Origin of the sequence: Streptomyces sp. NPDC048248 (assembly GCF_043201875.1) — a bacterium.
Classification (GTDB): domain Bacteria; phylum Actinomycetota; class Actinomycetes; order Streptomycetales; family Streptomycetaceae; genus Streptomyces.
The window spans coordinates 113733-170993 of record NZ_JBICZL010000004.1 but is presented as its reverse complement, the minus strand read 5'-3'; the positions used below and the strand labels follow the sequence as shown (position 1 = coordinate 170993).

Annotated in this window: 49 protein-coding genes (2 of these 49 running past the window's edge); 33 read left to right on the top strand and 16 right to left on the bottom strand. The window is 71.7% G+C overall.

The window, feature by feature from the left end:
- The 4 genes from ACGFZW_RS09615 to ACGFZW_RS09600 all read left to right on the top strand — a co-directional run.
- Positions 1-1411, top strand: the 3' portion of a protein-coding gene (locus ACGFZW_RS09615) for a flavin-containing monooxygenase (RefSeq protein ID WP_393892828.1). Its footprint begins 119 nt before the window's first position; only the last 1411 of its 1530 coding nucleotides appear in the window; its start codon lies beyond the left edge, outside the window; its stop codon occupies positions 1409-1411.
- On the top strand, positions 1408-2388 hold the full coding sequence (locus ACGFZW_RS09610) for an alpha/beta fold hydrolase (RefSeq protein ID WP_393892509.1): 981 nt from the start codon (positions 1408-1410) through the stop codon (positions 2386-2388). The genes ACGFZW_RS09615 and ACGFZW_RS09610 overlap by 4 nt, the downstream gene beginning before the upstream one ends.
- Entirely contained in the window at positions 2385-3266 is an 882-nt protein-coding gene (locus ACGFZW_RS09605) for an SDR family oxidoreductase (protein WP_393892508.1), read from the top strand. Before ACGFZW_RS09610 ends, ACGFZW_RS09605 begins: the two co-directional genes overlap by 4 nt.
- 132 nt (positions 3267-3398) lie before the next feature.
- Positions 3399-3614, top strand: a complete 216-nt coding sequence (locus tag ACGFZW_RS09600; RefSeq protein ID WP_393892507.1) for a hypothetical protein — start codon at positions 3399-3401, stop codon at positions 3612-3614.
- 90 nt (positions 3615-3704) lie between these two features.
- Here ACGFZW_RS09600 and ACGFZW_RS09595 read toward each other — a convergent pair whose 3' ends face one another.
- Positions 3705-7079, bottom strand: coding sequence for a S41 family peptidase (locus ACGFZW_RS09595; protein WP_393892827.1), 3375 nt, complete (start codon positions 7077-7079; stop codon positions 3705-3707).
- 239 nt (positions 7080-7318) lie between these two features.
- Between ACGFZW_RS09595 and ACGFZW_RS09590 the strand changes: the two genes are divergently transcribed.
- From ACGFZW_RS09590 to ACGFZW_RS09565, 6 genes are all read left to right on the top strand, one after another.
- Positions 7319-7891 (top strand): TetR/AcrR family transcriptional regulator, encoded by a 573-nt coding sequence (locus ACGFZW_RS09590; protein WP_393892506.1) that lies wholly within the window; start codon positions 7319-7321, stop codon positions 7889-7891.
- A gap of 493 nt (positions 7892-8384) precedes the next feature.
- On the top strand, positions 8385-9572 hold the full coding sequence (locus tag ACGFZW_RS09585; RefSeq protein ID WP_393892505.1) for an energy-coupling factor ABC transporter permease: 1188 nt from the start codon (positions 8385-8387) through the stop codon (positions 9570-9572).
- Between the two features lies 1 nt (position 9573).
- Positions 9574-10335: a cobalt ECF transporter T component CbiQ gene (cbiQ, locus tag ACGFZW_RS09580; protein ID WP_393892504.1), complete on the top strand. Its 762-nt coding sequence runs from the start codon at positions 9574-9576 to the stop codon at positions 10333-10335.
- Positions 10323-11096, top strand: coding sequence for an energy-coupling factor ABC transporter ATP-binding protein (locus tag ACGFZW_RS09575; RefSeq protein WP_393892503.1), 774 nt, complete (start codon positions 10323-10325; stop codon positions 11094-11096). The genes cbiQ and ACGFZW_RS09575 overlap by 13 nt, the downstream gene beginning before the upstream one ends.
- Before the next feature lie 77 nt (positions 11097-11173).
- On the top strand, positions 11174-12427 hold the full coding sequence (locus ACGFZW_RS09570; protein ID WP_393892502.1) for a serine hydrolase domain-containing protein: 1254 nt from the start codon (positions 11174-11176) through the stop codon (positions 12425-12427).
- 79 nt (positions 12428-12506) lie between these two features.
- Complete coding sequence (locus ACGFZW_RS09565) at positions 12507-13292, top strand: SDR family NAD(P)-dependent oxidoreductase (protein WP_393892501.1); 786 nt, start codon at positions 12507-12509, stop codon at positions 13290-13292.
- Between the two features lie 40 nt (positions 13293-13332).
- Here ACGFZW_RS09565 and ACGFZW_RS09560 read toward each other — a convergent pair whose 3' ends face one another.
- The 4 genes from ACGFZW_RS09560 to ACGFZW_RS09545 form a co-directional block, all read right to left on the bottom strand.
- On the bottom strand, positions 13333-14211 hold the full coding sequence (locus ACGFZW_RS09560) for an EamA family transporter (RefSeq protein WP_393892500.1): 879 nt from the start codon (positions 14209-14211) through the stop codon (positions 13333-13335).
- On the bottom strand, positions 14208-14351 hold the full coding sequence (locus ACGFZW_RS09555) for a hypothetical protein (RefSeq protein ID WP_393892499.1): 144 nt from the start codon (positions 14349-14351) through the stop codon (positions 14208-14210). Before ACGFZW_RS09555 ends, ACGFZW_RS09560 begins: the two co-directional genes overlap by 4 nt.
- Before the next feature lie 78 nt (positions 14352-14429).
- Positions 14430-16085, bottom strand: a complete 1656-nt coding sequence (locus ACGFZW_RS09550; protein WP_393892498.1) for a penicillin-binding transpeptidase domain-containing protein — start codon at positions 16083-16085, stop codon at positions 14430-14432.
- Positions 16086-16228: 143 nt separating this feature from the next.
- Positions 16229-17116: a LysR family transcriptional regulator gene (locus tag ACGFZW_RS09545; RefSeq protein ID WP_393892497.1), complete on the bottom strand. Its 888-nt coding sequence runs from the start codon at positions 17114-17116 to the stop codon at positions 16229-16231.
- An 810-nt stretch (positions 17117-17926) separates the two neighbouring features.
- On the opposite strand from ACGFZW_RS09545, the gene ACGFZW_RS09540 reads away from it, so the two are divergent.
- From ACGFZW_RS09540 to ACGFZW_RS09495, 10 genes are all read left to right on the top strand, one after another.
- Positions 17927-18706: an alpha/beta fold hydrolase gene (locus tag ACGFZW_RS09540; RefSeq protein ID WP_393892496.1), complete on the top strand. Its 780-nt coding sequence runs from the start codon at positions 17927-17929 to the stop codon at positions 18704-18706.
- Positions 18703-20265, top strand: a complete 1563-nt coding sequence (locus ACGFZW_RS09535; protein WP_393892495.1) for an amino acid adenylation domain-containing protein — start codon at positions 18703-18705, stop codon at positions 20263-20265. The genes ACGFZW_RS09540 and ACGFZW_RS09535 overlap by 4 nt, the downstream gene beginning before the upstream one ends.
- The gene (locus ACGFZW_RS09530; protein WP_393892494.1) at positions 20262-20525 is read left to right on the top strand and encodes an acyl carrier protein; all 264 of its coding nucleotides are present in this window, start codon (positions 20262-20264) and stop codon (positions 20523-20525) included. Before ACGFZW_RS09535 ends, ACGFZW_RS09530 begins: the two co-directional genes overlap by 4 nt.
- Positions 20522-21676, top strand: a complete 1155-nt coding sequence (locus tag ACGFZW_RS09525; protein ID WP_393892493.1) for an acyl-CoA dehydrogenase family protein — start codon at positions 20522-20524, stop codon at positions 21674-21676. Before ACGFZW_RS09530 ends, ACGFZW_RS09525 begins: the two co-directional genes overlap by 4 nt.
- 14 nt (positions 21677-21690) lie before the next feature.
- Positions 21691-22881 carry an acyl-CoA dehydrogenase family protein gene (locus ACGFZW_RS09520; RefSeq protein WP_393892492.1) on the top strand — a complete coding sequence of 397 codons (1191 nt, stop codon included), beginning with the start codon at positions 21691-21693 and terminating at the stop codon, positions 22879-22881.
- On the top strand, positions 22875-23399 hold the full coding sequence (locus tag ACGFZW_RS09515; protein ID WP_393892491.1) for a flavin reductase family protein: 525 nt from the start codon (positions 22875-22877) through the stop codon (positions 23397-23399). The genes ACGFZW_RS09520 and ACGFZW_RS09515 overlap by 7 nt, the downstream gene beginning before the upstream one ends.
- A gap of 65 nt (positions 23400-23464) precedes the next feature.
- Complete coding sequence (gene panD / locus ACGFZW_RS09510) at positions 23465-23881, top strand: aspartate 1-decarboxylase (protein WP_393892490.1); 417 nt, start codon at positions 23465-23467, stop codon at positions 23879-23881.
- A 31-nt stretch (positions 23882-23912) separates the two neighbouring features.
- Positions 23913-24647 carry an SDR family NAD(P)-dependent oxidoreductase gene (locus ACGFZW_RS09505; protein WP_393892489.1) on the top strand — a complete coding sequence of 245 codons (735 nt, stop codon included), beginning with the start codon at positions 23913-23915 and terminating at the stop codon, positions 24645-24647.
- 57 nt (positions 24648-24704) lie between these two features.
- Positions 24705-25517: a phytanoyl-CoA dioxygenase family protein gene (locus ACGFZW_RS09500; protein WP_393892488.1), complete on the top strand. Its 813-nt coding sequence runs from the start codon at positions 24705-24707 to the stop codon at positions 25515-25517.
- Positions 25514-26620, top strand: a complete 1107-nt coding sequence (locus tag ACGFZW_RS09495; RefSeq protein ID WP_393892487.1) for a zinc-binding dehydrogenase — start codon at positions 25514-25516, stop codon at positions 26618-26620. The genes ACGFZW_RS09500 and ACGFZW_RS09495 overlap by 4 nt, the downstream gene beginning before the upstream one ends.
- 69 nt (positions 26621-26689) lie before the next feature.
- On the opposite strand, the gene ACGFZW_RS09490 is transcribed toward ACGFZW_RS09495, so the two are convergent.
- Positions 26690-27574, bottom strand: a complete 885-nt coding sequence (locus tag ACGFZW_RS09490; protein WP_393892486.1) for a helix-turn-helix domain-containing protein — start codon at positions 27572-27574, stop codon at positions 26690-26692.
- A gap of 223 nt (positions 27575-27797) precedes the next feature.
- Between ACGFZW_RS09490 and ACGFZW_RS09485 the strand changes: the two genes are divergently transcribed.
- Entirely contained in the window at positions 27798-29048 is a 1251-nt protein-coding gene (locus tag ACGFZW_RS09485) for an MFS transporter (protein WP_393892485.1), read from the top strand.
- A gap of 89 nt (positions 29049-29137) precedes the next feature.
- Here the strand turns inward: ACGFZW_RS09485 and ACGFZW_RS09480 are convergent, their stop codons facing one another.
- A complete protein-coding gene (locus ACGFZW_RS09480) occupies positions 29138-30874 on the bottom strand; it encodes a dolichyl-phosphate-mannose--protein mannosyltransferase (RefSeq protein ID WP_393892484.1) in 1737 nt (578 codons plus the stop codon).
- A gap of 99 nt (positions 30875-30973) precedes the next feature.
- On the opposite strand from ACGFZW_RS09480, the gene rsmI reads away from it, so the two are divergent.
- The 6 genes from rsmI to ACGFZW_RS09450 all read left to right on the top strand — a co-directional run bounded on the left by rsmI (position 30974) and on the right by ACGFZW_RS09450 (position 37008).
- Positions 30974-31840 carry a 16S rRNA (cytidine(1402)-2'-O)-methyltransferase gene (gene rsmI, locus ACGFZW_RS09475; RefSeq protein ID WP_393892483.1) on the top strand — a complete coding sequence of 289 codons (867 nt, stop codon included), beginning with the start codon at positions 30974-30976 and terminating at the stop codon, positions 31838-31840.
- Between the two features lie 265 nt (positions 31841-32105).
- Positions 32106-32561: a hypothetical protein gene (locus ACGFZW_RS09470; protein WP_393892482.1), complete on the top strand. Its 456-nt coding sequence runs from the start codon at positions 32106-32108 to the stop codon at positions 32559-32561.
- 33 nt (positions 32562-32594) lie between these two features.
- Entirely contained in the window at positions 32595-33506 is a 912-nt protein-coding gene (locus ACGFZW_RS09465) for a TatD family hydrolase (RefSeq protein ID WP_393892481.1), read from the top strand.
- A 439-nt stretch (positions 33507-33945) separates the two neighbouring features.
- Positions 33946-35130, top strand: coding sequence for a ubiquitin-like domain-containing protein (locus ACGFZW_RS09460; RefSeq protein WP_393892826.1), 1185 nt, complete (start codon positions 33946-33948; stop codon positions 35128-35130).
- A 73-nt stretch (positions 35131-35203) separates the two neighbouring features.
- Positions 35204-36112 (top strand): 16S rRNA (adenine(1518)-N(6)/adenine(1519)-N(6))-dimethyltransferase RsmA, encoded by a 909-nt coding sequence (gene rsmA / locus ACGFZW_RS09455; RefSeq protein WP_393892480.1) that lies wholly within the window; start codon positions 35204-35206, stop codon positions 36110-36112.
- Positions 36109-37008: a 4-(cytidine 5'-diphospho)-2-C-methyl-D-erythritol kinase gene (locus ACGFZW_RS09450; RefSeq protein WP_393892479.1), complete on the top strand. Its 900-nt coding sequence runs from the start codon at positions 36109-36111 to the stop codon at positions 37006-37008. The genes rsmA and ACGFZW_RS09450 overlap by 4 nt, the downstream gene beginning before the upstream one ends.
- Positions 37009-37295: 287 nt before the next feature.
- Here ACGFZW_RS09450 and ACGFZW_RS09445 read toward each other — a convergent pair whose 3' ends face one another.
- Positions 37296-38033: an alpha/beta hydrolase gene (locus tag ACGFZW_RS09445; RefSeq protein WP_393892478.1), complete on the bottom strand. Its 738-nt coding sequence runs from the start codon at positions 38031-38033 to the stop codon at positions 37296-37298.
- A 181-nt stretch (positions 38034-38214) separates the two neighbouring features.
- Between ACGFZW_RS09445 and ACGFZW_RS09440 the strand changes: the two genes are divergently transcribed.
- Positions 38215-40014, top strand: coding sequence for an ABC-F family ATP-binding cassette domain-containing protein (locus tag ACGFZW_RS09440; RefSeq protein WP_393892477.1), 1800 nt, complete (start codon positions 38215-38217; stop codon positions 40012-40014).
- Positions 40015-40591: 577 nt separating this feature from the next.
- Here the strand turns inward: ACGFZW_RS09440 and ACGFZW_RS09435 are convergent.
- The 4 genes from ACGFZW_RS09435 to ACGFZW_RS09420 form a co-directional block, all read right to left on the bottom strand.
- The gene (locus ACGFZW_RS09435; protein ID WP_393892476.1) at positions 40592-41338 is read right to left on the bottom strand and encodes a barstar family protein; all 747 of its coding nucleotides are present in this window, start codon (positions 41336-41338) and stop codon (positions 40592-40594) included.
- 81 nt (positions 41339-41419) lie between these two features.
- Entirely contained in the window at positions 41420-46069 is a 4650-nt protein-coding gene (locus ACGFZW_RS09430; protein WP_393892475.1) for a putative T7SS-secreted protein, read from the bottom strand.
- Positions 46066-46683 (bottom strand): hypothetical protein, encoded by a 618-nt coding sequence (locus ACGFZW_RS09425; RefSeq protein ID WP_393892474.1) that lies wholly within the window; start codon positions 46681-46683, stop codon positions 46066-46068. The genes ACGFZW_RS09430 and ACGFZW_RS09425 overlap by 4 nt, the downstream gene beginning before the upstream one ends.
- Positions 46684-47085, bottom strand: coding sequence for an SseB family protein (locus tag ACGFZW_RS09420; RefSeq protein WP_393892473.1), 402 nt, complete (start codon positions 47083-47085; stop codon positions 46684-46686). It abuts the gene before it with no gap.
- Between the two features lie 430 nt (positions 47086-47515).
- On the opposite strand from ACGFZW_RS09420, the gene ACGFZW_RS09415 reads away from it, so the two are divergent.
- On the top strand, positions 47516-48250 hold the full coding sequence (locus tag ACGFZW_RS09415; RefSeq protein ID WP_393892472.1) for a response regulator transcription factor: 735 nt from the start codon (positions 47516-47518) through the stop codon (positions 48248-48250).
- 12 nt (positions 48251-48262) lie between these two features.
- On the opposite strand, the gene ACGFZW_RS09410 is transcribed toward ACGFZW_RS09415, so the two are convergent.
- Together ACGFZW_RS09410 and ACGFZW_RS09405 are read right to left on the bottom strand one after the other, a co-directional pair.
- Positions 48263-48568 (bottom strand): hypothetical protein, encoded by a 306-nt coding sequence (locus ACGFZW_RS09410; RefSeq protein WP_393892471.1) that lies wholly within the window; start codon positions 48566-48568, stop codon positions 48263-48265.
- A 19-nt stretch (positions 48569-48587) separates the two neighbouring features.
- On the bottom strand, positions 48588-50258 hold the full coding sequence (locus ACGFZW_RS09405; RefSeq protein WP_393892470.1) for a sodium:solute symporter family protein: 1671 nt from the start codon (positions 50256-50258) through the stop codon (positions 48588-48590).
- A 291-nt stretch (positions 50259-50549) separates the two neighbouring features.
- On the opposite strand from ACGFZW_RS09405, the gene galT reads away from it, so the two are divergent.
- The 4 genes from galT to ACGFZW_RS09385 all read left to right on the top strand — a co-directional run bounded on the left by galT (position 50550) and on the right by ACGFZW_RS09385 (position 54890).
- Positions 50550-51644 (top strand): galactose-1-phosphate uridylyltransferase, encoded by a 1095-nt coding sequence (gene galT / locus ACGFZW_RS09400; RefSeq protein ID WP_393892469.1) that lies wholly within the window; start codon positions 50550-50552, stop codon positions 51642-51644.
- Positions 51641-52615, top strand: coding sequence for a UDP-glucose 4-epimerase GalE (galE, locus tag ACGFZW_RS09395; RefSeq protein ID WP_393892468.1), 975 nt, complete (start codon positions 51641-51643; stop codon positions 52613-52615). The genes galT and galE overlap by 4 nt, the downstream gene beginning before the upstream one ends.
- Complete coding sequence (gene galK, locus ACGFZW_RS09390) at positions 52615-53811, top strand: galactokinase (protein ID WP_393892467.1); 1197 nt, start codon at positions 52615-52617, stop codon at positions 53809-53811. The genes galE and galK overlap by 1 nt, the downstream gene beginning before the upstream one ends.
- A 296-nt stretch (positions 53812-54107) precedes the next feature.
- Positions 54108-54890 carry a LuxR C-terminal-related transcriptional regulator gene (locus ACGFZW_RS09385; RefSeq protein WP_393892466.1) on the top strand — a complete coding sequence of 261 codons (783 nt, stop codon included), beginning with the start codon at positions 54108-54110 and terminating at the stop codon, positions 54888-54890.
- A 15-nt stretch (positions 54891-54905) separates the two neighbouring features.
- On the opposite strand, the gene ACGFZW_RS09380 is transcribed toward ACGFZW_RS09385, so the two are convergent.
- Together ACGFZW_RS09380 and ACGFZW_RS09375 are read right to left on the bottom strand one after the other, a co-directional pair.
- Positions 54906-56972: a beta-galactosidase gene (locus ACGFZW_RS09380; RefSeq protein ID WP_393892465.1), complete on the bottom strand. Its 2067-nt coding sequence runs from the start codon at positions 56970-56972 to the stop codon at positions 54906-54908.
- Positions 56973-56992: 20 nt separating this feature from the next.
- A protein-coding gene (locus tag ACGFZW_RS09375; protein WP_393892464.1) for an SDR family NAD(P)-dependent oxidoreductase crosses the window boundary here: on the bottom strand, positions 56993-57261 show its 3' portion. The gene runs 526 nt beyond the window's last position; only the last 269 of its 795 coding nucleotides appear in the window; the start codon falls outside the window, past its right edge; its stop codon occupies positions 56993-56995.

The following is a 57261-nucleotide window of genomic DNA, read 5'->3' as shown; positions in this document are numbered from 1 at the left end:
GGCCGACTCGGTGGGCGGTACCTGGCGGGACAACAGCTATCCGGGATGTGCGTGCGATGTGCCCTCGCACCTGTACTCCTTCTCCTTCGCGCCCAACCCGCAGTGGCCGCGGAACTTCTCGGGACAGCCGCACATCCGCGCCTACCTGGAGCAGGTCGCCGACACCTTCGGGCTGCGCCCCCACATCCGCTTCCGCTCCGAGGTGCAGAGCCTGCGGTGGAGCAACGACGAGCTGCACTGGGAGGTCGAGACGGCGAGCGGCGCGCTGACCGCCGACGTGGTCGTCTCGGCGACCGGGCCGCTGTCCGATCCCAAGATCCCCGACATCCCGGGCCTGGAGGCCTTCCCGGGCGAGGTCTTCCACTCCGCCCGCTGGGACCACGACTACGACCTGCGCGGCAAGCGTGTCGCCATGATCGGCACCGGCGCCTCGTCCATCCAGATCGTGCCGGCCATCCAGCCGACGGTGGACCGGCTGACCCTTTTCCAGCGCACCCCGGCCTGGGTGCTGCCGCGCGCCGACCGCAAGATCTCCGCGGCCGAGCGGTGGCTGCACGACAAGGTCCCGGCGACCCGCGCCGCGCGCCGCGGACTGCTCTGGGGCATCAGGGAGCTGCAGGTCAGCGCCTTCACCAAGCGTCCCAACGAGCTGGGCCTCATCGAGGTCCTGGCCAAGGCCCATATGAAGAAGGCGGTCAAGGACCCGGCGCTGCGCGCCACCCTCACTCCCGACTACCGCATCGGCTGCAAGCGCATCCTGCTCTCCAACACCTACTACCCGGCGCTCGCCCAGCCCAATGTGGACGTGGTGGCATCCGGGCTGAAGGAGGTGCGGGGGAACGTCCTGGTCGGCGCGGACGGCAGTGAGACCGTGGCCGACGCGGTCGTCTTCGGCACCGGATTCCACGTCACCGACATGCCGATCGCCCAGCGCGTCACCGGCGCCAACGGCACGACGCTGGCAGAGGAGTGGAAGGACGGCATGGAGTCGCTGCGCGGCGCGAGCGCGGCCGGCTTCCCCAACTTCCTGACCATCATCGGCCCCAACACCGGCCTCGGGAACAGCTCGATGATCCTGATGATCGAGGCACAGCTGAACTACCTCGTCGACTACATGCGCCAACTCGACACCCTCGGCGGGAAGATCGCACTCAGCGCCCGGACGTCCGCGGTGCAGGAGTGGACCCGCATGATCCAGAAGCGCATGGAGCGCACGGTGTGGAACACCGGCGGCTGCGACAGCTGGTACCTCGACTCCAGCGGGCGCAACACCACGGCCTGGCCGGGTACCACGTCGGAGTTCAGGAAGGTGACCCGGCAGGTCGACCTCGCCGAATACGAAGTGCTCCGGGTGCCCGCCGCACGGCCCGCGGGACCCGCCGGTGACAAGCCCGCGGAGGTGGCGGCATGAGCAGGCCAGGACACGTGACGACGGGCCCGTACGCGCCGCCCGCCCCGCGCAGGGAGCTGACCGTCACCTCGCCCGACGGATCCCGGCTGCACGCCGAGGTCCACGGCCCCGAAGGTGCCCCCGCGGTGGTGCTGGCGCACGGCTGGACCTGCTCGACCGCCTTCTGGGCCCCGGTCGTGCGGGATCTCGCCGACGACCACAAGGTGGTGGTCTACGACCAGCGCGGGCACGGCCGCAGCCCGGCCGCCGGGCCGGGCGGCTACAGCACCGACGCGCTCGCCGACGACCTGGCCGCGGTGCTCGACGCCACCTTGGAGGCGGGCGAACGGGCGGTGCTGACCGGGCACTCCATGGGCGGCATGACGGCGATGGCCGCCGCCGAGCGGCCCCAGCTGACCGAGCGCGCCGCGGCGATCCTGCTGTGCAGCACCGGCAGCGCGGACCTCGCCGCGGAGTCCCGGGTCATCCCGCTGCGCACCCCCGGCGGCCGCCGCCGGGCACACCGGCTGATGCTGACCTCCCGTGCGCCGCTCGGCCCGGTCACGCCGGTCGGCAAGCGGGCCTTGAAGTACGCCACGATGGGACCCGGGGCCACGGCCGAGCAGATCGAGGCCTGCGCCCGGATCGTGCACGCCTGCCGGCCCGGCGTGCGGTCCCGCTGGGGCAAGGTGCTGGCGGGGCTCGAACTGACCGGCTCGCTGGCCCGGTTGGACGTGCCGACCGCCGTCATCGCGGGCACCGCCGACCGGCTCACCCCGATCGTGCACGCCCGTCGGCTGGCCTCGGTCCTGCCCGACTTCCGCGGGCTGACCGAGCTGCCCGACGTCGGGCACATGACCCCCATCGAGGCGCCGGACGTGGTCATCGGCCGCATCCGCGAACTCGTCCGGGACCATCTGGACACCACGCAGACCGCCCGGGCCGCGGTTCCGCCTCCCCGGGGCGGCACGCGGCAGAAGAAGGAGAAGTCGGCATGAGCGCGAGCAGGAAGCTGGAGGGACAGGTCGTCGTCGTCACCGGCGCGGCCCGAGGGGTGGGCGCGCTGTTGGCCCGCAAGCTGTCGGCGCGCGGCGCCACCCTCGCGCTGGTCGGCCTGGAGCCGGACGAACTGCGCGGCGTCGCGGCGTCGCTGCACGGCCCCGCGCACCACTGGCACGCCGATGTCACCGACCACGAGGCGATGGCGCAGGTCGCGGGGGAGGTCAAGGACCGCTTCGGGAAGGTCGACGTCGTCGTCGCCAACGCCGGTGTGGCGACCGGCGGTCCCTTCGTCGACTCCGACCCGGTCGCCTGGAAGCGGGTCATCGAGGTCAACCTGATCGGCGGGGCGGTCACCGGCCGCGCCTTCCTGCCGGTGCTGATGGAGTCCCGCGGCTACTTCCTCCAGATCGCCTCGCTGGCCGCGATCACCCCGGCCCCGATGATGACCGCGTACTGCGCGTCCAAGTCCGGCGTGGAGGCGTTCGCGCACAGCCTGCGTGCCGAGGTCGGCTACAAGGGCGTACGGGTCGGCGTCGGTTATCTGAGCTGGACCGACACCGATATGGTGCGCGGCGCCGACCAGGACGACATCATGCGCGAGCTGCGGTCCCGGCTGCCCTGGCCGTCCAACAAGACCTACCCGCTGGGCCCGGCGGTCGACCGGATCGTGGCGGGCATCGAGCGGCGTTCCCCGCATGTCTACGGCCAGTGGTGGTTGCGCGGTATGCAGTCGATCCGCGGTTATCTGCCGTCGGTCATCGGCTCGGTGGGCCAGCGCGAGATGCGGCGGTTCGGCAACCGGCTGGACGGGATGCGGGTCGGTCTGGTCGGCGCGGGCGGCGAGGCCGACGAGAAGGCGCGAACGAACAGGTAAGGCGGCCGGGAGGACCGCCCGCCGGGCGGGCGGCTACGGACGGTGGCGTCCGGTGATCGAAATGCGACGAATGTCCGTTCATGTGAGGCTGATCGGGTCCGATCCCCGACACCCCTCACAGGAGTGGACAGCATGGGTCTCGCAGACCAGTTCAGGGACAAGGCCGAGCGGCTCAAGAACGAGGCGCAGCGTCAGATGGGCACCGCCGAGGACCGCGCTCGGACCGAGCCCGAGGAGCGTGACCAGCAGCCCGGCGAGCGCGGACAGCAGGGCCGTGAGCCCGGCCGGCCGGGCCGCGAGCCGGGCCAGGGCGTCCGCGACGAGATGCAGGACGGCCTCCGCAGCTGACCGGCGCGGGTGTCCTGAACGCCCCGCGTGACGCGCAGCAGAGGGGCGCACCCGATCACCGGGTGCGCCCCTCGGTGCGAGCCCGCCCGGTCAGCCGTCGCGCGGCGGGAGCGGCGGCCGGCGGAGGTCGGGGACGTCCGAGAGGTCCGGCGGCATGGCCGCGGGATGGCGGTCCAGCAGCTCCAGCGCCGTACGCACCGCCACGCCGAGCTGCGGATGGCGCCCCTCCGCCCAGTGCAGCGGCGAGCGCAGGGCCTCGATGTCGACGTCCACGCCGTGGTTCTCCACGCCCCAGCCGTAGAGCCGGAACCAGGCGGCGTTCATCGGCACGGTGATGGCGGTGCCGTCGCCCAGCCGGTGCCGTCCGGTCATCCCGACCACTCCGCCCCAGGTGCGCATGCCCACCACCGGGCCGATGCCCTGGAGTTTGAAGGCGGCGGTGATCATGTCGCCGTCGGAAGAGGTCATCTCGTCGGCGACCGCGACCACCGGGCCGCGCGGCGCGTTGCCGGTGTACGACACCGGCTCGGCGTTGCGGGTGAGGTCCCAGCCCAGGATGGTGCGGGTGAGCTTCTCGATCACCAGCTCGGAGATGTTGCCGCCCGCGTTGCCGCGTACGTCCACGATCAGCGCGGCCCGGGAGACCTCCATCCGCAGGTCGCGGTTGAACTGGGCCCAGCCGGAGCCGCCCATGTCGGGGATGTGCAGATAGCCGCACTTGCCCCCGCTCAACTGGCGTACCACCTCGCGGCGTTTGGCCACCCAGTCCTGGTAGCGCAGGGGCCGTTCGTCGATGAGCGGGACCACCGCGACCCGGCGGGCAGGGCCGGTGCCGTCGGCGGGGGAGAAGGTCAGCTCGACGGTGGTGCCGCCGGCCGCGGCCAGCAGCGGGTACGGGCCGGTCACCGGATCGACCCGGCGGCCGTCCACATGGGTGAGCGCGGAGCCCTCGCGGATGCCCGTACCGGCCAGCGGGGAGCGGGCCCTGGAGTCCGACGACTCGCCGGGCAGGATGCGCTGGAGCACCCAACGGCCTTCCCGGCACGCGAAGTTGGCGCCGAGCAGGCCGATCGCGCGCTGGTAGTGCGGCGGGCCCTCGTTGCGGCGGGCGCCGACGACGTAGGCGTGCGAGGTGCCCAGCTCGCCCAGTACCTCGCGCAGCAGGTCCGCGAACTCGTCGGGAGAGGCCACCCGGTCGAGCAGCGGGCGGTACTGCTCCAGCACCGCGTCCCAGTCGATGCCGCACATCCCCGGCTCCCAGAAGTACGCCCGGACGATCCGGCCGGCCTCCTCGTACGCCTGGGACCACTCCGCGGGGGGATCCACGTCGTGCAGGATGCGCCGCAGGTCCAGGAAGACCGTCGAGTCGCTGTCCGGCAGTTCGTTCGCCGGCACCGCGCGCAGGTCTCCCTCGTCGTTGGCGACGAGACGGGTGCCGTCCCCGCTCAGCGCGAACTGGTCCAGGGAGCTGGTGAGTTCGGTGCGCCGGGCCTTGGTCAGGTCGAAGTGCTCCAGGGTGGGCTGCCCCGAGGTGTTGTCGGGGTTGGCGAAGGTCTCGCCCAGCGCACCGGAGATGGGCCAGCGCAGCCAGACCAGTCCGCCGCCGCTGACCGGCGCGAGGGAGGAGTACTTGGACGCCGAGACCGGGAAGGGCGTGACCCGTTCGGACAGCCCCTCCACCTCCACCAGCACCGGGCCCTCCTCGCCCGGAGGGTTCTCCGCCGGGTCGAGCCCGCCGGCCGCCGGCCGTCCCTCCGGTGACAGCGCGAAGGGGGACGGGGTGGCGGACGACAGCGGGACGAGATACGGCCGGCAGCCCAGCGGGAAGGACAGATCGCCGGTGTGCACGTCGTAGACCGGGTCGAAGCCCCGCCAGGAAAGGAACGCCAGATAGCGGCCGTCGCGGGTGAACACCGGCTGCTCGTCCTCGAACCTGCCGTTGGTGACGTCCACGAGGGTACGGTCGGCGAGCTTGGCCATCTTGATCTGCCGCAGTGTGCGGCCGATGCCCGGGTGCGACCAGGTAAGCCAGCGCGAATCGGGGGAGAACGCGAGGTCCCGCACGGGGCCGTTGGCGGAGCGGATCAACTCGGCGACCTCGCCGGGCCGCCCCGGGTCGCGGTAGGCGCCGGGGCCGCCGGCGGCGTCCGCCGCCCCCTCGGTGCCGGCCGGCTCGCTGGGCTCCGTCGCGACCGCGTCCGGGCGCGCGACGTTCACCAGCAGCAGCCGGCCGTCGTGCGAGGCGACGGCCATCCGTTCGCCGTCCGGCGAGGCGACCATCTCCTGGACCAGTCCGAGCTCCCCGGTGGCCAGCCGGCGCGGCTCCCCGGGGCCGCTGGCGCGGGGCAGATTGGCGATCTCGATGGCGTCGTCGCCCTCGGCGTCGGTGACGTACGCGATCCGGCCGGTGGAACCGAGCATCTCCGGCAGCCGGACCCGCACGCCGGGGATGTCGTGGATGGTGCGGGCGGGGCCGTCGCGGTGGGTGAGCCAGTACAGGCTCCCGCGGATGCCGACCGCGCTGGCCCGGCCGGTGGAGTCCACCGCGAGCGAGGTGACGTGCGAGGCGGCGGGGACCTGGTGGGTGCGCCGCCCGGCGCGTGGCCCGCCCAGGCGCACCGCCAGCTTGCGCGGCACGGCGTCCGGGCTCAGGTCGTCGATGAGCCAGATGTCGCCGGCGCACTGGTAGACGATGCGGGAGCCGTCGGTCGAGGCGTGCCGGGCGTAGAAGTCGGCGTGGTCGGAGTGGCGGCGCAGGTCCGTGCTGTCCGGCAGGCAGGAGTAGACGTTGGCGACTCCCTCGTGGTCGGAGAGGAAGGCGATCCGGCCGCCGACGAACATCACCGCGTCGAGGTGCCCCCGCAGGTCCGGCATCAGCCGGGTGCCGTGCAGCCACATCCGGCCCATGGCGCCGCCGCGGTAGCGCTTCCACGCGGCGGGCTCGTGCGGTGGCTTGCCGGTCAGCAGCAGGGTGCGGCGCTCACCGTCGAACTCGGCGACTGCGAGGTCCGACACCGGCCCCCAGGGCAGCTGGCGCCCGGGGCTGCCGTCGGTGGGCAGGGTGTAGGACCAGGAGTAATAGGAGAACGGCTGGCCGTGCGAGGAGACCGCGAGGATCTGCGCGTTGCCCTCCTTGTCGGGCGGTGTCCAGCCGCAGACCCGGGCGTCGGTGCTGCCCCAGTACGTCAGCCGCCGTGCCGGGCCGCCCTCGACCGGCGCGAGGTGCACCTCGGGGTCGAGGCTGCGCCAGGTGGTGAAGGCGATGTGCCGACCGTCGGGGGAGAAGCGGGGGTGGCTCACGCGGGTGCGGTCGACGGTCAACCGCCAGGCACGGCCCGGCTCCTCGCCGTCCGGGGCGATCGGGGCCACCCACAGATCGTCCTCAGCGGCGAAGCAGAGGGTGTCGCCGCTCAGGTGCGGGAAGCGCAGGTACGAGGGGGGCGGGGGGCCCGGCGGGGCGGGCATCCGGCGCAGCCGGCCAGGCGGTGTGGCGGGGCTCGGCTCCAGGTGCGGTGCGCTGGTCTCGCGTGCGTCGCTCACGCCCCCATCGTTTCGGGCCGGGCACCCCGCGGCAACTCGGCCTGGTGACGGGGACCACGTGGGAAACGCTCCCGATTCGCCGGGGCCGCGGGTAACGTCGTGGTGTACGAAACCGTTTCGTTCGCCTCGTCGGGCGCCCGTACGGTCCGAGCAGGAGGTGCGCCATGGGACGCAGCCGGCTGGCACCCGAGCGGGAGGCCGAGCTCTGCGCCGCCGTCCTCGACCTGCTCCGCGAGGTCGGCTACGACGCGCTCACCATGGACGCCGTCGCGGCGCGTACCCGCTCCAGCAAGGCCACCCTCTACCGCCAGTGGCAGGGCAAGCCCGAGCTGGTCGCCACGGCCCTGCGGCACTCCAAGCCGGTCAGCACCGCGGACATCGACACCGGCAGTGTGCGCGGCGACTTCGCCGAGCTGGCGCGCCGCGCGGACGACGGGCAGCTGGCCAAGGACGCCGCCCTGATGCGCGGTCTGGGGCAGGCCGTGCACGGCAACCCCGATCTGCACCGGGCACTGCGCGAGGTGCTCCTCGACCCCGAGGTGACCGGCCTCGACGCGATGCTGCAGCGCGGCATCGACCGCGGCGAGATCGCCGCCGACTGCCCCGCGCTCCCGTTCGCCGCGCACATGCTGATCGGCGCGCTCGTCACCCGCCAGCTCATCGAGGACCGCAGCGCCGATGCCGCGTTCCTCTCCGCCTATGTCGACGCCGTGGTGCTCCCCGCGCTGGGCGTCTGAACCGAGGCCGGCGGCGGACCGCCGCCGGCCTCCGAGAACTCCGGGACCGTTGTGTGAGCGGAGCGGCTCCGGAGCCTGCGCCCGCCCGTGGGGACGGGAGCGGCGCGCAAATGAAGGGCCCGGTGGCGGCTTCCCGTGAGGACGGGGCCGTCGCCGGGCCCTTCCTTTCCCTCGGTGGCCCCGGGCGGCCGGCATCGCGGGCACGGTCGGTATGCCGCGAGCCCCCCACCACGGTTGAAGCCCTCTCCTCGCGCAGTGAGTGATCTCATGCGGACGGAGAGCCGACCGGAGGTCCGGATTCCCGGCTCGGTGGCCGGGAACGGCGTTATCCGCCCGCTCGTCACTGTTTGCCCGGCCATGGTGGACGAACACCGCTGCCCGGGGCGTCCCCACCACGGCCGCCGTGGCCGTCTCGCATCGCAGGCGCTCTTGCAAGCACTTTGCAGGAGGCCCGAACATAGGGGGGTTGCACAGCTGAAGCGGAGACCCTGAGATGCACGTACCCGATGGATTCATCAACGCGCCGGTGTCGGCCGCGGCCGGTGTGGTCGCCGCGGCCGCCGTCGCGGTCAGCCTGCGCGGCGCCCGGCGCGAACTGGCGGGTGCGGGCCGGGGCACGGGCAGCGGCGCGGAGCGCACCGCACCGCTCGCCGGCCTCGTCGCCGCGTTCATCTTCGCCGTCCAGATGCTCAACTTCCCCGTCGGCGCCGGCACCAGCGGTCATCTGCTGGGCGGCGCCCTCGCGGCGATACTCGTCGGGCCGTACACCGGCGTGCTGTGCGTGTCGGTGGTGCTGCTCATGCAGGGCGTGCTGTTCGCCGACGGCGGGCTGACGGCGCTCGGCGTCAACATCACGGACATGGCGATCGTGACCACCGTCGTCGCCTACCTGCTCTTCCGCGGCCTGGTGAAGGTCCTCCCGCGCCGCCGTTCCTCGGTCACCGCCGCCGCCTTCGTCGCCGCCCTGGTCTCGGTGCCCGCCGCCGCGGTCGCCTTCACCGGCCTGTACGCCCTGGGCGGCACCGCCGACGTCCCGATCGGCAAGGTCTTCACCGCCATGGTCGGCGTCCACGTCCTGATCGGCATCGGAGAGGCCGCGATCACCGCGCTGACCGTCGGCGCCGTCATCGCGGTACGCCCCGACCTGGTCCACGGCGCACGCGGCCTGACCAAGCCGCTGGAGCTGCGCACCGCGCCGGTGACGGCGCCCGCCGCCCCGGCGCCCGCCACAGGTGACCTCGGCACGGCCGCCCGCGACACCACTCCCGCCGAGCCCGCGGTGGCCACCGCGGGCGCGGCCCCCGCCGACGACGCCCCCGCGCCCGTCTCCGCCCCGCGCCGCTCCGCCCGCGGCGTCTGGCTGGCCGGCCTCGCCGCCGCCCTGGTGTGCGCGGGCGGCGTCAGCTACTACGCCTCCGCCAGCCCCGACGGCCTGGAGAAGGTCGCCCACGACCAGGGCATCGACGCCAAGGCCGAGGACCACGCGGCCAAGGACTCCCCGCTCGCCGACTACGGAGTCAAGAACCTCGCCGATCCGCGGCTGTCCGGCGGCCTGGCCGGGGTGATCGGCGTGGGCGCGACCCTGGCCGTCGGCACCGGCGTGTTCGTGGTGCTGCGCCGCCGCAGGGCCGCGAGCTCCGACGGGCACCCGGCCGAGGCCCGTCCGCACGGCGGCGCCTGACATGGGCGCGGGCCACGCCCACAAGCTCTACCGGCACGGGCACTCGCCGGTGCACGCCCTGCCGCCGCACTGCAAGATCGCGGCCGTCTTCTGCTTCGTCCTGATCGTCGTCTCCACCCCGCGCGAGCAGATCTGGGCGTTCGGGCTGTACGCCGTGCTGCTCGCCGCGGTGGCGGGCGCGGCCCGCGTCCCGGCCGGCTTCCTCCTCAAGCGGCTGCTCATCGAGGTGCCGTTCGTGGCGTTCGCCGTCCTGATGCCGTTCGTCGCCGAGGGCCCACGGGTGACCGTCCTCGGACTGAGCCTGAGCGAGTCCGGCCTCTGGGGCGCCTGGAACATCCTGGCCAAGGGGACGCTGGGCGTCGCCGCGTCGGTCCTCCTGGCCTCCACCACCGAACTGCGCGAACTCCTCCTCGGCCTGCAGCGCCTGAAGATGCCGCCGCTGCTCGTGCAGATCGCCTCCTTCATGATCCGCTACGGCGATGTGATCACCGACGAGATGCGGCGGATGCGCATCGCCCGGCTCTCCCGCGGCTTCGAGGCGCGCGGGATACGCCACTGGGGCGTGCTCGCCAAGTCCGCCGGCGCCCTGTTCATCCGCTCCTACGAGCGCGGCGAGCGGGTGCACCTCGCCATGGTCAGCCGCGGTTACACCGGCACCATGCCGGTCCTCGCCGAGACGACCGCGAGCCGCGCACAATGGACCCGCGCGGCCGCCCTCCCCGCCACCGCCCTCGCCGTATGCCTCCTGGGATGGACCCTTTGAGCACCGCACCGCCCGCCCCGTCCCTCGACATCGCCGGGCTCGCCTACGCCTACCCCGACGGCCACCAGGCGCTCTTCGGCGTCGACCTCACCGTCGGCCGCGGCGAGCGGGTCGCACTGCTCGGGCCCAACGGCGCCGGCAAGACCACCCTCGTGCTGCACCTCAACGGCATCCTCGAAGCGGGCGCCGGCACGGTCACCGTCGCCGGGCTGCCGGTCGGGCGGAGCAATCTCGCCGAGATCCGCCGCCGCGTCGGCATCGTCTTCCAGGATCCCGACGACCAGCTGTTCATGCCCACCGTCCGGGAGGACGTCGCCTTCGGGCCCGCCGCCTCCGGGCTGCGCGGCGCCGAACTCGACGCCCGCGTCACCGAAGCGCTCACCCGCGTCGGCATGGCCGAGTACGCCGACCGGCCCCCGCACCACCTCTCCTTCGGTCAGCGCCGCCGGGTCGCCGTCGCCACGGTGCTGGCGATGCGCCCGGAGATCCTCGTCCTGGACGAGCCGTCCTCCAACCTCGACCCGGCGTCCCGCCGTGAACTGGCCGACATCCTCCGGTCGTTGGACGTGACGGTGCTCATGGTCACGCACGACCTGCCGTACGCGCTCGAGCTGTGCCCGCGTTCGGTCGTGCTGTCCGGCGGCGTCATCACCGCCGACGGCACCACCCAGGACCTGCTGTGCGACACGGAACTGATGCGCACCCACCGCCTCGAACTGCCCTTCGGATTCGATCCGCGCTCGGTGACGCTCCCCCTGTGACGAACCCCACCCACCGAGGCCCTGGTCACCAGCACTGATCCGCACGTTGCACCATTGATGGGTCACCGACGCGACGGATGAGTGGGAAGCAGGAATCAGTGGTGGACGTCCAGGGCACGGTCGAGGACGGCTTCGAGCCGGTCCGGGACGCCTTCGCGGCAAACTTCGCACAGCGCGGTGAGCGGGGCGCGGCCGTCGCCGTGTACCGGCACGGGCGCAAGGTCGTCGACCTGTGGGGCGGCACGAAGCACGGGGACGGCGGGCCGGACGTCCCCGCCGACGGGGCGGCCTCCGACGGCCCGCAGGACGGGCCCGCCGCGCCCTGGGAGGCGGACACCGCGATGCTGGTGCGCTCCGCGAGCAAGGGCATCGCCGCCGTCGTCCCGCTCGTGCTGCACCAGCGCGGACAGCTCGACCTGGATGCGCCGGTCGGCACGTACTGGCCCGAGTTCAAGGCAGCGGGCAAGGACCGTGTCCTGGTCCGCCACCTCCTCTCGCACCGCGCCGGGCTGCCCGTCCTGGACACCCCGCTCACCCCCGAGCAGGCCGTCGACGGTGTCAGCGGCCCCGCCGCCGTCGCCGCCCAGGCCCCCGCCTGGACGCCCGGCGAGGACCACGGCTACCACGCGCAGACCTACAGCTGGCTGATCGGCGAACTGGTCGCGCGCATCACCGGCCGCAGCATCGGCAGCTGGATCGCCGAGGAGATATCCGGCCCGCTCGGCCTGGACCTCTGGATCGGGCTCCCGCCCGCGCTGCACTCCCGCGTCGGCCGGCTCGCCGAGATCGAGACGCCCGCCCCGGCCGCCTCGTCGGGCCTGCGGGTGCGCCCCAAGCAGTCCGTCACCGACGCCTACCTCGACCCGGCCTCGCTGACCCGCCGCGCCTTCGCCGCGATCTCCCCGGCACCGGACGAGAACGCCGCCGCCTACCGCGAGGCCGAGCTCCCCGCCTCCGCCGGCATCGCCACGGCACGCTCCCTGGCCCGCTGCTACGCCGCCCTCATCGGCGCCGTCGACGGCCACCCCCGCCTCTTCGCCCCCGCGACGCTGACCCTGGCCCGTACCGAGGAGTCCGCAGGGCCCGACCGCACCCTCGTGGTCAACACCCGCTTCGGCCTGGGCTTCATGCTGCACGGGGCGGCGGCCCCGCTCCTGGCGCGGGGCTCCTTCGGCCACCCCGGCCGCGGCGGCTCCCTCGCCTTCGCCGACCCCGAGAGCGGTCTCTCCTTCGGCTACACCACCAACGGGATGCAGCAGAACGTGACCGCCGACCCGCGCGCCCAGGCGCTGGTGCGGGGCCTGGCCGCGGCGGTCCGCGCCGCGGGATGAGCCCCGGCGCCCGTCCTGGGTAGAGAGCACACAGGCCGGGGCGCCCGGCCGGACGGTGTGCGGCGGGAAGGGCGGAGCCATGACGCGGCGATTCGACGGGTACGGGGTGCTGATCACCGGCGCGGGCCGGGGCATCGGGGAGGCCACCGCGCGGCGGCTGGCCGACGAGGGGGCCCGGGTGCTGATCACCGACCGCGACGGAGCGCGCGCGGAACGCGCCGCGAAAGGTATCCGCGCGGCCGGTGGCGACGGCCAGGCACGGGCGTGCGACGTGGCCGACCGGGCCGCGGTGGAGGCCGCGGTGGCGTACGCGGCCGAGCGGTTCGGTGGCCTCGACGTGCTGGTCAACAACGCCTGCTCCTGCCACCCCGACACCCCGGAGTTCGAGGACCAGCCGGACGAGGACTGGGCGGCGGACCTCGACATCACGCTCGGCGGCGCGTTCCGCTGCGCACGGGCCGCGCTGCCGCACCTGGCCGCCGCCGGCGGCCGCGGCGCGATCGTCAACATCGGGTCCGTCAACGGCATCCAGGACTTCGGCAATCACGCCTACAGCGCCGCGAAGGCCGGCCTGGCAAGTCTGACCCGCACCCTCGCCGGCCGGGCAGCGCCCCGGGGTGTGCGGGTCAACCTCGTCGCTCCGGGGACGGTCGACACCCCCAACTGGGACGGGCACGAGGACGCGTTGCGCCGCGCCGCGCGGGCCTATCCGCTGGGCAGGGTGGGGCGCCCCGAGGACATCGCCGCCGCGGTCGCCTACCTGGCCTCGGCCGACGCAGCCTGGGTCACCGGCATCACCCTGCCCGTCGACGGCGGGGTGCTGATCGCCAACACCGAGCTCCGCAAGGCGCTGAAGGGCGGCTGAGCCGGGGCGGGGCAGCCGTCCCGGGCGCCGGCTCGCGCGCCTACCCCGCGTGCAGCATCAGGCCGATGCCGACGACCATCAGACCCGCCGCGGCGATACGCGGCGCGCCGAAGCGCTCCTTGAAGAACACCGCGCCGATGGCGGCGCCGACGATGATGGAGGACTCCCGCAGGGCCGCGACCGGGGCGAGCGGTGCCTTGGTCTGCGCCCACAGGACCAGGCCGTACGCGAAGACCGACAGGACTCCGCCGAGCAGCCCGCGCAGGGCGATCGGGCGCAGCTGGGTGAGCAGCGCGCGACGGCGGGTGGCGAGGGCGTAGGCGGGGATGGCGATCCCCTCCAGGACCATCAGCCAGGCGATGTAGCCGAGGGGGGTGCCGGAGGCGCGGACACCGAGGCCGTCGACGGTGGTGTACGCGGCGATGGCGAGCCCGGTGGCGAGGGCGGCGGTGATCGCCGGCCACTGGACGGACGGGCCCGATGTGCCCTCGTGGCCCTTCGGGCGGGCGCCGCGCATGCCCCACAGCGCGACGCCGACCAGGCCGGCCGACGCCAGCACGACACCGGTCAGCGCCCACGTGTCCGGGATCTCGTGCACGAAGACGGCGGCGAGGACCGTGACGACCAGCGGCGCGGTGCCCCGGGCGATCGGGTACATCTGGCCGAACTCGCCCAGCCGGAACGACTGCATGAGCAGCGCCTGGTAGACGACGTGCAGGACGGCGGAGCCCAGCAGGAAGGGCCAGGCGCCGGCGGCCGGCAGGGGAGTGAAGGCGGCCAGGACGGCACCGCAGAGCGCGCCTCCGCCGCCGACGAGGGTGAAGGCGAGGAGCTGGTCGCGTATCCCGTGGGCGATGGCGTTCCACCCGGCGTGGGTGACGGCGGCTATCAGGACCGCGACGACGACGAGCGGGGTCACGCGGTGCGCTCGCGCACGTCGGCGGCCCGGCGGGCCTCGTCGGCCGTGCCCGGTGCGGCGGGCGGCGTGGAGCCTCCCGGAGGAGCCGGGGAGCTGCCGGTGGTCGTGGCGGTGGGCGTGGGGGACGCGGAATCGCTCATGGCCCGCACGCTAGCGAAAGCTGTACGGGCCATGCGAACCGATTCCACCGGGGCGCCCGAGCGGGCGCCCCGTCCCGGTCAGCCGGCGGTGAGGATGGCGCGGACCACCGGGCCCGCGTTGGAGCCGCCGTGGCCGCTCGCCGGGACGACGGCCGCCGCGGCCAGGTCGTCGCGGTAGGCGGTGAACCAGGCGTTGGGCTTCTTCTGCCCGTCGACCTCGGCCGAGCCGGTCTTGGCGCCGATGTCACCGCCGACGCCGGACATCGCCTCGGCGGCCGTGCCGGAGGTCGCCGTCAGCCGCATCAGCGACTTCAGTCCGGCCGCGGTGCCGGGCTTCATGGCGCGCGGCGCCTTGGCGAGCGTCCGGTTGTCGAGGGACGGCGAGACGATGTACGGCTGGTGGAAGGAGCCGGCGCGGACCGTCGCGGCGAGCGTGGCGACGTTGAGCGGGTTCATCCGCACACCGCCCTGGCCGATCAGCGAGGCCGCCATCTGCGCGTCGCTCTGCACCGGCACGTTCCCGTCGAAGGTGGGGATGCCGGTCTGCCAGTTCAGGCCGATGCCGAAGACGTCCCTGGCCTCCTTCGTCAGATCGTCGTCGCTGAGCTTCTCCGCCTGCGAGATGAAGGCGTTGTTGCAGGACGCCGCGAAACTCTGGGCGAAGGTGCCCTTGGGGATCTCGGTCTTGTCGAGGTTCTGGAACTTCCAGCCGCCGACGGTCACGTACTTGGGGCACGGGTGCGCCTTGCCCGGCGACGTCATCCCCTTGTCCATCAGCATCGCCGCCGTCACGATCTTCATCGTCGAGCCGGGGGCCAGCGAGCCCTGGGTGGCGACACTGAAGCCCTTCGCCGGGGAGTTGGCGATCGCCAGGATCTCTCCGGTGCTGGGCTTGATCGCGGTCGCGGACGCTTCCTTCTTGCCCTTGACCGCGTTCTCCGCGGCCGTCTGGAGCCCCGCGTCCAAGGTGGTCTTGAGCGTGCCGGGGGTGCCCTTGGAGAGCACCTTCAGCGTCTTGTCGGGCTGCTGCTCGGCGGCCTTGGCGGCCTTGGCGCGGTGGATGAACAGCTCCACGCCGGGCTTGCCGTCGGTCTTGTCGCCGTACTTGTCCCGCAGGCTCTCCAGCACGCCGGCCAGCGCCGGGTGGGAGGCGGGCGTCAGCTCGGTGCCGTTACGGTCCACGGCCTTGATCGGCGGTGCCTCGGCCTCGCCGGTGCGCAGCTCGTCGCCCTTGGCCAGGTCGGGGTGCAGTACCGCGGGCTTCCACGCGACGCGCGGCTTGCCGGTGGAGGTGTCGCGCTCCAGGTCCATCGAGGTGCGGTACGAGACGGGCGCCGTGGCTCCCTTGAAGTCGATCCGTGCGGCGACCGTGTAGGGCACGGTGCCACCGGTGGCCTTGCCGGGGGTGAGCGTCACCTTGGAGAACTTCGCCTGCTTGCTGAAGGTCTCCAGCGCGCTCTTCGCGGTGTCCGGGCTGTCGGTCAGCGCGGCGGCCTTCGAGGCGTCGCCGGACTGCCAGGCGGTCAGGAACGCCCGCGTGGTGGTGTGGACCTCCGCGGAGGTCAGCGGGCCCGTCTTCACCTTGGGCGAGCTGTCGCCCGGTGCGCCGTCCGCCGACCTGACCTCCTGCGGGGACGACTCGTCCGAGCCGCCGAACAGCGTGAAGCCGCCGACGACTCCCGCCACCAGGGCAACCGATCCGCCGATCAGCCCGTACTTCACCTCACGGCGCATGCCACCGATTCCCTCCCGAGTGCCTCGTCCTTGAATACGCACACAAGAACGTGCGTCGCACTCTAAGGGACACGGGGAAACCGTGAGTCTCGATCGGAGCACGGTCCGGTGACACGCTGTCCACAATCTGTGACACGGGTGTGTCACACTCCCGCCTTCGGTCTGCCGTCCGCGTCACCGGACGGCAGTTCGCCCGCTGCCCGCCAGGCGCGGTCGGCGAACCGCGCCGCCTGTGGGTGCGCGCCGTGCGAGGGGTGGGCGAGGTGGGCGCGCACCGTGGGGGCGCCGGTCAGCGGGACGAGGCGGACGGAGGGGTGGGTGTAGCGCCGGGCGGCGGAGACCGGTGCGGTGCCCACGCCGAGGCCGGCGGCCACCTTCTCCAGCCATTCGTCGAAGTTGCGGCATTCCGCGCCGATCACCGGGCGGCTGCCGTCCTGCCACATGTCGGGAAAGGTGGTGCCGCTGACGGTGTTGATGACCAGTGGCCACTCCGCCAGTTCTGACCAGTCCAGCCGGGTGCTGTCGGCCAGATGCCAGCCGGCGGGGACCGCGGCGATGCGTGGCTCCTCGTAAAGGAACACCCCGCGCAGCCCCTTGGGGAGCGTCTCGCCGCGCAGCAGCCCCAGATCGACCACGCCGGTGTCCAGGCCGGCCAGCGGGGTGTCGCAGCGGACGAACTCGACATCGACCCCGGTCTCGTCGGTGAACCGGGTGGCGAGACGGGATAAGCCCTCCGGAAGGCCCCAGCTGAAGCCGACCCGAAGTCGCTCGCCCTCGCGCAGATCGGTGAGGACCGAGTCGAGCTGGTGCAGCAGCGGGGCGACGGCGTCGCGCAGCTTTCCGCCCTTGTCGGTCAGTTCCGTTCTGCGGGTGGTGCGTTCGAAGAGCCGGACGCCGAGGGATTCCTCCAGCGTCCGTATGTTCCGGGTCAAGGTCGGCTGGGCGAGATGGAGACGGCGGCCGGCCGCGGTGAACCCGCCTTCCTCGGCGACGGCCAGAAAGCATCGGAGGTGACGCAGGTCGATGTTCATTCTTGGAGCGTATAGGTGATGCAGCAATGTCATTTCTCCAACCCCGGCGGGCTGTCTAGTCTTCTGGTGTCACCGAGCGGACGGGGTGCCCGGCGAAGTGCGTAACGGCCGGTACCCATGACCTGACGTCTGCGGGTGTACAGCCATGTGTGCAACGGGGGTAAGTGATGCAGAATTTCCGCAGCAGGCAGTTGGTCGGCGATTCGGAAAAGCTGGACAAAGAAAACGCAAAAGAATCCGTCGGCCGGTCGGCAGGGTCGATCCGCCGTCCCGCCGGCACGGCCGGATGCCGGGGAGCGGCGGCCTGCGGGGGAGCGTGGCGGTCGGCCCGGCCGGTCGGCATGCGGTGCCGGGCCCCTGGTCGCGGCTAGCGGATTTCCGGAAGGCTTCGCCGCGATGTCGCCTGCGTGCGCCTTTCCGTTCCTCTGACGCCCTGCTTCCGGGCGCGCTGCGTTCGGCTCTTCGCTCGCTCTTTCCGTAATCATTCCGTAAAGATTTCTCACGGCGCCCTGCGCTGTTCCGGCGGTTCGCGCCGCCGTTAATTGGGCTGCATTGCGGTGCGCTGTCTTCGCATCGCCGTGCCGGCCCTGCGGAAATGCCGGGTGCGTCGCATCGAGCTGCCGGACACGCGATGTGCGGGCGGGCTCAGTGCTGCCTATTCAAATGTTCACCGGTCAACTATCTCTTTCCGTCATTCCGCCTGCCGCCCGGGATTCCTCTGCGCCCTCGCGCGCCGCCCCGAGGTCGTCACCGGCCGGATCCGCCGGAATGTCCATTCTGATACCGCAAACCACCGAGAAGGATATTGATGTGCCGATAATCGACACGCGCAACGGTCCCCTCGAATACGTCCTCACCGACGGCGACCAGGACCTGGCGCCCCTGGTGTTCCTGCACGGAGGGCTCAGCTGCATCGCGGCCTGGGGCCGCTTCCCCGCCCGGCTCGCCGCCGCGACCGGACGGCGCGCCCTGGTCTACTCCCGCCACGGCAACGGCGGTTCGGGCCCCGACCCCCTGCCGCGCACGCCGCGCTACATGCACGAGCACGCCCACCACGTGCTGCCCGGCCTCCTGGACGACCTCGGCCTGCACCGCCCGGTGCTGGTCGGGCACAGCGACGGCGCGTCCATGGCCCTGCTGTACGCCTCCGTGCGCCCGGCCACCGCGGTGGTCGCCATGGGGCCGCACATGTACTTCGAGGAGCAGAACCGACTGGGCATCGAGGCCGCCCGCGCCTCCTACGAAGCCGGGCCGCTCGCCAAAAAGATGGCGCTGGTGCACGACGAACCGCGCACGGTCTTCGAGCGGTGGAGCGAGGTCTGGCTCTCGCCCGGCTTCCGTGACTGGTCCATCGAGGACGACCTCGACGTCACTGCGCCCGTCCTGATGATCCAGGGTGACGCGGACGAGTACGGCTCGCTCGACCAGCTCGACTCCGTCGGGCGCTCGGTACGCGGCCCCGTGCAGCGGCTGGTCCCCGAGGGCTGCGACCACTACCCCTACCTGGTCTGCCCGGAGCTCGTCATCGACACCACCCGCGCCTTCCTCGCCGCCCACCCGGCGACCGCCTCCGCGGAGGCGGCACGGTGACCGGCGCGAGCACCCCGCGGCTCGACGCCCTGCTGGCGCGCTCCGCGCACACCCACCCCGACCGCACCGCTCTGGAGGGCCAGGGCGAGAGCTGGACCTACGCCCAACTCGACCGCGCCGTCAATGCGTTGGCCGCGCAGCTGGTCGACTCCGGGGTCGCTCCGGGGGACCGGGTCGGCGTCTACGCACCCAAGACCCCGGCCACCGTCATCGCTCTCTACGGCGCTCTGCGGGCCGGTGCCGTCACCGCTCCCCTCGACACCGCCGACCCGCCCGAGCGCACCGCCCGCATGCTGCACAACGCGGGGGTGTCCCTGCTGCTGACCACCGACCGCGCGCTGGCCGCCGGCCACCGGGCCGCTGCCCAGGCCCGCGGGGGCGAGCGGGCCGAAGAGGGCGCTCTGGCCCACGGACTGAACTGGCTGCGGGTCCTCGACCCCGACCAGCGGCCGGCGCCGCTGCCCGCGCCCACCGACCGCGGCGGCTACATCCTCTTCACCTCCGGCAGCACCGGCTGGCCCAAGGGTGTGCTGCTCTCGCACGAGAACGTCGCGCACTACGCCCTGTGGGCCGCGGGGGAGTTCGGGCTCACCCCGGACGACCGGATCGGCTCCCAGGCCGCCCTCACCTTCGACCTGACCACCTTCGACCTGTTCAGCGCCGCTGCCGCGGGCGCCTGCACCGTCCTCATGCCCGATCTGCTGCGCGCCTTCCCGCGCGATGTGGTCGGCTGGCTGACCGAGCAGCGCATCACCGCCTTCATGGCCGTGCCCTCCCTCTACCACGGCATGCTCCAGCAGGGCGGCATCGCCGACACTCCGCCGCCCGGCCTGCGCATCGCCGCGTTCGGTGGGGAGGCCTTCGCCCCGCCGCTGCTGGAGCGGTATCTGCGGCTCCTCGGCACGGTGCCGTTCTACAACCTCTACGGACCCACCGAGACCAACGCCTGCACCTACCACCGGGTCCCGGCCGACTGGAGCGCCGACCAGGAACTGACCATCGGCCGCGGTATCGACGGCGTCCACCTCGACGTCCTCGACGAGGACGGGCGGCCCACCGACGGCGAGGGCGAGCTGTTCATCGCCGGGCCCACCGTCTTCCAGGGCTACCTGCGCGGCGGTGAACTCAGCGACCCGACCGTCACGGTGACCTTTCGCGACGGCGTCACCCGCCGTGCCTACGCCAGCGGCGACATCGCCCGGATCACCTCCGACAGCCGCGTCTTCCTGCGCGGCAGGCGCGACTCCCAGGTCAAACGACGCGGCCACCGCATCGACCTGCTGGACATCGAGAGCGCCGTCCTCGAACTGCCCGGTGTCGCCACAGCGGCCGTGGTCTCCAAGGTCGGCGAGCACGCCGGCCAGATCTGGGTCTACGCCAGGACCGACGCCGGTGAACGGGAGGTCCTGGCCGATCTGCGGGCCGTCCTGCCCAAGCGGATGCTGCCCGACCGGGTCGTCCCCGTCACCAGCCTGCCCACCACCACCAGCGGGAAGGTCGACCGCCGCGCCCTGAGCGAGGCCACCGCCCCCGCACCACTTCAGGAGAGCCGTACATGAACACCGTCGAAGACCTCTGCACCCTCATCGGCCGCCGCATCACCTGGGCGCGCGGCGAGGACCCGCAGTCCCTCACCCCCGACACGCCCCTTCTGGAGAGGGGCCTGATCGACTCGCTGGCCATCATGGAGATCGTCGCCGCACTCGACAAGGAAGCCGGCGTCACCCTGCCCGACACCGAGATCGTCGCCGCCAACTTCCGTACGCCCAAGGCCCTGTGGACCGCCATCGGCGCCCTCACCGGCGAGGGCCGCGCATGACCGCCGCCGGCCCGCTGCGCACCGGCGACCCGCGCACCGAGCAACTCGTCGACCGCTACCGCGACCTCGCCGCACCGGCGTGGGAACAGGTCGCGGAGAAGGACTTCGCCACGCAGTGGCAGGCCATGGCCGACCTCGGCGTGCTCCGCCTCGCCGACCCGTCGGACCAGGCACCGGGACCGGTCACCCGCGCGCTCGCCACGATCGAGGGCATCGGCCTCGCCGGCGTCGACCCCGGCCTCTGCTACGCCCTGGCCTCGCAACTCTTCGGCATGCAGTTCCCGCTGCGCGCCGCCCTCTCCCAGGACGCCTGGCGCGCCGTGGCCGACGTCCAGGACGGCGGGGTGCTGCTCTGCCACGCGCTGACCGAGCGCAAGGGAGGCAGCGACCCGCTGTCGATGGCCACCCGCGCCCGGCGCGAGGGCGACGGGTGGGTCCTCGACGGCGCCAAGACCTTCATCACCGCCGCACCGGTCGCCGACCGGGCGATCGTCTTCGCTCGCACCGCCGAGGGCCGCTCGCCCTTCGCGCTGTCCGCCTTCCTCTTCCCCCTCGACCTGCCGGGCGTCTCCCGCGGCGAGACCTTCGACAAGACCGCGCTGCCCACCGTCCCGATGGGGGAACTGCTCTTCGACGACGTGCGGTTGCCGGCCGGCGCGCTGATCGGCGAGGAGGGATCCGGCCTGGCCGTGATGGCCTCCACCACCGCCTGGGAGCGCTCGGTGATCCTGGGCTACGCCCTCGGCCCGATGCACCGCACCCTGGCCAGGACCGTCGACTGGGCGTGCGGCCGCGACCACTTCGGGCGCCCCATGGGGGCCAGCCACCAGGTCGCCGCCCGCGTCAGCGACATGGCGCTGACACTGCACCGCTCCCGCGTCCAGCTGTACGCCATGGCCGCACGGCTCGACGCCGGAACGCCCGCCCGGCAGCTGGCCGCGGAAGCCGCCCTCACCAAGATCTCGGTCTCCGAGGACTACGTACGCCTCACCGAACACGCCACCGCGCTGTCCGGCGTGCGGGCCTTCCTCACCGACTCCGAGCTGACCGCCGACCTGGCCGGACCCATGGCCGCACTCACCTATGCCGGCCCCAACGACCTGCTGCGGGTCGGCATCGCACGGCAACTCGGCCTACCCGTCGAGAACTGACCCGGAGGACTTCGATGACGCTGCCGACACATCTGGACGACATCCTCAAACTCGCCGCGGAGACCGGCGCCGCCCTCGCCCCGCTCGCCGCCGACGTGGACGCCGCCCGCCGCGACGGTCACGAGACCTACGCCCTCCTGCGCGACTCCGGCCTCCTGGGGCTGCTCGCGCCCTGCGAGGCGGGCGGCGCCGGCCTGGGCTTCGGCGACTACTGGCGGGTGCTGGCCGAACTCGGCACGCACAACGGCGCCGCCGCCCTCGGATTCAACATGCACCACGTCGTCATCGGCGCCCTCGCGGACGCCGCGGGCACCGCGCTGCCGCCCGCCGCGAAACGGTTCCGCGCCTGGATGCTCGACGAGGTCGTGCGGGGCCGCAAACTGTTCGCCTCCGCCACCTCCGAGGCCGGCCGGGGCGCCAAACTCCGCGGCATGCAGACCCGCTACCGCCTCTCCGACGACGGCGAGAGCTACCTGCTCACCGGCAAGAAGTCGTTCGTCTCCCTCGCCGGAGTGGCCGACTACTACGTCGTCGCGGCCGCCGCCGACGACGGCACCGAGGACACCGGCGACGTCTCGCACTTCGTCGTCGCCGCCGACGACCCCGGAGTCGGCTTCGGCGCCGTGCACAGCATGTCGGCGATGTACGGCACCAGCACCGCCGCCATGACCCTGGACGCGGTACGGGTGCCCCGCTCCCGGCTCTACCTCGGCGTCGAAGGCATGTCGCTGTTCAAGGTCGTACGGGAGCCGCACTGGATGATCGCCGGCTACACCGGCGCCTACCTCGGCATCGCCGAAGCCCTCTTCCGGCACACCACCGACCACGTCACCGCCAACCCCGACCGCGCCGGATCTCCGGTCATCCAGCAGGAGCTGGGCCGGATGTCCGCCCGGCTGCGGGCGGCCCGCGCGCTGCTGCACGAGGCCGGCGACCTGGTCGACGCGGAGCGCGGCAGCCTGGAGGCCAACGCCATGGTGCACGCGGCCAAGTACGTCGTCGGGGAGGTGGGGCAGCAGCTCGCCCAGGACGCGCTGCGCATCTGCGGCTCCGCCGCCGTGAGCCGCAGCCACCCGCTGGAGCGCCTCATCCGCGAGGCGTCGTTCGCCTCCGTCATGCCGGCCAAGCCGCACGAGTGCCTGGAATACCTGGGCAAGGCCGCGGTCGGCGTCAACCTGTACGACGCGCGGGCCTTCGCATGGTGACCCCGGTCGCCGACGCCGAGGCGCGCACGGTGACGCGGGACGCCTTCCGGGCCCTGATGGGCTCCCACCCCAGCGGCGTCGCGGTCATCACCACCGCCGACGAGCGGGGCACACCGCACGGCTTCACGTGTACCGCCCTGTGCTCGGTCTCCCTCGATCCGCCGCAGCTGCTGGTGTGCGCCTCCACCTCCGGCAGCACCCTGCCGGTGCTCGTCGCTCGGGGCGCCTTCGTGGTCAACCTCCTGCACGGCGACGGCCGTCGCGCCGCCGAGGCGTTCGCAGGGCCCGCCGCGGACCGGTTCCGGACCGTCCCCTGGCGGCCCGCCCCCGCCACCGGGCTGCCCGCGCTGGCCGAGGACGCGCACGCCCTCGCCGAATGCCGCGTCAGCCGGCTGGTGCCGGCCGGTGACCACACCGTCGTCATCGGCGAGGTCCTGCGCACCGAGACACCCGACCCGGCGTCCGGCGCCGCCCCCCTGTTGTACGGCCGGCGCCGCTACGCCACCTGGCCCGGCTGAGCGGCCGGCCGCCCACCCGATCCGCACCACCCATCACACGAGTCACCACACAAGACAGGAACGCCATGTACCGCACCATGATGAAGTCGAAGATCCACCGCGCCACCGTCACCCAGGCCGACCTGCACTACGTCGGCTCGCTGACCATCGACTCCGACCTGATGGCGGCCGCTGACCTGCTGCCCGGCGAGAAGGTCGACATCGTCGACATCGAGAACGGCGCCCGGCTGTCCACCTACGTCATCGAGGGCCGGGCCGGCTCCGGCGTGATCGGCATCAACGGCGCGGCCGCCCGGCTCATCAGCCCCGGTGACCGGGTGATCATCATCGCCTACGCCGCCATGAAGAACGAGCAGGCCGCCGCCTTCGTCCCCAGCGTCGTCTTCGTCGACGAGCACAACGCCGTCGCCGACCTCGGCGGTGACCCGGCGGCCGTACCCGACGGCGCCGGGCTGATCCGCGGCGACCTGATCGCCAACTGACCCCCGCGTCCGCTCACTTAAGGGAGCCCTCATGACGACCTCCGTGGTCAGCGGCGGCACCCGGGGCATCGGACGGGAGCTGAGCCTGCGGCTCGCCGCCCTCGGCCACCGGGTGATCGCCCTCTACCGCGACGACGAGGACGCCGCACGGCAGACCGTACGGTCCGGGGACGGGCGGATCGAGGCACTGCGCTGCGACCTCGCCCGCCCCGACGAGATCCGGGCGGTGTGCGCACGGATCACCGATACGCACGGCGCACCAGGCGTCCTCGTCAACAACGCCGGGGTCAACCGCGACCGGCCGTTCCTGTCCATGACCGAGGAGGACTGGGACACGGTCCTGGCCACCAACCTCTCCGGCCCCTTCCACCTCAGCCGCGCCCTGGCCCCCACGATGGCCGCGGCCGGTGGCGGCAGCATCGTCAACATCGCCTCCACCACCGCCCTCCGCCCCCGCCCGGACGGCGCCAACTACTGCGCGAGCAAGGCGGGACTGCTCCAGCTCACCAAGTGCATGGCGCTCGAACTCGCCCCGCACATCAGGGTCAACGCCCTGCTCCCCGGTTTCACCGACACCGAGGAGGTCACCGAGCGCTACCGGCTCGACGACCCGGACCGGCGGGCCGCCGTGCTGGAGAGCATCCCCCGGGGCCGGCTCGGCACCGCCCGGGACATGGCCGACGCCCTCGAATTCCTGGTGACCGCACGCAGCGGATACGTCACCGGGCAGCAACTCATCGTCGACGGCGGTCACTTCATGGGCTGACCGGCCCGCCCCGAGACCCGACGGATTTCCCCTCATCCTCAGGAGAAGAAGACACTCATGCGACTCACCCAGTCACAGGTCGACCAGTACCACGACAACGGATTCCTGATGCTGGAATCCCTCCTGGACGTGGAGGAGGTGGAGAGTCTGCGGGCTGCCTTCGCGCGCGACAGCGAGGTCCCCGGCCCGCAGGTCGTGACCGAGGAGGGCGGCACGGAGGTCCGTGCAGTCTACTCCTCGCACCAGCGGCAGCCGGAGTACGCCGGGCTCGTGCGCGACCCGCGCATCCTGGCGCCCGTCCAGCAGCTGCTCACCGACGACGTCTACATCTACCAGTTCAAGATCAACGCCAAGCCGGCCTTCGGCGGCGACAAGTGGGCCTGGCACCAGGACTACCTCGCCTGGCGCCTCGCCGACCAACTGCCCGCACCGCGACAGGTCAACATCGGCGTCTTCCTCGACGACGTCACCGAGTTCAACGGCCCGGTCATCTTCCTGCCCGGCTCGCACCGCGGCGGCCTCGTCCGCGAGGGCCGGGCGGACGCCGCGAAGTCCGATCAGCACCTCGACCCCGACGACATCTCGCTCACCCCCGAGCAGCTCGCCGAACACGTCGACCGGCACGGCATGACCAGCCCCAAGGGCCCGGCCGGCTCCGTGGTGCTCTTCTCCCCGGAGATCGTGCACGGCTCGGCGCCCAACATGTCGCCGTTCGCCCGCCGGCTGCTGATCGCGACCTACAACGACACCGCCAACCTGCCGCGGCCGGCCGGTGACCCGCGCCCCGACTACGTCGTGTGCCGCGACACCGAGCCGCTGCGCGCCCTGCCCGCGCCGTTCTCCGAGTCCCTGCGGGCGGTGACGGCATGAGCGAGCGCACCGGACGCGCCGTCGTCCTGGAGGAGTTCGGCAAGCCGCTGCGGCTGCGCACCTTCGGCCTGCCGCAGGCCCCCGACGGCGGGATGGTCGTCGCCTGCGGCTACGGCGGGATCTGCGGCACCGACCTGCACCTGCGGCAGGGGCACCTCGACATACCCGTACCGCTCGTCCTGGGCCATGAAGGGCTCGGCGTCATAGACGAGTTGGGGCCCGGGGCGCACCGGGACGCCACCGGCGCGCCGGTGGCCGAGGGCGACACGGTGATGTGGGCCTCCTCCATCGCCTGCGGCGTCTGCCCGCCCTGCCGGCTGCACCGCGAACCGACCCTGTGCGAGAACCGGCGCACCTACGGCGTCAACCGCTCGCTCGCCGACGGCCCCGAGCTGTCCGGCTCCTGGGCCGACCACATCGTGCTGCAGCCCGGCACCACCGTCGTCAAGGTCGCCGACGGCACCGACCCGCTCGCGGCCATGTCGCTCGCCTGCGCGGGGCCCACCGTGGCCCACGCCCTCTCCGAGCGCAGGCCCGTCAGGCTCGGCGAGGTGGTGGTGGTCCAGGGCAGCGGCCCGGTCGGCCTGGCCGCGGCGGCCTTCGCGCAGCTGGCCGGGGCCGCCAAGGTCATCGTCGTCGGCGGGCCGGCCGGGCGGCTGGCCCAGGCCGCCGCTGCCGGCATCGGCGATGTGCACCTGGACATCGCCGGCGCCGACGACCCCGAGCAGGTGCTCCGCGAGGTGCGGGCCGCCACCGGCGGGGGCGGCGCCGATCTGGTCATCGAGTGCGCCGGGGTGCCGGCCGCCGTCGGGCAGGGCCTCACGCTGGCCCGCCGGGGCGGTACGTACCTGGTCATCGGGCAGTACACGGACGCAGGTGACACCCTCGTCAACCCGCACCAGATCGTCCACCGGCAACTGGACGTCATCGGCTCCTGGGCCTTCACCGGCGCCCACCTCGTGGAGTACGTGCGGCTGCTGCCCGCGCTCACCGCCCGCTTCGACCTCGCGAGCCTGGTGACGCCCTTCCCGCTGGCGCGGCACGCCGACGCGCTCACCGCGGTCGCCGACGGCTCGGTGATGAAGGCGGTGCTGACGAGCTGACCGCCGGTGCGGCGGCGAGCCGACGGGCCGGGCACACGCGGTGCCCGGCCCGTCGCTCGCACCCCGCCGTCATCCCCCCTCGCGACGCTGCCCCGCGAGCTTGCCCACCGCCGTCTCCGTCGCCCGGTCGTCGGGGAGGTAGGCCAGGAAGTGATGGCCAGGCTCCTCGACGGCGGCGAGCTTGACGTACCGCAGCCGCAGATCACCCGCCACCGGGTGGCGGAAATGCCGCACGGCGGGATGGAAGGCCGAGGTCTCCCGGCCCTCGTACCACCGGGCCGCGTCCGGATCCGCCAGCAGCTCGTCGGTGATCTCGGCGTACCGGCCGTCCTGGGGGTGGCGGGCCGCCTTCGCACGGAACTGGCCGAGCAGACTTCGCGCCTCGCCCTCCCACTCGGCGAGCAGCGTGCGGGCCGGCGGCCAGCGGAAGACCAGCCACAGCAGATTGCGCTGCTTGGGCGCCAGCCGGGCCGGGTCGGTGAGCAGCGCGGCGTAGCCGCTGTTCCAGGCCAGCAGGTCCCAGTGCGGGTCGAGCACCACGGCCGGGTTCGGCGCCAGCGTCTCCACCAGTGACAGCAGGTTCCGCGACACCCAGCCCGGCGGCTGCCCGGCCGGTTCGGCGCGCTCCACGAACGACAGGACGTGCGCGGTCTCGTCCGCGTCGAGCCGCAGGGCGCGCGCCACGGACCGCAGCACCTGCTCCGACGTACGGACCCGGCCCTGCTCCAGCCACGCGTACCAGGAGCTGCTGATCCCGGCCAGCTCGGCGACCTCGCCGCGCCGCAGGCCCGGGGTGCGGCGCCGTGGCGAGCCGGGCAGCCCCACCTCGTCCGGGGCGAGCCGCTCGCGGCGTGAACGCAGAAAGGCGCCCAGCTCGCGGCGCGGCCCGCTCGCCGGTCCGCTCCCGGCGGGGGTGCCCGCCCGTGCGTTCTCCGCCGGTCCGACGCCGCGCATGCCGGCCGCTCCTCCCCGTGACCGCTGCCCTGTCACCGCTGCCCTGTCACCGCTGTCACCGCAGTCCCCGCCCGTGTCCCCGCTCATGCGCCCGGCGCCGCGGAGCGCCCGGCAGGGTGTGACAAAGGGTAATCGGCTGAGGTCCGGCGAGGGCCCGCCCCGGTGATGGGCTGGAACCGCGCCGGCCCGAGCGGACCGGCACGGAACGGAGAGGAGCCTTTCGTTGGGCACCACAGACCCCGCCGCCCCCGGCATCGGAACCCGCGCCACCGACACCACGGGCACCACCGACACCACCGGCGCCCCTGACAGCCCCGGCACCCCCGCCCCCGGCTTACCCGCCGCCGCCCTACGACTGCTGCGCGCGGCAGGCTTCGTCAGCAACTTCGACCGCTTCTGCATCACACCGATGCTGCTGCTGATCGGCAGTCAACTCGGCGTCTCCCTTCCGACCGTGATGCTGGCGGCCAGCGGCTACTTCCTCGCGTACGGCCTGATGCAGCCGGTCTGGGGCCTGGCCAGCGACCGCCTGGGCCGGGTACGGGTGATGCGCCTGTCGCTCGCCGGGGCCGCCGTCGCCTCACTGGCCTCGGTGCTCGCGCCGGACGCACCCGTCCTGATCGTCGCCCGCGCCGCGGCCGGCGCCTTCTTCGCCGCCTCCATCGCGGCGTCCATCACCTACGTCGGCGACACCGTGCCCGCCGAGGTCAGGCAACGGCCGCTCAGCGAACTGATGACCGCGTTCGCGCTGGGCACGGCGGTGGCCACGGTCGTCGCCGGAGCTCTTGCGCACTACGTGAGCTGGCGCCTGGTCTTCGCGCTCCCCGGCCTGATCGCCCTCTATCTGACCGTCGCCCTGCGCCGCCTGCCGGAGCCGGCCCGCCCGCCGGCCGGCTCCCTGCTCGCCCCGATCCGGGTGGTGCTGCGCTCCCGCTGGCAGTGGTACGTGATGGCCGTGGCGATGCTCGAAGGCGCCGTCCTGCTGGGCTTCCTGACGTACGTCGCCCCCGCTCTGGAGTCCCAGGGCGCCTCGGCGACGCTGGCCGGCGCGGTCTCCGCGCTGTACGGCGTGGGCTCGATGTCGGCGGCCCAGATGGTCAAGCGGCTGGTCGGACGGTGGACGCCCGTGCGGCTGATCGTGGTGGGCGGGGTGCAGATGGCCCTGGCCTTCGGCCTCGCCGCCGCGAGCCGTTCCGTACCCGCGCTGGTGCTGACCGCGCTGCTGCTCGGCGGCGGCTGGTCGTTCATGCACTCCACGATCCAGTCCTGGGCGACCGCACTCTCCCCGACGGCCCGCGCCACCGGCGTCGCCATGTTCGGACTCGCCCTCTACGTCGGCAGCGCCCTGGCCAGCACCCTCGCCGCCGCACCCGCGGAACACCACGCCTACCAGGGGCTCTTTCTGACGGCCGCGGTGCTGACCGTCCCCCTGACCATCGCCGCGGCACTCGGCCGCGCCCGCTACCGCGGCTGAACCGGAGTTCTCACGACGGCGCTTCAGGGCGGCGTTCCCACGACACGGGCCCGGCACCACGAGGTGCCGGGCCCGTCGCGTCAGTGGCGCTACACCCAGGTGTCGAACCACATCCGGTTGTGCCAGGCCGATTTGGGGATCGGCTCGCCGGTGTAGAGCGGCCAGAAGTAGATGAAGTTCCAGATGATGAGCAGGACCAGGACGCCCGCGCCCACCGCGCCGATGGTCCGGCGGCGTTCCGACGAGCCCGGTGGCCCGATGATCGCGCCGGTCATCATGGCCAGCGCCAGGCACAGGAACGGTACGAACACCACGGCGTAGAAGAGGAAGATCGTCCGCTCCTGGTAGAGGAACCAGGGCAGATAGCCGGCCGCTATACCGCAGGCGATCGCACCTGCCCGCCAGTCCCGCAGGAACAGCCAGCGGTAGAGGACGTACAGCAGCGCGAAGCACGCCGCCCACCACAGCAGCGGGGTGCCCAGGGCCAGCACCTCGCGCGCGCAGCCCTCGGCGGCCGTACAGCCGTCCTGGCCGGCCTTGGGGTCCTCGTAGAAGTACGACACCGGCCTGCCGAGGACCAGCCAGCTCCACGGGTTGGACTGGTAGGTGTGCGGTGTGGTCAGTCCGGTATGGAAGGAGTAGACCTCGGTCTGGTAGTGCCACAGGCTGCGCAGCCAGTCCGGCAGCCAGGTCCACGAGCCGGTCCGCCCGTCGGGGCTCGTCGCCCAGTCGCGGTAGTAGCCGCCCTTCGTGGCGAGCCAGCCGGACCAGGACGCGAGGTAGGTGGCGAGCGCGACGACGACGGTGGACCCGAAGGCGGGCAGCACATCGCGGCGCAGCACCGCGCGGAACGGGTGCCGTGCGCCGGCCGTACGCCGGGCCGCGAGGTCCCACAACACCGCCATGAGGGCGAACGCCGCGAGGTAGTACAGGCCGTTCCATTTCGTGGCGGCGGACAGGCCGAGGCACACCCCGGCCGCGATACGCCACGGTCGCCATCCCAGCCGCAGCCGGTCGCCGACGTCCGCGTCCGGCCGCGCCACACCACCCCCGTCGACCGGCAGTGCCGCCGCGAGCCGGGCTCTGGTGCGGTCCCGGTCGACCAGCAGACAGCCGAAGGCGGCCACCACCCAGAACATCACGATCAGGTCCAGCAGCGCGGTGCGGCTCATGACGAAGTGCAGCCCGTCGACCGCCAGCAGAGTCCCCGCCAGGCAGCCGAGCGCCGTCGAACGCAGCAGCCGGCGGCCGATGCGGCAGATGAGCAGCACCGACAGCGTGCCGAGCAGGGCGACCGAGAACCGCCAGCCGAAGGGGTTCATGCCGAACGCCCACTCACCCGCCGCGATCAGCCACTTGCCCATCGGCGGGTGCACCACATAGGAGTGCTCGGGCGTGAGCAGGATCTTCGCCGGGTGCCCGATCAGCGCGTCGTTGGCGTTCTTCGCCCAGGTGCCCTCGTAGCCGTACTGCAGCAGCGACCAGGCGTCCTTGGGGTAGTACGTCTCGTCGAATATCACCTTGCGCGGGGAGCCGAGGTCCCAGAACCGCAGGATCCCCGCGAACAGCGCCACCAACAGCGGACCGGTCCAACCCGACCAGCGGGCGAGCCGGTCGGCGGCGGCCGGGCCCGCGCCGAGCACCGCCCACACCCGCTTGCCGGGTGTGGGGAACGGGGGCACCAGCCGCTCACGGACATCGGCCGGACCTCGGCGGACGTACCCGAAGCGGCGCAGCCGCCGCTGCCACCCCGGGGGCTGCTTGGCCGGCTCCCCGGCGCGATGGGCGTCGGCGTCGGCCGCGGTGTCACTCGTCACCCGGCCCATCGTAGGGAAACCGCCTGTGGACCGGTGCGCCCGCGCCGCCGGACGGGTTCCGGCGTCTCACGGCGCGGCGCGGTCCGAACGGGCTGGGAGGATGGGGGCGTGACTGGAACGCTGGTACTTGCAGGGACGCCCATCGGCGACGTCGCGGACGCCCCGCCGCGGCTCGCCACCGAACTCGCCGCCGCCGATGTGATCGCGGCCGAGGACACCCGCCGGCTGCGCCGCCTGACGCAGGCGCTGGAGGTCGCGCCGACCGGGCGGGTGGTGTCGTACTTCGAGGGCAACGAAGCGGCCAGGACGCCCGAGCTGGCCGACGCGCTGGCCGGCGGCGCGCGGGTCCTGCTGGTCACCGACGCCGGGATGCCGTCCGTGTCCGACCCGGGCTACCGCCTGGTCGCCGCCGCCGTCGAGCGCGGCATCAAGGTCACCGCGGTGCCTGGCCCCAGCGCGGTGCTCACCGCACTCGCCGTGTCCGGCCTGCCGGTGGACCGCTTCTGCTTCGAGGGCTTCCCGCCCCGCAAGCCGGGCGAGCGTCGCTCCCGGCTGCGGGAGGTCGCCGACGAGCGCCGCACCCTCGTCTACTTCGAGGCCCCGCACCGCCTGGACGACACGCTCGCCGCGATGGCGGAGGTCTTCGGCGCGGACCGGCGGGCCGCGGTCTGCCGCGAGCTGACCAAGACGTACGAAGAGGTCAAGCGCGGGCCGCTGGGCGAGCTCGCCCCGTGGGCCGCGGAGGGCGTGCGTGGTGAGATCACCATCGTCGTCGAGGGCGCCCCGGACACCGGGCCGCAGGACCTCGCCCCGGAGGAGCTGGTGCGCCGGGTCCAGGTGCGCGAGGACGCGGGGGAGCGGCGCAAGGAGGCCATCGCCGCGGTCGCGGCGGACGCCGGACTGCCCAAGCGCGAGGTGTTCGACGCGGTGGTCGCCGCGAAGAACGCCGCGAAGGGTGTCGCGAAGAATTCCTAGGAAGGCGCCGCACAGGGCCGGGCGCAGGGCCGGGCGCAGGTTCCGCGCAGGCCACGGCGCGAACCGACCCGCCGGAAGGTAAATGACCGGCCTGGAAGGTAAAGCGAAGGCCCCCACAGCGGGGCCTTTTCCCTACAGCCTGCCAAATCTGGGCCAATACGGAAGAAGGACTGGTGCGCCGCGGCCGGGAAAGGCGTCCACTGAGGGTGGGACGTTCGACGTTCGGTCCCCAAAGACCTTGTCCAGCGGACAAGAGGAGCGGCACATGAGCGAGATCGCACAAACCGGCCCGGCCACCGGCAGCACTGCCGGCCCCACCCGGCACAGCGAGCCCACGGCACACGAGGCGTACGCCTTCGCCTGCATGCGATGCGGCCACGGCTGGGAGCAGGCCTACGAGATAGCCCACCCCGTCGACGCCAAGGGCGAGCTGCACGTCGTCTACTACGCGGACGGCGAGCGCGTGCCGTCCCCACTGACCCAGCCCGTCTGCCGGAACTGCGGCGGCAACGTGGTGCGCATCATGCGTGCCGGTCAGGTCTCGATGGTCTCCGACGCGATCGCCGGACTGCACCAGCGCCGGGGTCCCGGGAGCGCGAGCGGAAGCACGGCGGCGGACCCGGCCGCCGACCAGGGCGCCGAGCGCACCCCGGAGCCCGCCGGACGCCACCACTGGCACCTCTCCGACCTGCTGCGTCCCTTCCAGCACCACCACAAGTGAGCCGCCGGCCGCGGTCCTCGTAGGATCGCGGCCATGGCACAGCAAGCCCAGACTCCCGCACCCGGCAAGGCGGCCAAGCCCGCCAAGGACGCGCCGCCGCCGCTGCCCGAACCGCTTCGGGTACCGGTCGCGGACTCGCACACCCACCTGGACATGCAGGAGGGCACCGTCGAGGAAGCGCTCGCCAAGGCCGCCTCGGTGGGCGTCACCACCGTGGTGCAGGTGGGCTGCGACCTCGCGGGCTCGCAGTGGGCGGCGGACACGGCCGCTGCCCACGACAGCGTGCGGGCAACCGTCGCGCTGCACCCCAACGAAGCGCCCAGGATCGTCCTCGGCGACCCGGACGGATGGTCGCGGCAGGGTGCCAGGGAGCCCGGCGGCGACAGTGCGCTGGACGCCGCCCTGGCCCGTATCGACGCGCTGGCCGCCCTCCCGCACGTGAGCGGCGTCGGCGAGACCGGCCTCGACCACTTCCGCACCGGACCGGACGGCATGGCCGCCCAGCAGCGGTCCTTCCGCGCCCACATCGAGATCGCCAAGCGGCACGGCAAGGCCCTGGTCATCCACGACCGGGAGGCGCACGAGGACGTCCTGCGGATCCTGCGCGAGGAGGGCGCGCCCGAGCGGGTCGTCTTCCACTGCTTCTCCGGCGACGCGGAGATGGCGAAGATCTGCGCGGCGGCGGGCTACTTCCTGTCCTTCGCCGGAAATGTCACCTTCAAGAACGCCCAACCGCTGCGCGATGCGCTCGCCGTTGCCCCTCCCGAACTGGTGCTCGTGGAGACCGACGCGCCGTTCCTCACCCCCGCGCCCTACCGCGGTCGGCCCAACGCGCCGTATCTCATTCCGGTCACCCTCCGGGCGATGGCCGAGGTCAAGGGGATGACGGAGGACGCGATGGCCACGGCAGTCGCGGCCAATACAGCGCGCGCCTTCGCCTGCTGACCGCCCCCCGGAGCGGGCGAACGACGTCCGGTGGTGACGCTGTGTAGCGGGTCGACTTTGGAGAGTCACCATCGCTCCGCTACATTCGGCCGTCCACCGCATCTGTGGCATGTGGAGCGTCGTGAGTCATTCGCAGAGCAGCCACCGCGCCGCGCGCGGCCGGCGCGGCCGGAACCCGGGCGCCACCGGATCGCCGTACGAGGCGAAGGCACCGTACGAAGTGAAGGCACCGTACGAAGTGAAGGCCCCGTACGAGGCCAAGGCTCCGTATGAGCCCAAGGCGTCGTTCGAGGTGAAGTCGCCGTACGTGCAGAGGGCGCCGTACCAGCGCCACGACCTCCGCACCACCTCCGGCCCGCCCGGCCCGACCGTCCTGACACCGCGGCAGACCGGGGCCGCGCCCGCACCGTCCCCCAGCGGCCTCCGGCCCGCACCGCTCCTGCCCGCACCGGTCCTCCCCGTCCCGGGCAGCCGGGTCGCCGCGCGCCGGGCCGGCCGCCGGACCGGCGGCCGAAGGCGCCACGGCACCTCCCCCGAGGCACTGCGCCGGCTGCTGCCGCGGGCCCTCGTCGTCGCCTTCCTCGCCGGCGGCACCACCGCCTTCATCGCCCACGACAAGGCCGTCCGGCTCACCGTCGACGGCACCCCGCGCACCCTGCACACCTTCGCCGACGACGTCGACGACCTGCTGGCCGACGAGGATCTCGACATCGGCCGGCACGACATCGTCGCTCCCGCCCCCGGCACCGCGCTCAGCAGCGGCGACGACATCGTCGTCCGGCACGGCCGGCCGGTGGTGCTGACCATCGACGGACAGCGCCGCCAGGTGTGGACCACCGCGGACACGGTGGACGGCGCCCTGCGCCAGCTCGGCGTCCGCGCCGAGGGCGCCCACCTCTCCCTCTCCCGCTCCCGGCGCATCGACCGGCACGGCCTGGAGCTGGCCGTACGCACCGAACGCTCGGTGGTCTTCCTCGCCGACGGCCGCGAGTACCGCGTGCGCACCAACGCCGCCACCGTCCGGGAGGCCCTGGCCGAAGCCGGACTGGCCCTGCGCGACGAGGACACCACCTCGGTGCCGCAGGACAGCTTCCCCCGGGAGGGCCAGACCGTCTCGGTGCTGCGCATCACCGGGTCCAGGGAGATCCGCGAGGAGTCCGTCCCGTTCCGCACGATCAAGCGGATCGACCCGCAGCTCACCCGGGGCACGGAGGCCGTCGTCCAGCAGGGCCGCCCCGGCGTGCGGCGGGTCGCCTACCGGCTGCGCACCGTCAACGGCGTCGCGGAGAAGCCGAAGCGGCTGGGCACCCATGTCGTCCGCAAGCCCCGGCCGCAGATCGTGCACATCGGCACCAAGATCCTGCCGACATCGGTGCGGGGCGCCGACCACCTCGCCTGGGACGCGCTCGCCCAGTGCGAGGCGGGCGGCCGGCCGAACGCCGTCGACGCCTCGGGCACGTACGGCGGCCTCTACCAGTTCGACGTCGCCACCTGGCGGCGCCTCGGCGGCACCGGCCGCCCGCAGGACGCACCGGCCCAGGAGCAGACCTTCCGCGCCAAGAAGCTCTACATCACCCGGGGGGCGAGCCCGTGGCCGGTCTGCGGCCGTAAGCTTCACCGGTGAACGAGCGCAGCGAGCGAACAACGGAAAGGCGCGCACGGCGGGCGACCGCGACGGCGCGCAGCGAGGCTTCGGCATGATTGAGAGCAGCACCACCGACGAGTCCGGGCCTCTGCTGGGACCCGCCGATGTGCGCGAGCTGGCCGCCGCGCTGGGCGTGCGCCCCACCAAGCAGCGCGGGCAGAACTTCGTCATCGACGCCAACACCGTCCGCCGGATCGTGCGGACCGCCGGCGTCCGCCCCGACGATGTCGTCGTCGAGGTCGGCCCCGGACTCGGTTCGCTGACCCTGGCGCTGCTGGAGGCGGCCGACCGGGTCACCGCCGTCGAGATCGACGAGGTGCTCGCCGCCGCCCTGCCGGCCACCGTCGCGGCCAGGATGCCCGAGCGCGCCGACCGCTTCGAGCTCGTCCACCGCGACGCCATGCACGTCACCGAGCTCCCCGGTGCGGCGCCGACCGCCCTGGTCGCCAATCTGCCCTACAACGTCGCGGTGCCGGTGCTGCTGCACATGCTGGCGACGTTCCCGACCATCGACCGCACCCTGGTCATGGTGCAGGCCGAGGTCGCCGACCGGCTCGCAGCCCGTCCCGGCAACAAGGTCTACGGCGTGCCGTCGGTCAAGGCGAACTGGTACGCCGAGGTCAAGCGGGCCGGCTCCATCGGCCGCAAGGTCTTCTGGCCCGCCCCCAACGTCGACTCCGGGCTGGTCTCCCTGGTACGCCGCGACAAGCCGATCGAGACCTCCGCGAGCCGCGACGAGGTCTTCGCCGTCGTCGACTCGGCGTTCGCCCAGCGCCGCAAGACGCTGCGGGCCGCCCTGTCGGGGTGGGCCGGGTCGGCCGCGGCGGCGGAGGCCGCACTGGTCGCAGCGGGCGTCTCGCCGCAGGCCCGTGGTGAGGCCCTGACCGTCGAGGACTTCGCGCGGATCGCGGAACACAAGGGACCGGGGGGCACCCGGGGGATCAGGGAGGCATCGGCATGAGCGGCCCGATCACCGTACGGGTGCCGGCCAAGGTCAACGTCCAGCTGGCCGTCGGCGCGGCCCGCCCCGACGGCTTCCATGACCTGGCGAATGTCTTCCTCGCCGTCGGCCTCCACGACACGGTCACCGCCACCCCGGCGGACGCCCTGCGGATCACCGCCGAGGGCCACGACGTCGACCGGATCCCGCTGGACCGCACGAACCTCGCGGCCCGCGCCGCGGAGCTGCTCGCGGCCCGGCACGGCATCGCGCCGGACGTCCACCTGCACATCACCAAGGACATCCCCGTCGCGGGCGGCATGGCCGGCGGCAGCGCGGACGCCGCGGGCGCGCTGCTGGCCTGCGACACCCTGTGGTCGACCGGCTCCTCCCGCGAGGAACTGCTCGACATCTGCGCCGAGTTGGGCAGCGATGTGCCGTTCAGCCTGGTCGGCGGGGCGGCGCTGGGCCGCGGCCGGGGCGAGCTGCTGACGCCGCTGGCCGTCGGCGGCACCTTCCACTGGGTCTTCGCTGTCGCCGACGGCGGGCTGTCGACCCCCGCCGTCTACGGCGAGTTCGACCGGCTCACGGCGGACACGCGCGTACCCGAGCCGGAGGCGGCCCCCGAACTGCTGGCCGCGCTCCGCGACGGTGACGCCACCGCGCTCGCCGCGACGCTGGCCAACGACCTCCAGCCGGCGGCGCTCTCCCTGCGCCCGGAGCTCACCGAGACCCTCAAGGCCGGTAGGGACGCCGGCGCCCTGGCCGCGCTGGTCTCCGGCTCCGGGCCGACGACCGCGTACCTGGTCGAGGACGCCCGGGCGGCGGAGAAGGTGGCCCAGGCACTGCTCGCCTCCGGCACCTGCCGCGCGGTAAGGGTGGCGGACTCCCCGGCACAGGGCTCGACGGTGCTCTAGGTGTGCTGTCCCGGCCGGCCCGCGCGCCTGGCGCGCACGCTCGCTGCGCTGTTGGGATCGCCACGTAGACCCACTACGAGGACGACCCTGCGCCTTGCGATCGCGCTCGGCCTCCGAAGGCGACTCCGAGCCGGGACGGAGCGAGTGCAACGAGCGCAGTGCACCGGACGCCGCCGGCCCCGCCTTCCGGACGGAGGACGGGCTTCGCGGACGCGCCCCGGGCGGTCGCCGCGACGCCGGGCGACCGCCGTCCGGGCAGCGGCCTCGGCGCTTGGCGGGCCGGGGCGCTAAGCGGCCGCCGCGGCCAGCACCTCGGCCGCCAACCGGCCTGCCTGTACGGCGTGTTCGGCGGTCGTCGGCAGGCAGCGGTTCGTCGAGGGGTCGTATTCGGTCATGATCGCGCCCGCGTGGTCGGTCCCGGTCTCCCGGAGCGTCACCGGGCGGCCCGCGGCGCGCAGCGCCTCCGCCAGGTCGCGGGAGTGCCGGGCGTCCACAAGGGCGTCGCGGCTGCCGTGGACGAGGTGGACCGGCACGGCCGGGTCCAGGCCCGCGGCGAGATCGGCCAGCGGAACCGCGCCGGTGGTGAACGCCGGGCGGTCGTAGCGGCCCGCGACACCGACCACCGCCGACGGCCGCCAGCCGTCCGCCACCTCGGGCCTCAGCGCGACACTCAGCGCCGACGGCGCCCCGGCCGACCAGCCGGCCAGCACGAACGACTCCCCGTCACCGCCCAGCAGGACCGCCTGCTCGCGGACGAACGCCAGCGACTCCAGCAGCTGCGACCGGCCGCCGTCCGCGGCGTCCGAGCGCCAGTCCGGTACGAGCACCAGCAGGCCGTTGGCCGCCGCGGTCCGCGCCAGCGGTTCCAGGACCTCCCGCTCGTCGGGCCCGATGCCGTGCCAGAGCAGCACGGTCGGCGCCGGCCGCGACGCCCCCGCCGGACGATGGACGTCCAGCTGCTTGCCGCTCGGCCCGTAGACCAGCCCGCGTTCCGTCTCTACTTCCGCACCCGTGTCCGAAGTCATGACGAGCACGCTATCCAACGGCGATCACGGCCTCCGGCGATCAGGACCTCTCGGGCGCTCGCAGGGCCGTCGGCCCGTCTCCTCGCGCCCGCTCGGTCCGCATCCTCACGCCCGGGCCGAGCCCTTCCGCACGCCGACTAGGCTGGGATGGTCGATTCATGTGAACCACCGCAGGAGTGAGATGGCCGTCAACCTCGTCAATCTGGAAGCCGTCGGCAAGGTCTACGGGACCCGTGCCCTGCTCGACGGTGTCTCGCTCGGCGTCAACGAGGGGGACCGGATCGGCGTCGTCGGACGCAACGGGGACGGCAAGACCACCCTGATCCGGATCCTCGCCAAGCTGGAGGACGTGGACAACGGCCGCGTCACCCACAACGGCGGCCTGCGCCTCGGCGTCCTCACCCAGCACGACTCCCTCGACCCGGCCGCCACCATCCGGCACGAGGTCATCGGCGATCTGGCCGACCACGAGTGGGCCGGCAACGCCAAGATCCGCGACATCCTGACCGGCCTCTTCGGCGATCTCCACATGCCGGGCTTCACCCACGGCCTGGACACCGTCATCGGCCCCCTCTCCGGAGGCGAACGCCGCCGCATCGCCCTCGCCAAGCTGCTCATCGCCGAGCAGGACCTGATCGTCCTCGACGAGCCCACCAACCACCTCGACGTCGAGGGCATCTCCTGGCTGGCCGGGCATCTGCGGGCCCGCCGCTCCGCCCTCGTGGTCGTCACCCACGACCGGTGGTTCCTGGACCAGGTCTGTACCCGCATGTGGGACGTCCAGCGCGGCGACGTCCACGAGTACGAAGGCGGCTACAGCGACTACGTCTTCGCGCGGGCCGAGCGTGAGCGGATCGCCGCCACCGAGGAGGCCAAGCGGCAGAACCTGATGCGCAAGGAGCTGGCATGGCTGCGGCGCGGCGCCCCGGCCCGTACGAGCAAGCCGCGCTTTCGCATCGAGGCCGCCAACGAACTGATCGCGGACGTGCCGCCGCCCCGCGACACCACCGAGCTGATGAAGTTCGCCAACACCCGCCTGGGCAAGACGGTCTTCGAGCTGGAGGACGTCAGCGTCCAGGCAGGACCCAAGGTGCTGCTCAAGCACCTCACCTGGCAGCTGGGCCCCGGCGACCGGATCGGCCTCGTGGGCGTCAACGGCGCCGGCAAGACCTCCCTGCTCCGCGCCCTGGCCGAGGCGGCCCGCACCCAGGGCGAGGCGCAGCCGGCAGCCGGCCGCATCACCGTCGGCAAGACCGTCAAACTCGCCTACCTCTCCCAGGAGGTCGGCGAACTCGCCCCGACGCTGCGGGTGCTGGAGGCCGTCCAGCAGGTGCGTGACCGTGTCGACCTGGGCAAGGGCCGGGAGATGACCGCCGGGCAGCTGTGCGAGAAGTTCGGCTTCACCAAGGAGAAGCAGTGGACGCCGGTCGGCGACCTGTCCGGCGGTGAGCGCCGCCGCCTGCAGATCCTGCGCCTTCTCATGGACGAGCCGAACGTCCTCTTCCTCGACGAGCCCACCAACGACCTCGACATCGAGACCCTGACCCAGCTGGAGGACCTCCTCGACGGCTGGCCCGGCTCGCTGATCGTCATCAGCCACGACCGCTACTTCATCGAGCGCACCACCGACCGCGTACACGCCCTCCTCGGCGACGCCACGCTCCGCATGCTCCCGCGCGGCCTCGACGAGTACCTGGAGCGCCGCAAGCAGGTGATCGACGCCGCGGTCCCGGCGGCCACGCAGCAGACCTCCGCGCCCAAGAAGGCCGCCGCCGTCAACCGCGCCGCCCAGAAGGAACTCCAGAAGATCGAGCGCCAGCTGGACAAGATCGTCACCAAGGAAACCAAACTCCACACCCAAATCGCCGAAAACGCCACCGACTTCGAAAAGGTCGCGGGCCTCGACGCCCAACTCCGCGAACTGACAGCGGAGAAGGACGAACTGGAAATGCGCTGGCTGGAACTGGCGGAGGAGGCGTAGGGGGCAGGTACGCCGACGGCTTTGTGCGGCCCTTGGTTCGCATCCGCTGGCGGGCCCGGGAGCCGCAACATGCAAGGCCGCCGAGATCGAGCAGCGGTGTGCCGAAGACCGAAGCCCTGCCCGTGGGGTCACCGGCCGGCGCCCTGTCTCAGGAGCGGCGCGGGCAGCCGGTGGACATTACGCGTCCTGGTGTCCGGCCCGGCCGGTGACCTGGCAGGGCTGCTATACCTGGTCCGGCTGCACCTGGGCTTGGGCGGGATGCTGCCCACCATGGGGGCGAGGTCGTGCGCCAAGGCGTGGATCTCGTGGGTGGGTGACATCGGCCCGGCTCGGATAGGACCAGCTTGTCAGCGTGCAGCGGTCACCGTGCGAGCATCCTCGGGATCGAGCTCGGGGCTGAGCACAAGGAACCCGTGTACGAGCCTGGCGCAGAAGTGTGCGCTGCACCTCGCAGAGGCCCGGCAAATTCTTCGAGCGGGGCCTTCGAGTGCCGCGCAAGGTCGTCGAGACGATCACCGCGGGAGGGGACGACGGCTGGAGCGGGAATCAGCTGTCGCATGGGAGATTCAATTCGAAGTCAGCAAACAGTAATATCCACGCGAGATTCGCGTATGACTCCCATGACTGAGTCCAGGAAGGCGTCACTCAGTAGCTCTCGAGATGTATCAAAATCTTTCCAAACAATTTTCACCGTAGAACCCTTGGTGAAGCGTGAAGCGATGCAGTCTGCCAGGGCGTCAAGATTCGATCCAAAGTACCCACCAGGGCCATTAACCGCCTCGCCCAGTGCACAGAAGAACCCCGACCTCGTAGAGATATTCGTACCGTCCAAATGTGCGACGCAATCTACTCCAACCTGGGCGCTCCCGTGATTCGAGGCAAACCAGGAATTCTGCACAACGTGCAGCCAGGCGCTCTGATAGCTGACCGGCCACTGAAGCCATTCACCCTTGTGCAGGGTGGCACCCGTTGCCCAGCGTTGCCAAATTTTTTCAGCTCCAGGATACTCGCATCGATTTCCGAAGTACTGGTACGGGACGCGCGAAATTTTGCCGTCTGGCGACTCTTGTCCCGTATCGCCGAGGACAACACGGCCGATGAAATACTCGCCAATCTTCTCCTGGCGACGATTCATGATTTCCAGTACTGCGTCTTCAGTCCTCCGCCTACCTTTGTTGAGTTCATGAGCCCTGAGGAAGGCTACTTCTGTCGGCTCCTCTTCCGGATCGACAAAAAACCCCTCCACTTCTTCAGCTGCGACAAGTACATTGCCGGTACCTTCATCGGATACCGCGTACAATGGAAAATCAACCTCGACCAGCACGGGAAATTCACCCGACATATTCCACTCGCAGACGAAACTGGTGCGGCGATATTAAGCGCCGTCGAATTATTGGTCGAAAGGCTACTGTTTCCACCCCGAGTCAGGGAAATGGGGTGCGCCGAATCGTTGAATCTTCTGATAATGCGTAGATGTCCAACCGTATACTTTGACGCCGTTAGGCAACTCCTTTTCCAGTATTCTGTCAGATTCCGGCCTGCCGGGCACACGGTACTCCTTGGAACCTGCCCACCACGGATGCTCACGTCCTTGATAGATGTCGTGCGAGGGGATTTCGCCTTCCTTCACGCGGTCGTAGGTCGAAGCGATCTTGTTGTTCATCCCCCTGGGGAGGGGGTCCGACAGATTTCCGTTGGGGTTCCCCTTGGAGGGTTCACATGGGCTTAGCCCGAGGGGATCGCTCCAAGTGTGTGGGTTGTGAACGTAGGTGGTGGCGTTGGGTGAAGGGGTGAGGCCTAGAGGGTCAACAGAGAGGTATCGCGCGCTTTCGGGGTCATAATAGCGATGATAGTTGTAGTGGAGTCCAGTTTCGTTATCGAAGTATTGTCCTGGGAAGCGGAGGGGGGTGTAGGCAGTGCTTGAACGGACCCATGCAGTGGTCCCCCAGAGGGTTTTTCGGGTGCGCCATGCGATGGCACCTGTCTCGTCGACGAGTTCGGTGGGTGCGCCTACGAGGTCAGTGATGATGGCGAAGAAGCGCTGGCTTATTTCTTCCTGGCACGAGTCGGCCCGAGGTTTACGCTCGGTCTGGCTAATCGGGCGAATTCCGTCGTGATCCCAGGTGAGGGTGACGCGCGGGAGCGCCGCGCAGCTACTGGATTGTTCCGCGAGATTAGTTCCGTCCCAAGTGAAGATGACCTGCTCAAGAATCGATCCATCAGCCGCTACACACTGTTTGGCCATGCGACGGCCTAGTGGATCGTACAAGTAGCGCCATACTTTCCCGTCTGGAGTGGTGACCGTGGTAAGACGATCTTCAGCATCCCAGGTGTAACGCCAGATTTCGGGTTTGCGGGACAAGCGAGTCTTCTGACGGAAGATGACGCGGCCTTGGATGTCGTGTTTGTAGCGGACCTGGCCAGCGCCGGTGATCCGGGTACCGGCGTAGCTACGTGTGCCGCGCGCCTCCGAGCTGGGGTGGCTACCGGGCCAGTTGGCTTCGGCCTGGTTACCTGCCTGGTCGTAGACATAACCCTCAGACCAGCCCTGGGCGCGAACTGCAGTTACACGTCCTGCAGCGTCAACGTCGAAAGTGCGCGGGCCATTAAGGTGGTCGTCGATGCCGACAAGGTAACCGTCTGGGCGGTAGGTGTACTGACGGCGTTGGATGGTGCTGAAATCAGCGCCAGTCAGAGACTGACCTGACAAACGTCCAGTGGCATTCCAGGTGTTGGCCAGGGTGAATGCTTCGCCACACTGGCGGACGATTTCGCGTCCTGCTGCATCGTGTTCGAAATTGAGGGTGTGGCCAGACGTGGTCAGGGAAGTGCGATTACCGGCGGCGTCATAAATCCAGGTACTAGTTGCGCCAGTGGGCGTGGTGCGGTGCGTGCGACGCCCGAGGGCGTCATATGCATGCGACATCACAAGCCCATTCACAGTCTCGGTGACGACACGGCCTAGTCGATCGCGCTGGTAGGTCAAAGTTGCGTTAGGGCTTGTTGCTTGAAGGAGGCGGCCTGCCAGGCAGTATCGGTAGGTGGTGACCTGGTCATCGACATTTTTCCCCACGATCCGACCCAGCGGGTCGCGGGTATAAGAGGTGATCTGCCCGAGCGCATTAGTGCGGGCGACCAGGTGTCCCGCCGCATCGTGCGTGTAGGTCAGCACACGGTCGTCGAAGTCCGTCTCGGATGTGAGGCGGCCGGCGGCGTCGTACGCGTAGTTCCAGGTCAGGCCCTGCGGGTTGGTGACCTGGGTGAGGCGTAGTTCGGTGTCGTGGGTGAAGGTGTGGCGGACGCCGTCCGGGTCGGTGCGGGCCGTCAGCAGGTCGAAGTGGGTGTATTCGAAGTGGGTGGTCTGGCCGATGGCGTCGGTGTGGGAGGTGCGGTTGCCCTCGCCGTCGTAGGTCCATTCCTCGGTGGCGCCGGTGGGGTCGATGCGGGCTGCCAGCTTGCCTTCGACGGTCCACACCATGTGGGTGGTCTCGCCCAGGGGGTCGGTGACGGAGGTGGTGCGGCCGAAGGCGTCGCGGCGGTAGTGAGTGATGGCGTCCAGCGGGTCGGTGACGGTGAGCGGTAGACCGGCCTTGTTGCAGTAGAGGTGACTGGTGTTGCCGAGAGCGTCGGTGACCGAGGAGACGTGGCCGCGAGCGTCGTGGGTGTAGGTGGTGGCAGCGCCCGTGGGGTCGGTGGTGGCGGTCCGGTTGCCGGCGGCGTCGTAGGTGTGGGTCCAGGTGGTGCCGTCCGGACCGGTGGTGCTCAGGGGCAGGCCGAGGTCGTTGTAGCTGGTGTTGGCGGTGGAGCCGTCGGGGAGGGTGACGCTCACCGGGCGGCCCTCGTCGTCGTACGTGAAGTGAGTGGTGCGTCCCAGGGGGTCGGTGGTCGACAGGATGCGGTGCTTGGCGTCCCGGATCGTGCGGGTGGTGGCGCCTGTGGGGTCGGTCTCCGCGACGATCTGGTGGCGCTCGTTGACCTCGTAGCGGGTAACGCCGCCCTGGGAGTTGTGGAACAAGTTGGTGCGTAGGCCCGTGACGGGGTCTGGTTCGCCCCAGGTGAAGTGGGCGCGGAGGTGGCCTTCGATGCCGCCTTGTGAGGTGCAGCGGTCCTGGTCGTCGTAGACGTAGGTGTAGCTGCTGTTGTTGGTGTCCGTCCAGGACGTGATGCGGCCGACGTCGTCGTAGGTGAAGCGGAGCGGGAGGCCGGAGGAGTTGGTGGTGGTGATGAGGTTGCCGGCCTCGTCGTAGCCGTACGTCATCAGGAGCTGGTCGCTGCCGTCGGGGGCTGCGCCGGCGAGGTGGACGGCGGTGATGCGGCCCTCGTCGGTGGTGAGCAGGAGGCGGTAGCCCGCGCTGTGGGTGATGGCGGTGGGGGTGCCGTCTTCGGTGTAGTCGAAGGTGTGGTGGTTGCCGCGGCGGTCGGATATCTCGTCGAGGACGGCGAGGCCCTCGGTGCAGGTGGTGAAGTACCAGCGCATGCCGGAGGCCGGGTCCGTGAGGACGTAGTCGCCGTCCGGGGTGCGTTCGAGCGGGCGGCCCTCGCCCTCGACGGGCACGGTGGGCACGCCTACAGCCGGGTGGGGGTAGAGGAGGAAGTTGCCCTCCTCGCCGATGAGGATGACGCCCTCGGAATCGATTTCCAGGCGCTGGTCGACGGTGCTCATCCACGTGGGGCCGAACCAGCGGCCGGTGCGGTGGGACGACTCGAAGGTGCGGGTGAAGGAGAGCGGGAGGCTGCCGGGGAGGGTGATGTCGGTCTGCGGCAGGATCATCCGGCCGGTGGCCATGTCGATGGGGTCGTTGCCGAAGGTCTTGCACCACCGGGTGCGGGCCCGGTCCATGATGGTCCGCTTGCCGCCCTCCTTGGCGGCCTGCCGGGCCGCGCCTTCGGCAGCGTCCCTCGCGCCCGCCTTGGCCGCCCCCTTGGCCAGCCCTCCCGCGCCCTTGCCGCCCGCCACGTTGACGACGGCGGCGCTGAACGAGTCGAGCGGGTCGCTTCCCCACCCTGATCCGACCACGCTCTTGGCGGTGTCGATGGGGTGGAGCGGGGCCTGGGCCAGGCCGAGAAGGGTGGTGGAGACGTTGGAGGCGAACTGCCAGGGGTGGGTGAGGTTGTAGGGGTCGAGCGGATTGACCGTGCGCCCCAGCTTGACGGTGTCCGCCGCGGCCTTCAGGGCGCCGCCCATGAGGTGCATGTTCGCGGCGGGCAACGCGGTGCCGAAGTCCGATATCGCTGCGCCTGCCAGGGAGGTGAACGCCGGCTTCTCCGGCGCGTGCGCCAGGGCACCCTTGATGGCGTTACGGGCGCGTGCGGCGGCTTCGTTTCGCTGGCTGCGGGCTTCCTTGAGCATGTCCTGGGCCGTTTCGCGGCCCTCGGCGCCCGGGTCGGTATGGGCGACGGGCTTTTGCGGCTCGTCTCCGGGGTCGGCGTTGCGTGAGATCGCCGCGTTATAGGCGTCGACCTTGGCGTTGTACGTGTCGACCTTCGCCTTGTACGCATCCACCGCGCGCCGGGTGGCTTCCTGCGCGTGTCGGTATTTGTCGATGGCGTCCGAGGCTTTGTGCTGAGCCCAGGTGACCGTCTCCGCATAAGCCTTCAGGGCCTTGTGGGCGTCGTCGCAGGCGTCGGCGGCGTGCATCCACTGCTTGGGGTGCATGTCGAACTTCTCGCGGAAGGCGTCGGCCGCCTTACCGGTCCAGTGTTGGCCGGAGCCGAGTTTGCGCATGCCGTTCGCGACCCGGTCGAAAGCGGCGGAGAAGTCCTTCAGGTGCGACGCGGACTCGTTGATCTTCTCGGCGTCACCGTGGATGAGTTCCTTGGGGTCTTCGCTCTCGCCGAGCTGGCGCTCATCGACATGGGCGCCCAGCGCGCCCGCCACCTTCGCGCCGCCGGAGCGGACGGCATGGGCGGCGTCGTCCGCGCCGACCGTCTCCAGCATGTCCCCGGCGATGTCGGAGCCGTGTTCGACGACCTCGCCGGCGCCGCGCTCCACGGCGTTCGTGAACTTGCTCGCGCCGTCCCCGATCGCGTTTGCCGCATCCCCCAGCCAGCTCACTTCTGCTCCCCCTTGTGCGCCTGCGGCGGCGTGTTCGGCTCCAGCTTGGCCGTGGTCTCCGACGGGTCCTCCCCGCCGTTCATGAGACGGTCAGGGATCGAGGTGACGTCGTGACCGAACTGCTGCTCCGCCTCGACCACCCGTCCGTAACCCTCCCGCGACTTCTGCGAATTCGGGTCCCAGTCCGCGTCCTTGAACTGCGACAGGGGGTTGGCCACATCCCCCCAGGACCGCTTGTGCAGCTGCTCGGCGGTCAGGGTCGGGTCGCCCCACGCGGCGTTCGCGGTCTGCTTGAGCGCGTCGGAGGCGTACTGCTCCTGCTCGTAATAGAAACCGGCGGTGATACCCAGCTTCTGCGAGAATTCGTTGGCATTCTGCATCAGACCGCGAACGCCCCAGCCCCAGCGCTCGCAGAACGAATCCAGAACGGCAGCGAGATCGTCATCACCGCATTCCACGCTGTCCAGGGACAATTTGTCGAAGCCTCGGCCCAGTTGCGCTTCCATATCGAAGCCCAACTCTTTCAGCTCGGCCGTAGCGGCCTTGATGCCCTTGGTGAGCTGCTCGAACGCCTCAGGTTCGAGGTGATACCCCGAACCGCCGATCAGACCCATTTAGGCGTTTCCCCCCTGCGGTGCGTCAGATATGTCCACGGCCACGGAGTCCGGCACGATTCCGGCCACCGGCGGGAAGAGCATCCCGTGCTCGCTACCCGCGTCCAGCGCCACACCCATCGGCCCCTCGATGGCCGGAACCAGCACGTCAAGGACGCGCGCCCCGGATGCGGTCAGGTACTGCCACTCCGTGCCCGGCGCGTCGCCCCGCGAGAGAGCGAAGCGGGACATCGCCGCTTCGTCGGTGAACGCATACAGCCAGCGAATGCCGCCCAACTCGGCTGACATGAGCGTGTCGTTGACGGTCGGCAGCAGGACATGCGTACGCCGGAACTCCCCCACCAACGCGGCCGGGTCCGGCTCTCCCGCGTGAACTGCCAATACTTCATCGGCCAATGACATGACGACCCTCCCCCGATACTTCACCCCAACTACTGAACCTACTTTGACATATGGCACTGACAGCGCCGCTGAGCACCCTCGGCGACGGAAACCGGTCGCGGGTTCTTTTTATGCTCAATGATTCTTCTTCGGTATCCGATGGCCTCGATGCCCGTGAGCCCAAGCGGCCTTACGCCCCTACCGCGTTCGCCAGGCAACGCCGGAAGCCGTCCCGACCGCCCCGCTTCTGTGTCGCCAAGTGGTGCCTGGCTGCCCGTCGCGGGCCTGCTCGCTGGGGTGCCAACCGGCCCCGATTGGCCGGGAGTCCCGCATTCCGGGGGCTTCTCTCCGGTAGGGGGCGCGCTCGGCCGGGCGAGCGTGTAGCTTCCCGGGGACAAGGGGCCCGGCGGGGGCCGGGGGCGGGTCCGCCGGGGATGGAGGGGGTTGTTCGATGGGCGTGCGGCTCATGGTGGTCGATGACCATCGGCTGCTGGCCGAGGCGCTCGCCTCGGCCCTGAAGCTGCGCGGGCACCGCGTGCTGGCTGCTGCCGCGCCGAGCGCGGGCGCCGCGGATCTGGTGGTGAGCCGGGCGCCAGAGGTGTGCCTGCTGGGGACGGCCGCGCCCGCCGAGCCGGGTGCCTTCGACCCGATCGTGCGGATCAAGAAGGAACGGCCGCAGGTCGCGGTGGTGGTGCTGGGGCCGGTGCCCAGTCCGCGCGGTATCGCTGCCGCCTTCGCGGCCGGGGCGTCTGGGTATGTGCGCAACGACGAGCGGATCGAAGGCGTGGAGCGCGCCATGATGAAGGCGCGTGCGGGGGAGGCGGCCATCTCGCCGCAGCTGCTGCAGCAGGCTTTCGAGGAGCTGCTGCACCCCGTCGCCAAGCCGGACGACGAGGGCGCGCGGCTGCTGCAACTGCTCACCCCGCGCGAGGTCGAGGTGCTGATGCGGGTCGCGGACGGCGAGGACACCCGGCTGATCGCGGCGGGTATGGCGATCGCGCCGAGTACCGCGCGCACCCACGTGCAGCGGGTGCTGATGAAGCTTGAGGTGGGCTCGCGGCTGGAGGCCGCCGCGCTGGCTGCGCGGACGGGGCTGCTGGAGCGGGCCGCGGCCGTCGGGGCGGTGGCCGCGGCGGCGGGGACGGACGAACCGGAGGAACCGGAGGGTGGCGCCCCGCCGCCGTAGCGGACGGCGGGGTCAGGCCGCGGGGCCGTCCCCCGTCTCCTCCTGGAGTTCCGCGACCGTCGGCGGTACGGCCGGCCGCAGCTTCATCCAGATCAGGAAGAAGAGCCCGAGGGCGAGCATGCCCAGGCCCGTCCACAGGTTGATGTTGATGTCCTGGGCCTTCTTGAGGTCCGCGTCGGAGGCCGTGATGCCGGCGATGGTGACGATCACGCCGTAGACGACGAACAGGCCGCCGATGATGCGCCGTACGTCGAAGAGTCGCGCGGCACTCGCGGACTCGCGTTCCAGTTCCTCGACTTCGTGCTGGTAGTCGCTCATGGTGCGTTCCTCGGCAGGCTCAGAAGGAGAAGGGGATGTAGCAGACGGCAGCCAGGACGACCGCGCCCCAGCCCAGCAGGGCCGGCTTGCGGTACCACGCGTCGTCGCCCTCGGCAGGCGGCTCTTCCATGCCGGGTGACCTGGAGCCGTAGACCAGGCCGGCGAGGGAAGCGGCCGGCTTGGGCTTGGTGACCAGGGTGACGATCAGCATCACCACGGCGCCGACGACGAACGCGACGATCGAGGAGACGAAGTTGGCGCCCTGCTCGGAGGGGATCGCGATGATGCCCTGCTTGTAGAGCCAGAAGTAGTTCACCATCGCGGCGACGGTGCCCGACAGCAGTCCCCAGAAGCCGGCCGCCGCGGTGGTCCGCTTCCAGAACATGCCGATGATGAAGACGACGAACAGCGGCACGTTGAAGAAGGAGAACAGCGTCTGGAGGTAGTTCATGATGTTGCTGAAGGACGAGGCGATGAAGGCCGTGCCCATGCCGATCAGCACGCCGACGGCGGTGACCACCCGGCCGGTCTTCAGGTAGTACCCGTCCTCGCGGCCCTTCTTGAGGTACGCGGCCCAGATGTCGTTGGTGAAGACGGTGTTGAAGGACGACACGTTCGCGGCCATGCCCGCCATGAAGGCGGCGAGCAGACCGGTCACGGCTATGCCCAGCACGCCGTTGGGCAGCAGGTCGCGCATGAGCACCGGAATGGCGTCGTTGTACTGGAGCCCGTCCTTGGACTTGCCCAGGGTCGGCTCCATGACCAGCGCGATCAGGCCGGGGACGACCACGACCAGGGGGATGAAGATCTTGGGGAAGGCGGCGATCAGCGGGGTGCGCTTGGCGGCGGAGAGGTTCTTCGCCGACAGTGCGCGCTGGACCTCGGCGAAGTTCGTCGTCCAGTAGCCGAAGCTCATCACGAAGCCCAGGCCCAGCACGATGGTCAGCCAGTTCGCGCCGAGCGGGTTGCCCTCACCGATGCCGGTGCCCTCCCAGGCGGTGAGGAACGCGCCGCCGTGGGAGGAGGAGAGCGAGTCCGTCAGGCCGTCCCAGCCGCCGACGCGCTTGAGGCCGACGATGGTCAGCGGGATCAGCGCGGCGAGGATGACGAAGAACTGCAGCACCTCGTTGTAGATCGCCGAGGAGAGGCCGCCGATGGTGATGTACGCCAGGACGAAGAAGCCGGCGATGACGATCGCCACCCACTGCGGCCAGCCCAGCAGGGCCTGCAGCACGATCGCCATGGCGTAGAGGTTCACGCCCGCGATCAGCACCGAGGAGACGGCGAAGATGACCGACGACAGCAGGTGCGAGGACGGGCCGAACCGGTGCAGCAGGAACTCCGGTACGGAGCGGACCTTGGAGCCGTAGTAGAACGGCATCATCACCAGGCCGAGGAAGACCATCGCCGGGATGGCGCCGATCCAGTACCAGTGGACCGTATAGGCCCCGTACTGCGCTCCGTTGGCGGCCATACCGAGGATCTCGGTCGCGCCGAGGTTCGCGGCGACGAACGCGAGACCGGTGACCCAGGCGGGCAGTGACCTGCCGGAGAGGAAGAAGTCCAGGCTCGTCTTCACGCTTCGTTTGGCCGCGAACCCGATGCCGAGGACGACGACGAAGTAGATGGCCAGGATGGTGTAGTCGAGCCCGTTGGTGGGCAGCCGGAGCCCTTCGGCCAAGGTGATCATGGGGCACTCTCTTCGAGAATCTGGGGTCGCCCCCAGGACACAGCGGTGTGCTCGATCTGAACGAACAAAAAGCTACGCGTGGGTCCTCCGAAACTGAACACTTTTGTTGGTTCAGTTTGTTTGATAGTGATCCACTACGTCGGTTTGCCCGATCCTGCCCCTGTATGGGGTTCGAGCTCTTTCTGGGCGCTCCCCCCGAGCCCCGCCGCAGCTCCCTCGACATTGACGCCACTGTTGGCTTGTGCTTCATTGTGTTTGTTTGTGTTTGGTCAGAGCGTGGAGGAGCTCCCGTTGAAGAAGACGTCGACCCGGCTCGCGGACGGCAGGGAGCTCATCTACTACGACTCCCGCGACGACGCGGTCCGCGACGAGTGCGACAGCCGCCCCCTCGACCCGGTGTCCACCGCCTCCGAGATCCGCCACGACCGGCTGCTCGGCGACTCCGTCGCCATCGCCTCGCACCGCCAGGGCCGCACCTACCACCCGCCGGCCGACGAATGCCCGCTGTGCCCCTCCCGCGACGGCCGGCTCTCCGAGATCCCCGCGCCCGACTACGACGTGGCCGTCTTCGAGAACCGCTTCCCCTCCCTCGCCGGCGACAGCGGCCGCTGCGAGGTGGTCTGCTTCACCTCCGACCACGACGCGTCGTTCGCCGACCTCACCGAGGAGCAGGCCGCCCTGGTGCTGGAGGCGTGGACCGACCGCACCGCGGAGCTGTCCCAACTCCCGGACGTGGAGCAGGTCTTCTGCTTCGAGAACCGCGGCGCCGAGATCGGCGTGACCCTCGGGCACCCGCACGGCCAGATCTACGGCTACCCGTTCGTCACCCCGCGCACCGAGCGCATGCTCGCCTCGCTCGCCGCGCACCGCGAGGCCACCGGCGGCCGGAACCTCTTCGACGACGTCCTCGCCGACGAGACCGCCGACGGCCGCCGTGTCGTGCTGGAGGGGGAGCACTGGACGGCGTTCGTCCCCTATGCCGCCCACTGGCCTTACGAGGTGCACCTCTACCCCAAACGTAGGGTTCCTGACCTGCTTGCCCTCGAACAGGCCGCGCGCACAGAGTTTCCACAGATCTATCTGGAAGTCTTGCGGCGGTTCGACCGGATTTTCGGCGCAAGCGAGAGGGGGAAGGCAGGGGAGGGCGACAGCCCGCAGGGCCGGACCGGCGCAGTCCGTACGCCCTACATCGCCGCCTGGCACCAGGCGCCGGTGCGGGCCGCGGACCGCACCGAGTTCGCGCTCCACCTCGAGCTTTTCACCATTCGCCGCACTTCCGGCAAGCTGAAGTTTCTCGCGGGTTCCGAATCCGGCATGAATGTGTTCATCAACGATGTGCCGCCGGAGGCCGCGGCCGAGCGACTGCGAGAGGTAGCGAGCGAGTGAGCAAGAAGTACCTGGTCACAGGCGGTGCGGGATATGTCGGCAGTGTCGTTGCGGCACATCTTTTGGAGGCCGGCCACGAGGTGACCGTGCTGGACGACCTGTCCACCGGCCACCGCGAAGGCGTCCCCGACGGCGCCCGCTTCATCGAGGGCCGCATCCAGGACGCAGCCCGCGTGCTCGACCCCTCGTACGACGCGGTGCTGCACTTCGCCGCGTTCTCCCAGGTCGGCGAGTCCGTCACGGACCCCGAGAAGTACTGGCGCAACAACGTCGGCGGGACCATGGACCTGCTGGCGGCCATGCGCGACGCCGGCGTGCGGACCCTGGTCTTCTCCTCCACCGCCGCGACCTACGGCGAGCCCACCGTCACCCCGATCACCGAGGCCGCCGCCACCGCGCCGACCAGCCCCTACGGCGCCAGCAAGCTCGCCGTCGACCACATGATCACCGGCGAGGCCGCCGCCCACGGCCTGGCCGCCGTCTCGCTGCGCTACTTCAACGTGGCGGGCGCCTACGGCACCTGCGGCGAGCGCCACGACCCCGAGTCGCACCTCATCCCGCTCGTCCTCCAGGTCGCCCAGGGCAAGCGCGAGGCGATCTCCGTCTTCGGCGACGACTACCCCACCCCCGACGGCACCTGCGTACGCGACTACATTCACGTCGCCGACCTCGCCGAGGCCCACCTCCTCGCCCTGGACGGGGCCACCGCGGGTGAGCACCTGATCTGCAACCTCGGCAACGGCAACGGCTTCTCCGTGCGCGAGGTCATCGAGACGGTGCGCAAGGTCACCGGGCACCCGATCCCCGAGATCGTCGCCCCCCGCCGCGGCGGCGACCCCGCCGTTCTGGTGGCCTCGGCCCGGACCGCCATCGACCGGCTCGGCTGGTCGCCCAGCCGTGCCGACCTCGCCGGCATCGTCGCCGACGCCTGGGAGTTCGCGCAGTATCTCGACCGGACAAGGGAGTCCTGATGACCGTTCACGAAGCCGCCGCCCCGGCCACCGAGCGCCCGCACGGCGCACCCCGCACCGCCGCGGCGTTCCGCGCGGTGTACGGCGCCGCGCCCGAGGGCGTCTGGGCGGCGCCCGGCCGGGTCAACCTGATCGGTGAACACACCGACTACAACGACGGCTTCGTGATGCCCCTGGCTCTGCCGCACACCACCATCGCCGCCGCCTCGGCCCGCCCCGACGGAGTGCTGCGCCTGCACTCGGGCGGCGCCGAGGGCGGCATCGTCGAACTGCGCGTCGACGACCTGCGGCCCGCTTCGGACGGGGGGTGGGCCGCCTACCCGGCGGGCATCGCCTGGGCGATGCGGGAGGCCGGCCTGCCGGTGGGCGGGGCGGACCTGCACTTCGACAGCACGGTGCCCACCGGAGCCGGACTGTCCTCCTCCGCCGCCCTTGAGGTCGTCACCGCGCTCGCCCTCAACGACCTGTACGCGCTCGGCCTCGAACCGCTGCGGCTGGCGCAGCTCGCCCAGCGGGCCGAGAACGCGTTCGTCGGAGTGCCCTGCGGGATCATGGACCAGACCGCAGCGGCCTGCTGCACGCCGGGCCACGCCCTCTTTCTCGACGCCCGCGACCTCTCCCTGCGCCAGGTCCCGTTCGACCTGGCGGGCGAGGGGCTGCGGCTCCTGGTCGTCGACACCCGGGTCAAGCACGAGCTGGGGGACGGCGCGTACGCGGAGCGGCGCGCCGGCTGCGAGCGTGGCGCGCGGGCGCTCGGAGTGCGTGCCCTGCGCGATGTGCCGCACGCGCTTCTGCCCGAGGCGCTGCCGAAACTCGCCGGCGAACCGGTCGTCCAGGACCTCGTACGGCACATCGTCACCGAGAACCACCGCGTCGAAGAGGTCGTCGCGCGGCTGGACGCGGGCGACACCCGCGCCATCGGCGCGCTGCTGACGGAAGGTCACCGTTCACTCCGCGACGACTTCAAGATCTCCTGTGCCGAGCTGGACCTCGCCGTCGACACGGCAGTCACGGCGGGGGCGTTGGGGGCGCGGATGACCGGCGGCGGCTTCGGCGGCTCGGCGATCGTGCTGGTCGAGGAGGCGGACGCGCAGCGAGTCACCGACGCGGTCACCACGGCCTTCGCGACGGCCGGCCACACCGCGCCGCGGATCTTCACCGCGGTGCCGGGCGCGGGGGCGTGCCGCCTGGCGTAGTACGCGCCCGGGGTGCGGCCGCGGCCGTGCCGGGCGCCGCACCCGGGCTCGGGGGGAGCAGTTTCGCCAATACCCTTCCGTTGCCCCACCTCGTCCGTACCCTGAGTCCAGCGCCGGTGGGGGCCGGCTACGACAAGCGGGCGAGCTGGACTCCTCCTCGTCGAGCGGGCGAGGGGGGAGGGTGCGAACACCGGGGCGGGGTAGTCATGCGGCACGGCGCGAGCCGTGCGGCCGAGGCGATCTTCAATACCGGCGTCGTGCCCGCTAAGGTCCGTTCACCGAGACAGGGGGTCTCCGTGCAACGCATCCGGGTTCTGGTGGTCGACGACCACCGCATCTTCGCCGAATCCCTGGCGGCCGCGCTCGCGGCGGAACAGGACGTCGACGTGGCGGCGGCGGGCAGTGCTCCGGCCGCCCTGCGCAGTCTTGAGCGGGCGGCAGCCGAAGGCCGCCGCTTCGATGTGCTGCTCGTGGACGCCGACCTGGCAGCCGTCGGCGCGCCGTTGGCGGTCGTGCCGCCGCAGCCGTCCGCCCGCGACGGCGCGGCGCGCGGCGCCCCGCCGGCCGGCATCGCGCTGGTCTCCGGCCTGCGCACCAGCCATCCGTATCTGCGCACCGTCGTCCTCGCCGAGCGCGACGACCCGCGCCGCGCGGCCGTCGCCCTGCAGGCCGGCGCGTCGGGGTGGGTCGCCAAGGACTGCTCGCTCTCCCGGCTGCTGGCCGTCATCCGCGGTGTGCTGCGCGACGAGACGCATCTGCCGCCCGCGCTGCTCACGGGCGTGCTGCGGGAGCTGACGGCCGCCCGAAAGCACCGGTCGGACAGCGAGCGGCTGGTGGAGTCGCTGACGCCGCGCGAGCGCGAGGTGTTGCGCTGCATGGTGGCGGGCCTGGGCCGGAAGGCGGTCGCCGAGCGGCTGTTCCTCTCCCCGCACACGGTGCGTACCCATATGCAGAACGTCCTCGGCAAGCTCGGTGTGCACTCCACCCTCGCGGCGGTGGCGCTCGCCCGGCGGGCCGGTGTCGGGCCGGTCGAGATCGAGACGGTGACGGCCGCGGCGGCCACGGTCCCGGTGCCCTGACCGGCCCGCCCGCGGCTATCCGCCGGAGGCCGGGCCTTCGGCGGCGTTCGATTCCGGTTCCGGCTCCGGGGCGGTCAGGACGGCGACGCCCCGGGCGGGCAGGGTGATCCGGTCCGTGGGCGCGGCGCTGCCCACGCCGGCGGCCGCGGCGAGGGCGTCCGACAACGGCCGGGGCAGCGCGACGTCGACGGCCTCGGTCCGGTGGTTGAGCAGGAAGGTGTACCTCCGGGACCGGCCGTGCGGCCCGCCGTCGGCCTCCCGGACGGTGGCCTGGACGCCCTCCGGCAGGTCCGGCAGCACGGCAGTCACCCCGGCGTGCGCCCGTACGTCGTCCAGCAGGGCGCGCAGCGGGCCCGGTTCGAGCCGGGTGCCGAGATACCAGACCGTGCCGCGGCCGTACGTGTGGCGCGTCACCGCCGGCCGTCCGGCGAGGTCTCCTTCGGTGAAGCGCGCGAGCGCCTCGGCACCTTCGAGGTCGATGGCCTCCGACCACAGGTCTGCCCGCCCGGCGCAGGCCCCGCCCTCGACCGCCACCGTCCTGCCGGCCTCCAGCGGCCAGAACTCCTCCACGCGCAGTCCCAGCAGCTCACGCAGCGGCGCCGGGTACCCGCCGGGGTGCACCCGGTCGTGCTCGTCGACGATGCCGGAGAAGAACGACACCACCAGTCGGCCGCCGCCGCGTACGTAGCCGGCCAGCCGGGTCGCGTCGCGCGCGGTGAGCAGGTAGAGGTTGGGCACGACCACCAGGCGGTATCCGGAAAGCTCCCGGTCCGGCGGCAGTACGTCGCAGGCCACGCCGGCCTCGAAGAGGGGCCGGTAGTGCGCCAGCGCGATGCGGGAGTGGTCGAGCGCGGTGGACGGTTTGGAGTCCAGCTCCAGGGCCCACCAGCTGTGCCAGTCCGCGAGCAGGGCCACATCGGCGCGCGACCGCGTCCCGGCGATGCCCGGCAGGGCCTTGAACTCCGCGCCCAGGGCGCTGACTTCGCGGTGGACGCGGGTGCGGGTGCCGCCGTGCGGCAGCATCGCCGAGTGGAACTTCTCCGCGCCGCCCAGGGACTGCCGCCACTGGAAGTAGAGCACCGCGTCCGCGCCCTGGGCGACGGCCTGCCAGCTCCACAGCCGCATCGCGCCCGGCGGCTTGGGGCCGTTGCGGGGACGCCAGTTGACCGCGCCAGGGGCCTGTTCCAGCAGCAGCCAGGGCTGTCCGGAGCGCGCCGAACGCATCAGGTCGAAGGCGTAGCCCGCCCGGACGTGGTCGTCGGGCTCGTGCGGGTCCTGGTAGAAGTCCAGCGCCATCACGTCCATGTGCGGGGACCAGGCGAACGCGTCGACGGGCTTGTGCTGCGGCATCAGGTTGGTCGTCACCGGCACCCCGGGGGTGCGGCGGTCCAGCACCGCCTTCTCGGCGAGGTAGCAGGCCCGCAGCGCGTCGTCGCCGAACCGCAGGTAGTCCAGCTGCTGCGCGGGGTTGGGGAAGGTCGGCGCCGCACGCGGCGGCAGCACCTCCGCGAAGTCGCTGTACGCCTGCGACCAGAAGGCCGTCGACCAGGCGTCGTTGAGGGCGTCGACGGTCTCGTAGCGCTCGCGCAGCCAGCGCCGGAAATCAGCCGCGGAGACGTCGCAGAAGCATTGCCGGGTGTGGCAGCCGTACTCGTTGCCCACATGCCACAGGGCGAGCGCCGGATGGCCCGCGTAGCGGTCTGCGAGGTGCTCGACGAGGCGGACGGAGTGCTCGCGGTAGATGGGGCTGGAGGGGCAGTAGTGCTGCCGGCCGCCGGGCCAGCGGCGCTGCCCGTCGGGACCCTCGGGCAGGATCTCGGGATGCTTGCGGGAGAGCCAGGGCGGCGGTGAGGCGGTCATCGTCGCCAGACAGACCTCGATGCCGGCGCCGGCCAGTCCGTCCATGACGCGGTCGAACCAGCCGAAGTCGTAGGCGCCGGGCCGGGGTTCGACCTTGGCCCAGGAGAAGATCCCCGCGGTGACCATGGTGACGTGGGCCGCCTTCATCAGTTTCAGGTCCTCGGCCCACACCTCCTCCGGCCACTGCTCGGGGTTGTAGTCGCCGCCGAATCGGATGCCCATCGGACCCCCTGGGTCGAAGTTCAAGAGGAGTTCTTGTACACGCTCCAGCCGCCGTCCACGACGAGGCTCGCGCCGGTGACGAACGACGCCTCGGGGGAGAGCAGGAAGGCGATGGCGGCGGCGACCTCCTCGGGCCGCCCCAACCGCCGGGCCGCGGTCTCCTCGGCGGTGGCCTGGCGTTCGTCGTCACCGATGTCGTCCCACGCGGCGGTCAGGACCGGGCCGGGCAGCACGCTGTTGACCCGTACCTCGGGCCCGTACTCGACGGCCAACTGCCTTCCGAGGCCGG

Coding starts and splice junctions, on each gene's coding strand:
- ACGFZW_RS09610 (WP_393892509.1), top strand. CDS start 1,408: ATGAGCAGGCCAGGACACGTGACGACGGGCCCGTACGCGCCGCCCGCC.
- ACGFZW_RS09605 (WP_393892508.1), top strand. CDS start 2,385: ATGAGCGCGAGCAGGAAGCTGGAGGGACAGGTCGTCGTCGTCACCGGC.
- ACGFZW_RS09600 (WP_393892507.1), top strand. CDS start 3,399: ATGGGTCTCGCAGACCAGTTCAGGGACAAGGCCGAGCGGCTCAAGAAC.
- ACGFZW_RS09595 (WP_393892827.1), bottom strand. CDS start 7,079: ATGCCCGCCCCGCCGGGCCCCCCGCCCCCCTCGTACCTGCGCTTCCCG.
- ACGFZW_RS09590 (WP_393892506.1), top strand. CDS start 7,319: ATGGGACGCAGCCGGCTGGCACCCGAGCGGGAGGCCGAGCTCTGCGCC.
- ACGFZW_RS09585 (WP_393892505.1), top strand. CDS start 8,385: ATGCACGTACCCGATGGATTCATCAACGCGCCGGTGTCGGCCGCGGCC.
- cbiQ (WP_393892504.1), top strand. CDS start 9,574: ATGGGCGCGGGCCACGCCCACAAGCTCTACCGGCACGGGCACTCGCCG.
- ACGFZW_RS09575 (WP_393892503.1), top strand. CDS start 10,323: ATGGACCCTTTGAGCACCGCACCGCCCGCCCCGTCCCTCGACATCGCC.
- ACGFZW_RS09570 (WP_393892502.1), top strand. CDS start 11,174: ATGAGTGGGAAGCAGGAATCAGTGGTGGACGTCCAGGGCACGGTCGAG.
- ACGFZW_RS09565 (WP_393892501.1), top strand. CDS start 12,507: ATGACGCGGCGATTCGACGGGTACGGGGTGCTGATCACCGGCGCGGGC.
- ACGFZW_RS09555 (WP_393892499.1), bottom strand. CDS start 14,351: ATGAGCGATTCCGCGTCCCCCACGCCCACCGCCACGACCACCGGCAGC.
- ACGFZW_RS09550 (WP_393892498.1), bottom strand. CDS start 16,085: ATGCGCCGTGAGGTGAAGTACGGGCTGATCGGCGGATCGGTTGCCCTG.
- ACGFZW_RS09545 (WP_393892497.1), bottom strand. CDS start 17,116: ATGAACATCGACCTGCGTCACCTCCGATGCTTTCTGGCCGTCGCCGAG.
- ACGFZW_RS09530 (WP_393892494.1), top strand. CDS start 20,262: ATGAACACCGTCGAAGACCTCTGCACCCTCATCGGCCGCCGCATCACC.
- ACGFZW_RS09525 (WP_393892493.1), top strand. CDS start 20,522: ATGACCGCCGCCGGCCCGCTGCGCACCGGCGACCCGCGCACCGAGCAA.
- ACGFZW_RS09520 (WP_393892492.1), top strand. CDS start 21,691: ATGACGCTGCCGACACATCTGGACGACATCCTCAAACTCGCCGCGGAG.
- ACGFZW_RS09515 (WP_393892491.1), top strand. CDS start 22,875: ATGGTGACCCCGGTCGCCGACGCCGAGGCGCGCACGGTGACGCGGGAC.
- panD (WP_393892490.1), top strand. CDS start 23,465: ATGTACCGCACCATGATGAAGTCGAAGATCCACCGCGCCACCGTCACC.
- ACGFZW_RS09505 (WP_393892489.1), top strand. CDS start 23,913: ATGACGACCTCCGTGGTCAGCGGCGGCACCCGGGGCATCGGACGGGAG.
- ACGFZW_RS09500 (WP_393892488.1), top strand. CDS start 24,705: ATGCGACTCACCCAGTCACAGGTCGACCAGTACCACGACAACGGATTC.
- ACGFZW_RS09495 (WP_393892487.1), top strand. CDS start 25,514: ATGAGCGAGCGCACCGGACGCGCCGTCGTCCTGGAGGAGTTCGGCAAG.
- ACGFZW_RS09490 (WP_393892486.1), bottom strand. CDS start 27,574: ATGCGCGGCGTCGGACCGGCGGAGAACGCACGGGCGGGCACCCCCGCC.
- ACGFZW_RS09480 (WP_393892484.1), bottom strand. CDS start 30,874: ATGGGCCGGGTGACGAGTGACACCGCGGCCGACGCCGACGCCCATCGC.
- ACGFZW_RS09470 (WP_393892482.1), top strand. CDS start 32,106: ATGAGCGAGATCGCACAAACCGGCCCGGCCACCGGCAGCACTGCCGGC.
- ACGFZW_RS09465 (WP_393892481.1), top strand. CDS start 32,595: ATGGCACAGCAAGCCCAGACTCCCGCACCCGGCAAGGCGGCCAAGCCC.
- rsmA (WP_393892480.1), top strand. CDS start 35,204: ATGATTGAGAGCAGCACCACCGACGAGTCCGGGCCTCTGCTGGGACCC.
- ACGFZW_RS09450 (WP_393892479.1), top strand. CDS start 36,109: ATGAGCGGCCCGATCACCGTACGGGTGCCGGCCAAGGTCAACGTCCAG.
- ACGFZW_RS09445 (WP_393892478.1), bottom strand. CDS start 38,033: ATGACTTCGGACACGGGTGCGGAAGTAGAGACGGAACGCGGGCTGGTC.
- ACGFZW_RS09440 (WP_393892477.1), top strand. CDS start 38,215: ATGGCCGTCAACCTCGTCAATCTGGAAGCCGTCGGCAAGGTCTACGGG.
- ACGFZW_RS09425 (WP_393892474.1), bottom strand. CDS start 46,683: ATGGGTCTGATCGGCGGTTCGGGGTATCACCTCGAACCTGAGGCGTTC.
- ACGFZW_RS09420 (WP_393892473.1), bottom strand. CDS start 47,085: ATGTCATTGGCCGATGAAGTATTGGCAGTTCACGCGGGAGAGCCGGAC.
- ACGFZW_RS09415 (WP_393892472.1), top strand. CDS start 47,516: ATGGGCGTGCGGCTCATGGTGGTCGATGACCATCGGCTGCTGGCCGAG.
- ACGFZW_RS09410 (WP_393892471.1), bottom strand. CDS start 48,568: ATGAGCGACTACCAGCACGAAGTCGAGGAACTGGAACGCGAGTCCGCG.
- ACGFZW_RS09405 (WP_393892470.1), bottom strand. CDS start 50,258: ATGATCACCTTGGCCGAAGGGCTCCGGCTGCCCACCAACGGGCTCGAC.
- galK (WP_393892467.1), top strand. CDS start 52,615: ATGACCGTTCACGAAGCCGCCGCCCCGGCCACCGAGCGCCCGCACGGC.
- ACGFZW_RS09380 (WP_393892465.1), bottom strand. CDS start 56,972: ATGGGCATCCGATTCGGCGGCGACTACAACCCCGAGCAGTGGCCGGAG.